The organism is Parabacteroides sp. AF39-10AC (assembly GCF_003635405.1).
In the GTDB taxonomy this organism is placed as follows: domain Bacteria; phylum Bacteroidota; class Bacteroidia; order Bacteroidales; family Tannerellaceae; genus Parabacteroides; species Parabacteroides distasonis.
The window spans coordinates 288,358-346,028 of record NZ_QTLP01000001.1; the positions used below are offsets into that span (position 1 = coordinate 288,358).

Annotated in this window: 41 protein-coding genes and 3 tRNA genes (2 of these 44 only partly in view); 12 read left to right on the forward strand and 32 right to left on the reverse strand. The window is 46.3% G+C overall.

The window, feature by feature from the left end; translation table 11 throughout:
- On the forward strand, positions 1–1,992 hold the 3' portion of the coding sequence (gene htpG / locus DW033_RS01245) for a molecular chaperone HtpG (protein WP_122114934.1). The gene continues 63 nt to the left of window position 1, outside the view; only the last 1,992 of its 2,055 coding nucleotides appear in the window; the start codon falls outside the window, past its left edge; its stop codon occupies positions 1,990–1,992.
- A 57-nt stretch (positions 1,993–2,049) separates the two neighbouring features.
- Here the strand turns inward: htpG and DW033_RS01250 are convergent, their stop codons facing one another.
- Positions 2,050–2,373 carry a co-chaperone YbbN gene (locus DW033_RS01250; RefSeq protein ID WP_005862963.1) on the reverse strand — a complete coding sequence of 108 codons (324 nt, stop codon included), beginning with the start codon at positions 2,371–2,373 and terminating at the stop codon, positions 2,050–2,052.
- A 112-nt stretch (positions 2,374–2,485) separates the two neighbouring features.
- Between DW033_RS01250 and DW033_RS01255 the strand changes: the two genes are divergently transcribed.
- From DW033_RS01255 to nrfA, 5 genes are all read left to right on the forward strand, one after another.
- On the forward strand, positions 2,486–4,804 hold the full coding sequence (locus tag DW033_RS01255) for a patatin-like phospholipase family protein (RefSeq protein ID WP_008772403.1): 2,319 nt from the start codon (positions 2,486–2,488) through the stop codon (positions 4,802–4,804).
- A gap of 76 nt (positions 4,805–4,880) precedes the next feature.
- Positions 4,881–4,957, forward strand: a tRNA-Arg gene (locus DW033_RS01260).
- Between the two features lie 27 nt (positions 4,958–4,984).
- Positions 4,985–5,058: transfer RNA gene (locus DW033_RS01265), tRNA-Arg, on the forward strand.
- A gap of 28 nt (positions 5,059–5,086) precedes the next feature.
- Positions 5,087–5,160, forward strand: a tRNA-Arg gene (locus tag DW033_RS01270).
- A 139-nt stretch (positions 5,161–5,299) separates the two neighbouring features.
- Complete coding sequence (gene nrfA / locus DW033_RS01275; RefSeq protein WP_005862965.1) at positions 5,300–6,760, forward strand: ammonia-forming cytochrome c nitrite reductase; 1,461 nt, start codon at positions 5,300–5,302, stop codon at positions 6,758–6,760.
- Here the strand turns inward: nrfA and DW033_RS01280 are convergent.
- Positions 6,757–9,072, reverse strand: a complete 2,316-nt coding sequence (locus DW033_RS01280; protein WP_048928234.1) for a sensor histidine kinase — start codon at positions 9,070–9,072, stop codon at positions 6,757–6,759. The genes nrfA and DW033_RS01280 overlap by 4 nt on opposite strands.
- A 100-nt stretch (positions 9,073–9,172) precedes the next feature.
- Here DW033_RS01280 and DW033_RS01285 point away from each other — a divergent pair, with 100 nt between their 5' ends.
- A complete protein-coding gene (locus DW033_RS01285) occupies positions 9,173–9,634 on the forward strand; it encodes a hypothetical protein (protein ID WP_008772406.1) in 462 nt (153 codons plus the stop codon).
- A gap of 97 nt (positions 9,635–9,731) precedes the next feature.
- Positions 9,732–11,003 carry a phosphoglycerate kinase gene (gene pgk / locus DW033_RS01290; protein ID WP_005862970.1) on the forward strand — a complete coding sequence of 424 codons (1,272 nt, stop codon included), beginning with the start codon at positions 9,732–9,734 and terminating at the stop codon, positions 11,001–11,003.
- Between the two features lie 91 nt (positions 11,004–11,094).
- On the opposite strand, the gene pulA is transcribed toward pgk, so the two are convergent.
- A complete protein-coding gene (gene pulA / locus DW033_RS01295; RefSeq protein ID WP_122382311.1) occupies positions 11,095–13,092 on the reverse strand; it encodes a type I pullulanase in 1,998 nt (665 codons plus the stop codon).
- Positions 13,093–13,221: 129 nt separating this feature from the next.
- A complete protein-coding gene (gene dnaB / locus DW033_RS01300) occupies positions 13,222–14,739 on the reverse strand; it encodes a replicative DNA helicase (RefSeq protein WP_008772408.1) in 1,518 nt (505 codons plus the stop codon).
- Between the two features lie 90 nt (positions 14,740–14,829).
- Here dnaB and DW033_RS01305 point away from each other — a divergent pair, with 90 nt between their 5' ends.
- Together DW033_RS01305 and DW033_RS01310 are read left to right on the forward strand one after the other, a co-directional pair.
- The gene (locus DW033_RS01305; protein ID WP_122382312.1) at positions 14,830–16,017 is read left to right on the forward strand and encodes an immunoglobulin-like domain-containing protein; all 1,188 of its coding nucleotides are present in this window, start codon (positions 14,830–14,832) and stop codon (positions 16,015–16,017) included.
- A 325-nt stretch (positions 16,018–16,342) separates the two neighbouring features.
- Positions 16,343–17,269, forward strand: a complete 927-nt coding sequence (locus DW033_RS01310) for a magnesium transporter CorA family protein (protein ID WP_008772410.1) — start codon at positions 16,343–16,345, stop codon at positions 17,267–17,269.
- A 93-nt stretch (positions 17,270–17,362) separates the two neighbouring features.
- Here the strand turns inward: DW033_RS01310 and DW033_RS01315 are convergent, their stop codons facing one another.
- The 22 genes from DW033_RS01315 to DW033_RS01425 all read right to left on the reverse strand — a co-directional run bounded on the left by DW033_RS01315 (position 17,363) and on the right by DW033_RS01425 (position 43,133).
- Positions 17,363–19,606: a GH92 family glycosyl hydrolase gene (locus DW033_RS01315; RefSeq protein ID WP_008772411.1), complete on the reverse strand. Its 2,244-nt coding sequence runs from the start codon at positions 19,604–19,606 to the stop codon at positions 17,363–17,365.
- A gap of 40 nt (positions 19,607–19,646) precedes the next feature.
- The gene (locus DW033_RS01320; protein WP_122382313.1) at positions 19,647–21,824 is read right to left on the reverse strand and encodes a family 20 glycosylhydrolase; all 2,178 of its coding nucleotides are present in this window, start codon (positions 21,822–21,824) and stop codon (positions 19,647–19,649) included.
- A 127-nt stretch (positions 21,825–21,951) separates the two neighbouring features.
- A complete protein-coding gene (locus tag DW033_RS01325) occupies positions 21,952–22,197 on the reverse strand; it encodes an RNA-binding protein (protein WP_005862983.1) in 246 nt (81 codons plus the stop codon).
- Between the two features lie 604 nt (positions 22,198–22,801).
- A complete protein-coding gene (gene rplT, locus DW033_RS01335; protein ID WP_005857682.1) occupies positions 22,802–23,146 on the reverse strand; it encodes a 50S ribosomal protein L20 in 345 nt (114 codons plus the stop codon).
- Between the two features lie 106 nt (positions 23,147–23,252).
- Positions 23,253–23,450: a 50S ribosomal protein L35 gene (gene rpmI, locus DW033_RS01340; RefSeq protein WP_005857684.1), complete on the reverse strand. Its 198-nt coding sequence runs from the start codon at positions 23,448–23,450 to the stop codon at positions 23,253–23,255.
- 54 nt (positions 23,451–23,504) lie between these two features.
- Positions 23,505–24,131 (reverse strand): translation initiation factor IF-3, encoded by a 627-nt coding sequence (gene infC, locus DW033_RS01345; RefSeq protein WP_008779711.1) that lies wholly within the window; start codon positions 24,129–24,131, stop codon positions 23,505–23,507.
- A 33-nt stretch (positions 24,132–24,164) separates the two neighbouring features.
- A complete protein-coding gene (gene thrS / locus DW033_RS01350; RefSeq protein ID WP_005857688.1) occupies positions 24,165–26,120 on the reverse strand; it encodes a threonine--tRNA ligase in 1,956 nt (651 codons plus the stop codon).
- A 90-nt stretch (positions 26,121–26,210) separates the two neighbouring features.
- A complete protein-coding gene (locus DW033_RS01355) occupies positions 26,211–28,334 on the reverse strand; it encodes a tetratricopeptide repeat protein (RefSeq protein ID WP_122382314.1) in 2,124 nt (707 codons plus the stop codon).
- A 41-nt stretch (positions 28,335–28,375) separates the two neighbouring features.
- Positions 28,376–28,708, reverse strand: coding sequence for an acetyl-CoA carboxylase biotin carboxyl carrier protein subunit (locus tag DW033_RS01360; RefSeq protein ID WP_005857691.1), 333 nt, complete (start codon positions 28,706–28,708; stop codon positions 28,376–28,378).
- Positions 28,709–28,720: 12 nt separating this feature from the next.
- Entirely contained in the window at positions 28,721–30,268 is a 1,548-nt protein-coding gene (locus DW033_RS01365; RefSeq protein WP_005857693.1) for an acyl-CoA carboxylase subunit beta, read from the reverse strand.
- 20 nt (positions 30,269–30,288) lie between these two features.
- On the reverse strand, positions 30,289–30,846 hold the full coding sequence (gene def, locus DW033_RS01370) for a peptide deformylase (protein WP_005857695.1): 558 nt from the start codon (positions 30,844–30,846) through the stop codon (positions 30,289–30,291).
- 3 nt (positions 30,847–30,849) lie between these two features.
- A complete protein-coding gene (gene ruvX / locus DW033_RS01375) occupies positions 30,850–31,272 on the reverse strand; it encodes a Holliday junction resolvase RuvX (RefSeq protein WP_008772415.1) in 423 nt (140 codons plus the stop codon).
- A 69-nt stretch (positions 31,273–31,341) separates the two neighbouring features.
- Entirely contained in the window at positions 31,342–32,739 is a 1,398-nt protein-coding gene (locus DW033_RS01380) for an undecaprenyl-phosphate glucose phosphotransferase (RefSeq protein WP_005862993.1), read from the reverse strand.
- Positions 32,740–32,835: 96 nt separating this feature from the next.
- Positions 32,836–33,981, reverse strand: a complete 1,146-nt coding sequence (locus DW033_RS01385; protein WP_005857701.1) for an OmpA family protein — start codon at positions 33,979–33,981, stop codon at positions 32,836–32,838.
- A 107-nt stretch (positions 33,982–34,088) separates the two neighbouring features.
- The gene (gmd, locus tag DW033_RS01390; protein WP_048928227.1) at positions 34,089–35,240 is read right to left on the reverse strand and encodes a GDP-mannose 4,6-dehydratase; all 1,152 of its coding nucleotides are present in this window, start codon (positions 35,238–35,240) and stop codon (positions 34,089–34,091) included.
- 25 nt (positions 35,241–35,265) lie between these two features.
- Entirely contained in the window at positions 35,266–36,342 is a 1,077-nt protein-coding gene (locus DW033_RS01395; protein WP_122382315.1) for a GDP-L-fucose synthase, read from the reverse strand.
- Positions 36,343–36,367: 25 nt separating this feature from the next.
- The gene (gene rfbA / locus DW033_RS01400) at positions 36,368–37,243 is read right to left on the reverse strand and encodes a glucose-1-phosphate thymidylyltransferase RfbA (protein WP_008772418.1); all 876 of its coding nucleotides are present in this window, start codon (positions 37,241–37,243) and stop codon (positions 36,368–36,370) included.
- A gap of 88 nt (positions 37,244–37,331) precedes the next feature.
- Positions 37,332–37,856: a nucleoside 2-deoxyribosyltransferase domain-containing protein gene (locus DW033_RS01405; protein ID WP_122144215.1), complete on the reverse strand. Its 525-nt coding sequence runs from the start codon at positions 37,854–37,856 to the stop codon at positions 37,332–37,334.
- A 249-nt stretch (positions 37,857–38,105) separates the two neighbouring features.
- Positions 38,106–38,807, reverse strand: coding sequence for a 6-phosphogluconolactonase (gene pgl / locus DW033_RS01410; protein WP_008778414.1), 702 nt, complete (start codon positions 38,805–38,807; stop codon positions 38,106–38,108).
- A 4-nt stretch (positions 38,808–38,811) separates the two neighbouring features.
- Positions 38,812–40,278, reverse strand: coding sequence for a glucose-6-phosphate dehydrogenase (zwf, locus tag DW033_RS01415; protein ID WP_005857714.1), 1,467 nt, complete (start codon positions 40,276–40,278; stop codon positions 38,812–38,814).
- Between the two features lie 4 nt (positions 40,279–40,282).
- Positions 40,283–41,743, reverse strand: a complete 1,461-nt coding sequence (gnd, locus tag DW033_RS01420; RefSeq protein ID WP_122382316.1) for a decarboxylating NADP(+)-dependent phosphogluconate dehydrogenase — start codon at positions 41,741–41,743, stop codon at positions 40,283–40,285.
- A 10-nt stretch (positions 41,744–41,753) separates the two neighbouring features.
- Positions 41,754–43,133 (reverse strand): FAD-dependent oxidoreductase, encoded by a 1,380-nt coding sequence (locus DW033_RS01425; protein ID WP_008772423.1) that lies wholly within the window; start codon positions 43,131–43,133, stop codon positions 41,754–41,756.
- A 376-nt stretch (positions 43,134–43,509) separates the two neighbouring features.
- On the opposite strand from DW033_RS01425, the gene DW033_RS01430 reads away from it, so the two are divergent.
- Positions 43,510–44,427, forward strand: coding sequence for a DUF2156 domain-containing protein (locus DW033_RS01430; RefSeq protein WP_008772425.1), 918 nt, complete (start codon positions 43,510–43,512; stop codon positions 44,425–44,427).
- A 3-nt stretch (positions 44,428–44,430) separates the two neighbouring features.
- Positions 44,431–45,393, forward strand: coding sequence for a GNAT family N-acetyltransferase (locus DW033_RS01435; protein WP_057328375.1), 963 nt, complete (start codon positions 44,431–44,433; stop codon positions 45,391–45,393).
- Between the two features lie 66 nt (positions 45,394–45,459).
- Here DW033_RS01435 and DW033_RS01440 read toward each other — a convergent pair whose 3' ends face one another.
- From DW033_RS01440 to DW033_RS01470, 6 genes are all read right to left on the reverse strand, one after another.
- Entirely contained in the window at positions 45,460–47,709 is a 2,250-nt protein-coding gene (locus DW033_RS01440) for an LruC domain-containing protein (protein ID WP_233554116.1), read from the reverse strand.
- Between the two features lie 188 nt (positions 47,710–47,897).
- A complete protein-coding gene (locus DW033_RS01445) occupies positions 47,898–50,135 on the reverse strand; it encodes an LruC domain-containing protein (RefSeq protein ID WP_158595231.1) in 2,238 nt (745 codons plus the stop codon).
- An 897-nt stretch (positions 50,136–51,032) separates the two neighbouring features.
- Complete coding sequence (locus DW033_RS01455) at positions 51,033–52,352, reverse strand: sigma-54 dependent transcriptional regulator (protein WP_122382320.1); 1,320 nt, start codon at positions 52,350–52,352, stop codon at positions 51,033–51,035.
- Positions 52,353–52,402: 50 nt separating this feature from the next.
- The gene (locus DW033_RS01460) at positions 52,403–53,575 is read right to left on the reverse strand and encodes a DUF418 domain-containing protein (RefSeq protein WP_005863017.1); all 1,173 of its coding nucleotides are present in this window, start codon (positions 53,573–53,575) and stop codon (positions 52,403–52,405) included.
- Between the two features lie 370 nt (positions 53,576–53,945).
- A complete protein-coding gene (locus DW033_RS01465; RefSeq protein ID WP_122382321.1) occupies positions 53,946–56,432 on the reverse strand; it encodes an ATP-binding protein in 2,487 nt (828 codons plus the stop codon).
- 17 nt (positions 56,433–56,449) lie between these two features.
- Positions 56,450–57,671: the 3' portion of a phosphoethanolamine transferase gene (locus DW033_RS01470; protein ID WP_122382322.1), read on the reverse strand. Its footprint extends 497 nt past the window's final position; 1,222 of the gene's 1,719 nt are visible here — the last part of the coding sequence; its start codon lies off the right edge, out of view; it ends in the stop codon at positions 56,450–56,452.

The following is a 57,671-nucleotide window of genomic DNA, read 5'->3' on the forward strand; positions in this document are numbered from 1 at the left end:
TTCTTATACAGTGATCACGAAATCTTCCTTCGTGAACTTGTTTCTAATGCGGTAGACGCTACCCAGAAGTTAAAAACGCTTTCTTCCGTAGGCGAGTTTAAAGGCGAACTCGGTGATTTGACCGTACAGGTTAAGTTCGATGACAAAACGATCACGATCTCTGACCGGGGTATCGGTATGACAGCCGAGGAGATCGATAAGTACATCAACCAGATCGCTTTCTCCGGCGCCGAGGAGTTCGTTGAGAAATACAAGAACGACGCCGCTTCTATCATCGGTCACTTCGGTCTTGGTTTCTACTCCTCTTTCATGGTTTCCAAGAAAGTAGAGATTGTGACGAAATCGTACAAAGAAGGCGCTGTTCCCATGAAATGGAGCTGCGACGGTACGCCGGAATACTCCTTGGAGGAAACGACGAAAGAGGATCGTGGTACCGATATCATCCTGTATATAGACGACGAGAATAAAGATTTCTTGAACAAGGACAAGATCAATGGCTTGTTGACAAAATACTGCCGTTTCTTACCGGTTCCTATCGCATTCGGCAAGAAGCAAGAGTGGAAAGATGGTAAATATGTAGATACAGACGAAGATAACGTAATCAACGACACCAAACCAGCATGGGTTCGCAAACCGGCCGATATGACCGACGAGGATTACAAGAAGTTCTATCGTGACTTATATCCTATGACGGATGAGCCGTTGTTCTGGATTCACTTGAACGTAGACTATCCGTTCAACTTGACCGGTATCTTATATTTCCCTCGCATCAAGAGCAATATCGACTTGCATCGTAACAAGATCCAGTTATATTGCAATCAAGTATTCGTTACGGATTCCGTAGAGGGTATCGTTCCTGAGTTCTTGACATTATTGCATGGTGTATTGGATTCGCCGGATATCCCGTTGAACGTATCCCGTTCCTATTTGCAAAGCGATCAGAACGTGAAGAAGATCTCCAACCACATCACGAAGAAGGTGGCAGACCGCTTGGAAGAGATCTTCAAGAACGACCGCCCGCAGTTCGAGGAGAAATGGGATAGCTTGAAACTATTCATCCAATATGGTATGTTGACTGATGAGAAGTTCTACGACCGCGCGGTTAAGTTCGCCTTATTCAAGGACGTCGAAGGCAAATACTTCACTTTCGAGGAATACAAGAACTTAATCAAGGACAACCAGACAGACAAAGAGGGTAACTTAATCTATCTGTATACCACCAATAAAGACGAGCAATACAGCTATATACAAGCCGCAAAGGACAAAGGTTACAGCGTCTTGGAAATGGACGGACAATTGGATGTACACTTGATCGGACAATTGGAGCAGAAGTTCGAGAAGAGCCGCTTCGTTCGTGTGGATAGCGATACGATCGATAACCTGATCCGCAAGGAAGACTCGAATAAGGTAACCTTGAGCGAGGAGCAGAAAACGGCCATGCAGGAAATATTCAAGAGTCAGATGCCGAAATTGAACAAGACCGAGTTCTACGTAACATTCGAGGCATTGGGCGAAAACGCGAACCCTGTCATGTTGACACAAAGCGAGTATATGCGAAGAATGCGTGAGATGTCCGCTATGCAACCGGGTATGTCTTTCTATGGCGAGATGCCGGATAGCTTCAACTTCGTATTGAATACGGATCATCCGTTGATCAAGAAAGTATTAACAGAAGAGGAGCAAGCTTGCGACGAGAAGTTAAAACCGATCCTTAGCGATATCAAAGGATGGGAGGCTCGTCAAGCCGACTTACGTGAGGCTCAAAGCAAAAAGAAAGAAGATGAGATCACGGCGCAAGAGAAAGAGGATATGACCAACACCAACCATAAGCTGGATGAGCTTCGTGAGCAACGCAACCAAGTTCTGGCCGAGTACGCCGGTACGAACAAGACAGTTAGTCAGTTGATCGACCTTGCTTTGTTAGGAAACGGTATGCTGAAGGGAGAGGCCTTAAGCCAATTCATCAAACGTAGCGTAGAACTGATCGGATAAACCAATCCTCACATATATAAAAAACCGTTCCTTCTCGGGGGAACGGTTTTTTTAGTTTCAGCCCACGACATCCTCGACCACTTTCCGCAACCTATCCAAGCTCATCTCGCCGGATTGTCTCCACAAAGCCTCCCCTTTCCGTAGCAGGATAAAAGTAGGAATCGATTCCACCGTATACAAATCGGCAAGAGCGCTCTCCTCCTCGATATTGATTTGTACCACTTCTAATTTTCCTTTCTCCAATTCCTTGAACTCCTTCACGATCGGCATCATTTTCTGGCAATGAGGGCACCAATCCGCATAAAACTCAGCCATGACCAAAGCACCGGTCTCCATAACGGTCTTATTCCGCTCTTCCCTATTCAATTCTTTCTCTTTCATAACATCATCTGTTTTAATTGTATTGATAACTCAACAATACGAAAAAACAAAATGTTTATGTTTCTAAAGAAATACTTCTTACATTTGGAGAAGAAAAACAGATTGGGTTCATATGAGGAAAATAACAGTTATCATAGCCTTATTCCTTGCTGCCATTCAGATTGTTTCCGCCCAGAAAGTAGGGTTGGTACTCAGTGGCGGCGGTGCCAAAGGAGCGGCACATATCGGAGTGATCAAGGCGCTGGAAGAAAATAATATACCGATCGATTACATTACCGGTACCTCCATCGGGGCGATTATCGGTAGTTTATACGCTATGGGGTATTCCCCCGAGGAGATGCTGGAGCTGATGCTTTCCAAGGAGTTCGCCTATTGGCAAACAGGTACGGTGGAGGAGCAATATACCTATTATTTCAAGGAGCCTTACCCGACCCCGGAATTTGCGCATTTCTCCATCGATATGTCCGATTCCCTACAGATCAAGGCTAGCTTCTTACCGCAAAGCTTGATCAATCCCATACAGATGAATCAGGCGTTCATGGCCTTGTTCTCGCAGGCGACGGCAAAGGCGGGGTGGAATTTCGACAACCTGTTTGTCCCTTTCCGTTGCGTGGCCTCGGATATATATACTAAAAAGCCGATCATCTTTAAGAATGGGGATCTGGGAGACGCCGTACGTGCCTCCATGACTTTCCCGTTTTTCTTCCAGCCCATATGGAAAGACAGTATTCCTTTATTCGATGGAGGTATCTACGATAATTTCCCGGTAGGCCCGATGAAAGACGCGTTCCACCCGGATTTCATTTTCGGATCGACGGTATCGGGAGGGAATAAAAAGCCTTCGGAGAATCCTTATAACCAGATCGAGACCATGATCATGCAAAAGACCGATTACGAGGTACCGGAGGAAGATGGCATGATGATTAAATTCAGTTTTCCCACCGTCTCCTTATTGGATTTCCAGAAAGGCAAGGAGCTTATGGACATCGGGTATAAACGTACCCTTTCCATGATCGACTCCATCAAGCAACGGGTTCCCCGGGAAGTGCCTTTAAATGAGGTTACCGAAAGAAGAAAAGCCTATAAAGAGAACCTTCCCCCGCTGATCTTCCGCAATATTTACGTGACGGGCGTATCCGAGGCCCAGCGTAAATACATAGAGGCCCAATTACACAGGGATATCAATAACGAGTTCTCCATGGAAGAGTTCAAGCGGGCTTATTTCAAGATGCTGACCTATTCCAAGATTAGGGAAATCATGCCGCATGCCGTTTATAACCGGAAAGAGAAGAAATTCGATCTTTATCTGGACGTGAAGATGAAAGAAGAGATCACGGTTGGCTTCGGTGGAAACGTATCGTCTCATCAAGCGAATCAATTATACCTAGGATTGGGGTATCAATATCTGGGACGGTTCGCCGCCGACGTAAACTCGAACTTTCAAGTGGGTAACTCCTTTAGTGGTGTCATGTTGAGTGGCCGGATGTACCTGCAAACGCAAATCCCCACTTATTTAAATTGGCAAGGAGTCTTCTCGGACAAGAAATATACGGAAAGCCAATCCCTCTTTTATGAGGATATAGTGCCCGCCATGATTAAGCAGAAAGAACTGTACATGAAACTAAAATTAGGCTTCCCCTTCCTCAACCACGCGAAAGCGGAGATCGGGTTCGCCTACGGACGGTTGAACGATTTCTATTTGCAGAGCACCACGATACCTTTCCCGAACGCCTCTTTCGACCATAGCTGGTACGATTTATTCAGTGGTTCGTTAAGTATCGAGCAAAACTCACTCAACACCAAACAATACCCGATAAGCGGAAAGCAGCAATTCCTAATCGCCCAATACGTAACCGGTACGGAGAAGTACACTCCATCCCCCACTTCCGCCACGACGGAAGCCCCGATTGGTCGCAAAGTGCATAGCTGGCTGCAACTGAAAGGGCGCTGGAACCAATACCAGACGCTGAGCAACCGTTTCAACTTAGGTTATTTGGCGGAAATGGTCATATCCAGCAAGAACCTCATGAATAACTATACGGCTAGCGTATTACAGGCCCCGGCGTTTACCCCGACACCCCATAGCGAGATTGTATTCAACGAGGCGTTCCGGGCGAACCAATATGTGGCTTTCGGGCTTTCCCCGATCTTGAAGTTAAGCAAGCTTCTGCACTTCCGGTTGGATATGTATGGCTTCGCTCCGCTCTATGAAATACAAAAGACGGTGCCGGAAAACAACCCGTATGTCGGAATCCCACATTATGGTAAGTTTTTGCACTCGTTTAATTATATGGGTGAAGCGGCGGTCGTATTGCAATTGCCATTTTTATGTATAAGTCTGTACGCCAACGGATACAGTTATCCGAAGGAGAATTTCAACTTTGGCTTAAACATTGGTTATCTGATCTTCAATCCAAAAATGTTAGATTAAATTCGCAAAAAAGTAGTCGAAACGTTTGCATATTTAAAACAAAAACGTACCTTTGCACTCGCAATCACGAAACAATGGCCGCGTAGCTCAACTGAATAGAGTAGCTGACTACGGATCAGCCGGTTACAGGTTTGAATCCTGTCGCGGTCACCATTCGAAGATAGCAATAGAATATATCTTGGCTCCTTAGCTCAACTGAATAGAGCATCTGACTACGGATCAGAAGGTTAAAGGTTTGAATCCTTTAGGAGTCACTTGAATATTCAAATTCATTTACAGATTGGCTCGCTAGCTCAACTGAATAGAGCATCTGACTACGGATCAGAAGGTTATAGGTTTGAATCCTATGCGAGTCACTTGAGAATCCTTATTTCATTCAGCGTCTTCGGAAGCAATGAAATAAGGATTTTTTCAATTTCTACCGGTCGTATCATTATTATTCATATATTCGCAGTTAATACAAAGAATATTTTATTTAAGATAAAAGGTAAACACTTGAAAGCACACTATAAAACTTCTATAGCCATAAGTCTAATCGTCATTATCGTATTAGTGATCTTACGTACCACTGTTACCGGACAAGATAGCATCAAATTCATCGACGATACCGATGATCAGCCAATAGATCAACAAAACAGCGACTCTATAGACCTTCGTTATTCCAATGAGTACCAAAGTTGGAAACAAACCTCGGACACGACTTTCCGCAGTTTGTTTAATGGGAACCAACAAGCTGATATCTTGGCCGAACATCCCGTAATGGTGGTATTATGGGCAGGATACGCTTTCTCCAAAGATTATCTAAGTCCCAGAGGGCATATGTATTCCATAGAAGATCTATACAAAAGCCTGCGGACCGGCTCTCCCATGACCCCGACGAGTGGCCCCCAGCCTGCCGCATGCTGGGCATGTAAAAGTCCGGACATACCCCGCTTATTAACGACCACCGATGCCAAGACCTTATATAAGAAGAAATGGGCGGAGCTAGGCAACGAGATCGTAAATCCAATCGGATGCGCAGACTGCCATGAACCGCAAAGCATGGGATTGCGCGTGACCCGCTCATTCTTGAAAAGTGCCTATAAGCGCAACGGATTACGTATAGAGGACGCAACCGAGCAAGAGATGCGATCTCTAGTATGCGCCCAATGCCACGCCGAATATTATTTCCAAGGAGAAGATCGTATACTAACCTTACCTTGGGATCAAGGTTATACGGTAGAAAATATAGAAGCCTATTACGACAGCATAAACTTCACCGATTTCACCCATAAATTAAGCCGGGCACATTTGATAAAGGCGCAACATCCGGATTTCGAGTTATTCCAGATGGGCATTCACGGGCAAAGAGGCGTTTCCTGCGGAGAATGCCATATGCCTGCTGTCGGGGAAGATGAGAACCGGTACAACAACCATCATATCAAAAGCCCGTTGGCGATGATAGACCGTACTTGCCAAGCCTGCCACCGGGAAAGTGAGGAGACCTTACGCAAGGATGTTTATGAACGGCAAAACAAAGTCTACGCCATACGCATGCGTGTAGAGGAAGAATTGACAAAAGCCCATATAGAAGCGAAATTCGCTTGGGACAAAGGCGCTACGGAATCTCAAATGAAAAACGTATTAAAACTGCTCCGGCAGGCACAATGGCGTTGGGACTTCGCCGTGGCCTCACACGGGGCGGCTTTCCACGCGCCCCAAGAAGTCACACGTATCTTGGGCAGCGGACTCGATAAGGCTACCCAAGCCCGCATCCAGATCATGAAGGTCTTAGCGCAGCTAGGCTATACCCAAGATGTTCCGATGCCGGATATCTCCACAAAAGCGAAAGCCCAGCAATATATCGGCCTCGATATGGAAGCCGAGCAACAGGCCAAACAAAAGTTTTTAGAAACCGTCATCCCCCAATGGCAGGAAGAAGCGAGAGCCAATAAACGATTCATCGAAGGTAATTAAGTTCTTTCCTCCAGCTCCAATCCCGGGGTATAAGGTAGCGAGATCGTAAACTTACTACCTACGCCAACCTCGGATTCCAACGATATGCTTCCATGAAACGTATGAACGATACTCTGGCAGATCGCTAACCCCAAGCCTGTACCTTGAGCAAACTCATCCAGTTTCTGGAAACGCTCGAATACCTTTTCCTTTTTATCATCAGGAATGCCCTTACCCGTATCTTTCACGGAAATAAGGATCGATTTTCCATCTGCGCTAAGTTCGTATCCGATCTCGATATATCCCTTAGCGGTAAACTTCACCGCATTATTAATGAAATTGGTACAAACCTGCGTCAACCGGAAATGATCCGAACGGATGATAAGAGGTTCATGGGGAACCCTTATCTTTAACTCCACTCCCTCCGGCATCATCAATTGATGCGTATGGAAGATATCTCCCATCAGTTTACTCAGATCGAGGTTCTCATAAGAGAAAGACATGCTACCGGATTCTATGCGTGATAGATCCAAGATATCGTTGATCAGCTTAAGCAACAGGTCACTGTTTTTGGTAATCAGATCTATAAACTCCGCCTTTTCCTCCGGTTCCAAAGGCATATCCGAATTGAGCAATTGGGAGAAGCCTACGATCGCATTCAGAGGCGTACGTATCTCATGGCTCATATTCGCCAGAAAGACTAATTTCATCCGATCGGATTCCTCCGCTTTCCGGCGGGCGGCTATAAGGCTATTCTCCGTGTCTTTTATCCGCTGGATATTCAAGCATAAGCCACTTACCTCAACAGCTTCGTCATCGGAAACCGAATCTTTCTCATTCTTATTTTGGGCATAGCGAAATTCCCACCACTCATACCCCTTCTTATTAAAGTTACAACGACGTTGCGTCACTTTCCGGGAAAGAAAGCCACTATCCAGCAGATTCCGGTCTCGAAGGAAATTATCCAGTTCTTCAGGATGTATAGCATCCTGAAACTCCTCGATTTTCATCGGCACACAGGGCATACCTAAGTAATGGTAGAATCTATTATCAAACTCGAATACCCCTTTGCTATACCGAAAAGCGAAAATGTTGCCGCTATCCAACGCAAAAGAAAGAAAAGTCTTCTCCCTTTTTAACTTCTCCTGCGCATCCTTCTTATGTAAAGCCTCCTGTATATATCGCTTTCTTTGGTAACTAAAAAGCAGAAGCAACATCACCACCAGAATAAAGCCGGCAGCCCATATATAATATTTATATTGAACGACAAACGGCATATTCGCGATAATAGCTCCTTCCGGCAATTTACTACTATCAATGCTCCATCGTTCTAACACACCGTAATCAAAAACATAAGCCTTGTTACTCTCTTCGATTTGCGGAAAATCGGACGGGGGCGTTCCTTTCAAGATAGAGACGACCCGGTTTACAGCTGCCTCTACCTCATCCTTAAAGACAGTTACATACCCGCCAACTACGCCATTCTGATTTCCGATCAACTCATTGATCACGGAGAAACATGGAAAGGCGCTGAGCCGCCCCAACGAGATTGTCATATAATCCCTCTTGGTTGCCAGATACGCTTTATTATAATAATTCTCGCCGAATCCCTTAATCAGGGCATTCGCCGATTTCGTACTGAGTGTGCTTATATACATCGTATCCGGCTTTATCTTAGGTATATCCGATATCGAAATCCCGTTCTTTCCGGATAAACGTACCCGATCCAAGGAATATATATTGTTCACGGCACAAATATCCTGAATCTGCGCATTCATGTCCGCCAGCATCATATTATCCTGAAAGGTATCGTCCGAGACTCTTATGACGATGCAATTACCAACAAGCCGCCGTATCAATTCTATATTCCTCTTATAATCCGGTTTATCATAAAAGCCCATCATATTCGGATATTTCCGGATGATCGGGATATTGGGATAACTAACCCCCATAAACACGACCGGGATCGATTTAGCGAGGGGATGCCTGCTACTTATCAAAGCGTTCAAGGCTTGATCGTCATTGACCAGAATAATATCCGGGTTCCATGTCGATAACTCATTCAGTTTCTTGAATAATTTCTGTCGCTGTTGCTTCTCCGAATATTGCTCACAATCCAAATAAAAAGAATAGACACTCGCATGTATCCCCTTCTTCCGCAAATCACTCGACATGATTTCCTTCATCTTCTCATAGGCGGGAAAATGTTTTTCGTAAGATTGAATCACGAGTATACGCTTCTCCTCCGATAAGTCTGTAGAGGATTTACATGATATACAGGTAACAAAGAGAAATATGATGGATATTATTCCAAATAAGCGCTTAGCTGGCATATCGTTCCTTTAAGGTGTTTTCTATGACTTTACAAAACTAAAGATTTATTTCGTACATTTGAGCATATTTTTCACGAAATACAATCAAAACATCAAATATATGAAACAAGAAATCCAACTGAACGAACACAACAAGCAAGAGTATCCTCCTATGCACACGGCGGAACATATCTTAAACCAGACAATGGTACGGATGTTCGGATGTCCCAGATCCAAGAACGCACACATAGAGAGGAAGAAGTCTAAATGCGATTATCTATTGGCGGAAGAGCCCAGTGCGGAGGTCATGGCCGAGGTTGAGAAGAAGATAAACGAGGTGATCGACCGGCACCTGCCCGTAACCATCGAGTTCATGCCGAAAGAAGAGGCCGGAGATATCGTGGATTTAAGTAAATTGCCCGACGATGCCAGCGATACATTACGTATCGTACGCATAGGCGATTACGATGCCTGCGCATGTATCGGATCGCACGTGGCGAATACATCCGAGATCGGACATTTCAAGCTGTTGAATTACGACTATGCCGACGGGAGATTACGGCTACGTTTCAAATTGGTATAAAATTTAAAGCAAGCGCAAACGGTCAAATAAAAATATTTTATGTAAGTTTGCAAGCGATTAAAGGAACATTTTAATACAGACATTAAATACAATAGTTATGCAAACAATTGACAATTTCAATTTTGCCGGCAAAAAGGCATTTGTAAGAGTTGACTTTAACGTTCCATTGGACGAAAACTTCAACATCACCGACGACACTCGTATGCGTGCCGCTCTTCCTACATTAAAGAAGATCTTAGCGGATGGTGGTAGCGTAATTATCGGTTCTCACCTAGGTCGTCCGAAAGGCGCTACTGATAAGTTCTCCTTAAAGCACATATTGAAGCACCTTTCTGAGTTGTTAGGCGTAGATGTTCAGTTTGCAAACGACTGTATTGGCGAAGAAGCCGGCGCTAAGGCTGCCGCTTTGCAACCGGGCGAAGCTTTGTTGCTTGAGAACCTTCGTTTCTACGCTGAGGAAGAAGGCAAACCAAGAGGTTTGGCTGAAGACGCTTCTGACGAGGAGAAGAAGGCTGCCAAGAAAGCCGTTAAAGAAAGCCAGAAAGAGTTCACGAAGAGATTGGCCTCTTACGCTGACTGCTATGTAAACGACGCGTTCGGTACCGCTCACCGTGCTCACGCTTCTACGGCTTTGATCGCTGACTACTTCGATACGGACAACAAGATGTTCGGTTATTTGATGGAAAAAGAAGTGAAGGCTGTCGATAAGGTTATGAACGACATCCAACGTCCGTTCACCGCTATCATGGGTGGTTCTAAGGTTTCCTCCAAGATCGAGATCATCGAGAACTTGTTGAACAAGGTAGACAACTTGATCATCACGGGTGGTATGACTTATACTTTCACGAAAGCGCAAGGCGGTAAGATCGGTAAGTCTATCTGCGAGGACGATAAGCTGGATCTTGCTCTTGATTTGATCAAGAAAGCGAAAGAAAAAGGCGTAAACTTGGTATTGGCTGTTGACGCTAAGATCGCTGACGATTTCAGCAACGACGCTAAGACTGATTTCGCTCCGGTAGATCAGATTCCTGATGGTTGGGAAGGTCTTGACATAGGTCCGAAGACCGAGGCTATCTACGCTGACGTTATCAAGAACTCTAAGACGATCCTTTGGAACGGTCCTACGGGTGTATTCGAGTTCGAGAACTTTACGCACGGATCTCGCACGGTTGGCGAGGCTATCGTTGAGGCTACGAAGAACGGCGCATTCTCTTTAGTAGGTGGTGGCGACTCTGTTGCTTGCGTTAACAAATTCGGTTTGGCTAACGGCGTATCTTACGTTTCTACAGGTGGTGGCGCTCTTCTTGAGGCTATAGAAGGTAAGGTTCTTCCGGGTATCGCAGCTGTAAAAGGCGAGGCTTACAAATAATCAGATAAGTAAGTGATTTAATAAAAAATCCCCCGGGACGCTCGGTATTCATCGAGATGTCCCGGGGGATTTTCTTTGATTTAGTTCCGTATTAATCTTGTTTCAAGATCAAGGCGGAAGAGGCGCTTACGGTAGTTTTACCCTGTACGGAACCTTTACCGTCCAGATAAATCCGACCGTCTTTACAAACCGGAATCCATGTTCCTTCCGGCAGAGAAACCGTTACCGCCTTCCGGTTCCCGTTAAAGATAACCATAATCTTCTTCCAACTATCCCCGTTCGCATGTTCCCCTAAGGTATACGCTACGACACCGGGCTGGTTCACTTCTTGGAATTGAAGGGCCTCCCTCACTCCCTCGGCCGTGGCGATACGGAAAGCCGGGTGCGACTTACGAAGGGCGATCAAATCCTTGTAATAGTTGAAAATATCCTTGTTTTTTGCCTTCAAAGACCAGTCGATCTCATTGATTGAATCGGGCGATTGATAGCTGTTATGTACGCCTTTCTTATCGTGCAGCAACTCCTCTCCTGCCCGCATGAAGGGTACTCCTTGCGAGGTGAAGATGATGGTCTGGGCCAACTTGCCGAATCGTATCAACTCATCCGGGGTAGCGTCTTTCGGGGCCGAGAGCTTCAACTTATCCATCAAACAAAGATCATCGTGGCAAGAGACATAGTTGATCACTTGCGTAGGCTTGTTCGCATAAGGCGCTTTGCAATATAATATTTGGTTATAGTCGATTTGCGGATGGCGGATAGCGCCTACAATACCGAACTTAATAGACTCCTCGTTACCTTCCGGCTTTCCGGAGGCGAAACCGGCCTGTGTAGTCTCGAATACGCTTCCTTTTAAAGCATCCCGCAGGTCATCGCTAAATACGGCCACATCATTCAGTTTCGGGGCGTTTACCTTGATCGCCCTCTGATCCTCCGGTAGCGGGGAATCGCTGGCGGTCCAGCCCTCGCCGTATACGAAGATGGAAGGATCTAGTTTAGCTAACTCGGCTTTTACCTCGTTCATGGTCTCTACGTCATGGATGCCCATCAAGTCGAAACGGAAACCATCCACATGGTATTCCTCGGCCCAATATTTCACGGACTCCACGATATAGCGGCGTACCATCGCCCGCTCCGAAGCGGTCTCATTACCACAGCCGGAGGCATCCGAATAGCTTCCGTCCGGTTTATGACGGTAGAAGTAACCGGGGACGGTCAAGCTGAAATTCGACCCATCCCCCACGAAGGTATGATTGTAAACCACGTCCATGATCACACGGATACCATTCCGGTGCAATCCCCGCACCATCTCCTTGAACTCACGGATACGAGCCTCGGGATTGTAAGGATCGGTGGAATAGCTCCCCTCGGGGGCGTTATAGTTCTTGGGATCATACCCCCAATTGTACACATTATCTTGCAAGCGGGTCTCGTCCACCGAGCCATAATCATAGGAAGGAAGGATATGGACATGGGTAACGCCCAACTCCTTCAGATGATCCACGCCGGTAGCCACGCCGCCCGGACCTTTCGTGCCGTTCTCCGCCAAGGCGAGAAACTTACCTTTATGCGTCACGCCGGAGTTCGCGGCGATCGAGAAATCCCGATGATGCATCTCGTAGATGATAATATCGGAGAAGCTTTTCAACTCGGGAGATTTATCCGCCTCCCAGCCCTCCGGATCGGTAGCCGCCCAATCGATCACGGCCGCACGGTTTCCATTCACCCCGACGGCTTTCGCCCAGATACCGGGAGTCTCATCCAGCCATTTATCGCCGATACGGATCTGGAAGGTATAGAAGGAACCTTTCAGATCCTCGCTCACGGAGATACGCCACGTACCCTTGTCCGAGGATTTCATCGGCAACTGGCGGATAGGCTCCCCTCCCTCACCGGAGGCGTAAAGATTCAAGCGGGCTTCTTCCGCTGTCGGGGCCCAAAGGGTGAACACGGATCTCGTGGGGGAATAGAACAACTCCAGATCGTCTCCCTCATAGGAAGGGTATTCATCAAAGGATTTGTATTCTTTCGGTGAGTTGCAGCTAAGCAACAGCGACAGGTATATAGATACCGGAACTAAGTGTCTCGTCATGGCTGATTCAGTAATTTGTTTTCAATCACAAAGATAGAAGTTTCGAATCGGATTCGCCAACGAAACAGAAAAGAAGAGGCGAAAAATCTACCGCAAACGTTTTCGCCTCTTTCGCTCATTCATGCTATATTAGAACGGAACCTCGTTACTGCTACCTTGACTCAAGAAGTCAGCTCCCGCCGATGGGATCGGGGGCATCGGGTCTCCACCGTTCATGGTCGAGGAGAATTCCCTTACCGCTATATCTTCCTCTACGTTCATAAACTTGGCGAACTCGCTCTTAAAGCGCAGCCGGACATCCCCCACGGCACCGTTACGATGCTTGGCGATAATGATCTCGGCGAGGCCGATCAGGGAATTTCCCCGCTCGTCTTCCGTAATCTTATAATATTCGGGACGGTGGATGAAACATACCATATCAGCATCCTGCTCGATAGCTCCGGACTCACGCAAGTCGGCTAGCTGCGGACGCTTACCTTCCACGCCTTGACGGGCTTCCACACCACGGTTCAACTGCGACAAGGCGATGATCGGGATATTCAATTCCTTGGCCAATCCCTTCAACGAGCGGGAGATCGTACTCACCTCCTGCTCACGGCTACCGAAGTTCATACCGCTAGCGTTCATCAACTGAAGGTAGTCGATAATGATACATTTAATGCCATGCTCGCGCACCAAGCGACGGGCTTTCGTTCGCAGCTCGAAGACGGACAAGCTCGGGGTATCGTCCACGAAGATCGGGGCGTCGTAAAGCTCCTTGATCTTAAAGTCCAACTGTTCCCACTCGTAGCTCTCCAAGCGTCCGCTCTTGATCTTCTCGCCCGGTATCTCGCAGACATTCACGATCAGACGGTTTACCAACTGTACGTTACTCATCTCGAGCGAGAACAGGGCGACAGGCGTATTGAAATTCACCGCCATATTCTTCGCCATGGAAAGCACGAAAGCCGTCTTACCCATGGCCGGACGGGCGGCGATAATGATAAGGTCGGAATTCTGCCAACCGGAAGTCATCTTATCCAAGCCCTCGAAGCCCGTGCGCAATCCGCTCAGACCTTCCTTCTGGAGAGCCGCCTTTTGCAACATCTCCATAGCGTCCTTGATGACGGGGTTGATCTGGGTGACATCCTTCTTTACGTTACGTTGAGAGATCTCGAACAACTTACCCTCCGCCTCTTGCATCAAGTCCTCTACATCGAGCGTCTCATCAAATGCCTTTCCTTGGATCATCGCCGTGAAAGAGATCAACTCCCTCGCCAGATATTTCTGGGCAATGATCCGGGCGTGATACTCGATATGGGCGCTACTGGCCACCTTGCTGGTAAGTTGAGAGATATAAAACGGTCCGCCTACATCCTCCAATTCTCCCCGTTTCTTCAATTGCTCCGTTACGGTAAGCATATCCACGGGACGCTGGCTCAACGCCAAGTCTACGATAGCGGCATAAATCTTCTCATGCGCTTTCTCATAGAAACACTCCGGCTTCAAGATCTCGCTGACGATCGAGTACGCATCTTTCTCCAGCATCAACGCACCCAACACAGCCTCCTCCAACTCACGGGCCTGTGGCTGAAGACGCCCCATATCGGGGAGCATCTCCACAGGCTTTTTCCTTCCTCTTCCTGTATTTCTTGTTCCTTCTGCCATCATTCTTTCTATTTGGGGAGTCAAAGGTAATATCTTTTACCCATTTCTGAAAAAGATTCTTTATATTTAGGAATTAAAACCTGTCGAATCATGAAAGCGTATTTTATCGGATTAGTTATCATGGGAGGTTGCCTATTATACGGCTGCCATACCAAACAAAAGAAAGGGGAAAACAGTAGCGACTACTCAGCCGACTCCCAATCCATAGCACGGCAAGATACCCTACCGTTACCGATTGATACCCATGCCGCATCTTCAGTTTCCACGGAAGGATGGACCGCCAAGCAGATACGGGACAGCATAGAATTGTTCTTCGGCAAGGAATACGATACCCTTCCCCCGCATCTCCGGAAGATCCGCAGAAACATGGCCTCCCTCTGGAACACGGACGACTCCGTCTTCCTACAGCTTATCATAGTGGAAGCTCCGTATGTAAAAGCATTTAAGACGTACGTATTCGACTCGCCCCTCATCCGGATCGGCGGAGGCCCTTACGACCGGTCGCCCGAGGAATCTCTTTGCGAGGACACCACCCACTTCTCCATGCGAGTAAGCCCGAATGTCTACCCAACCAACATCGAACGGATCGAGATCGCCATCACCAACCATACCGACCTAGAAGGGATGGGAGGCGAAAGTTATTTCATCGAGCATTTCGACGGGAAGGCATGGAAAGGGGTCCCGCAACCCAACTTTTTTGTTGATATCGGCTATCCGATCTTTCCAAACGAGACAAGAGACGATTTCTCGGCCACCTTACTGCCTGAGCTCAAGGAAAATCCACCGGGATTGTACCGGGTGCATAAGACCGTCATCACCGGACAGGGCGCCGGCATCGTCCATTATCCTTTGGCCGCCACGTTCTACCTATCCGATAACCCGGAAGATTATGAGGAATACACACGCTTCGCCAGCCGGCTCCACGAGCCTCGCCCCATGGCCGAGTTCAAGGGAGGAAGAGAAGCCATGACCCGTTTCTTCGAACAGAACCTGCGTTATCCCGAATCTTATAAAGGTACGGGCACGAAGGTACGACTCTTCTACTCCTTCACGATCGATTCCTTAGGTATGTTACAGAATCCCGTAAGCCTACCCGAGAATATACTGTATCCTCGCGATACGGGGAAAACCTACGGTGAGTTCCGCGATGAAGCCTTACGGGTACTCCGGTTGATGCCCGCATGGGAACCCGCCGTAAGCCGTATCCATGGTCCGGCCAGCATAGATACCGGGCTCTTCTTCTACTTCAACGAAGAGGGGAAATGCGGGATTGAATAGACGGCCAGTACTGCCTAAGAAGTATTGGAGTACTTCTTAGACAGTACTCGGGTACTTCCATGAAAGTACTCCAGTACTATTACCAGAAGTATCGCAATACTCTCAGAGAAGTAAGCCTATGCTAACGTAAACTGGCAACAATATTGCTGTCAGCATACAGCGACATAACTTTACTTACGTAAAAAAGTATTATCTTTGCACCCGTAAAAAGTAATTTTCAAATTATGGACGACAGTATCCCGCTAGAAACAGAACAGAGTATGAACTAACGAGGCGGAGGGTTTCATTGATCCTCTGCTCGGATTAAACACGAAAGGAGGCAATAATGAGACAATTTCTTTATTGTGAGGCCGGTTATGTGGAGAAGAACCAATGGCTTCCTAACAGTTGGGTAAACGTAGAGTGCCCGACTCCCGAAGATCTTCAATTCTTGATGGATCGATTTAACGTACCCGAATCATTCTTGAGCGATATAGCCGATACGGACGAGCGTCCCCGTATCGAGTACGAGGGGAATTGGTTGCTTACCATCTTACGTATCCCGTTGCAGAACCAAGATCATGACATCCCGTTCAATACGGTGCCGATCGGTATCATCACGAACAATGAGATCATCGTAAGCGTATGTTACCATAAGACGGACTTGATCCCCGATTTCATCCGTTATACCCAACGGAAGGAACTCCAGATTAAAAACAAGTATGAGTTGATCCTCCGGCTGATCCACTCATCGGCCGTATGGTTCCTTAAATACCTGAAACAAATCAATTACGCCGTCACCGAGGCGGAAAAGGCGTTGGAGAAAAGCATCCGCAACGAGGATCTGCTAGCGTTGATGAAGCTGGAGAAGAGCATGGTATTCTTCAACACCTCCATCCGCGGGAATGAGGTGATGCTGGCCAAGCTCCAGAATATTTTCCAAGAGCCGCAATATATCGACAAGGATTTAGTGGAGGACGTGGAGATCGAGTTGAAACAGGCCCATAACACGGTAAATATCTATAGCGATATTCTTACGGGTACGATGGACGCTTTCGCCTCTATCATCTCCAACAACGTAAACACGATCATGAAACGTATGACATCACTTTCCATTATCTTAATGGTTCCGACATTAATCGCTAGCTTCTACGGGATGAACGTCCCGATCTACATGGAGGATATGCCGCATGGTTTCGTGGTTATCATCTTGCTCTCGATCTTGCTATCCGCTACGGCCTTTTTTATATTCAGGAAGATCAAATGGTTTTAGGATATCAAAAAATAAACCGGACGCAGATCACCCGTGCTTGTCGGTGTCATCTGCGTCCGGTAAATATCAAATTCGGTATATCTTTATCTTGGCTTACTTATGCGTATCCTCGAGGATATAACGCAAGGTTCCGGCATTTACCAAGTCCTCTTGCGAGATGGTGTAGCCCTTTAGCTTTTTATCGCCGGCGAAAACGTCCTTGATGTAGATCGCTTCCGGATTACTATGCTTAGACTCGATTACCAATTCGCCTTTAGGATAGAATTTCTTGTCGAGCTGGATCGTAACCTTATCGAAAGTCGGGGAAGTCAATACATAGTTCACGTCGCCCGGACAAGCCGGATAGAAGCCCATCATGGAGAAAATAGCCCAAGCGGACATAGTGCCTGTATCCTCGTTACCCGGGACACCGTTCGGGGCGTTATGATAGCAATCCTTCAACAACTGACGGACCAACTTCTGAGTACGCCAAGCCTCTCCCTTGAAATAACTAAACAAATAAGGATAAGCGATATCCGGCTCGTTGGCGGGATCATAATTGCCGTCATCGAATACCTTCTGCAAATGATCGACAAATTTCTTATCGCCTCCCATCAATTTGGCCAGTCCCTTGATATCGTGAGGAACATAAAACGTATAATTCCATGCGTTGCCTTCATGGAAACCGGGACTAGGCTCGAAGTTCTCGCCTTGTTTCGGATCGAACGGAGAGTAGAAAGTGCCGTCCGGCAAGATAGGACGCAGCGTTCCGAACTCCTTGCTATAATAATGTTTGTAACCTAAAGAACGGTCACGGAATAACTTGGCATCCTCTTTCTTACCCAAGGCTTGAGCGAAATTAGCCAAGTTCCAGTCGGCGATATAATATTCCAGCGCATGAGATACGGAGTTATCGTATTGCTCACGCAAAGGAACATAGCCCTTGCTGAAATAATCGTTCGCGTCCGGACGAAGCAGGTTGAACTCTCCCGGGGTAGTAGCGCCTTTACGCATCGCCTCATAAGCGGTTTGCTCATCAAAGTCACGCAAGCCGCGCATCCATGCGTCTACGATATACGGGATCGAGGGATCGCCCTCCATCGTAAAGGTCTCACGTCCGTAAAGCTCCCATTTCGGTAACCAACCGTTTTCCCGGTACATATCCAGCATCGTACGGATAATATCTAATTGACGCTCCGGATAGAGCAAGGTCATCAGGGTACTTACGTTGCGGTACGTATCCCACAGGGAGAAGACCGTATAACGGTTTCCGGTGGTATGGCCTACTTTCAGGCTCTCCATCATCGGGTACTCGCCGTTCACGTCTTGCAGGATATTCGGATGGATCAGCAAATGATACATACCGGTATAGAATATCGTTTTCTCGTCTTTCGTACCTCCTTCCACTTGTACCTTGGAAAGATCCTTGTTCCACATCGTGCTAGCCGCCGTACGGACCTTGTCGAAATCGAAGCCGGGCTGCTCCGTATTCATGTTCAGGCGGGCGTTCTCGATGCTCACGTACGAGATACCCATCTTCACCTCGATAGCCTCGCCCTCGTCCGTATCGTAATCGAACCATACGCCGACATCGTCTCCGCTCATCTCACGGGTATAACTGGTATATAACTTATACTTGCCGGAGTAGATATCCCATTCGGCCTCTACCCCCTTCATCTCACGTTGTTTCTTCCAATAACCCATCTTCTTCGGGGCCTTGTTTACCTTCATCACGAAGTAAACCGGGAATACGGCCTGTGGATTATAGCAGAACGTACCTAAAAGCTTACTCCCCTCGATCTCCGTATCATTCACGATACGTACCGTAGCGCCGGTCTCGTTCGTCAAGCCCTCGCCTAGGTTCAAGAGGATATGGCTCTCCCCTTTCGGGAAGGTAAAACGGCTCAAGCCCGTACGCATGCTGGCAGTAGCCTCCGCCTTGATATTATACTTGGTCAAGGTATTGCTATAATAACCGGGGTGAGCCACCTCGTCCTTGTACTCACTGCCGTAAGCCTTATAGTCCACGTTCAACTCGCCCGTCGTCGGCATCAATAGCAAACCTCCCAGCTCCGGGCATCCCACGCCGCTCAAGCTACCGTGGGCGAATCCCGTAAAGAATTTATTGTCTGCCGAGTAAGGAGTAGACCACCATTGACTATCCTTGTCAAAACGGTTCTTCTCCGACCCCATGACGTTGAAAGGAACCACGCTCATCATACCCTGCGGACAAACCGCGCCGGGATTCGTCGTACCGTAATTGCTCGTACCGATGAAGGGGTTCACATAATCTACCGGTTGCTGCGCCGTAGCGAACAGACTGCCACACAACAGGAAGGTCATTAGCTGTTTCTTCATTTGATAAATGTATTTTAGTTGATAATTAATTGATTCATACTTACCAGATCACGATCTCATCCGTGAAGATGAAACCCTTATTTGCCTCTTTTGCCTTGATACGGATATAACGGGCTTTCCAATCGCCGTTAAACGTATATTCCTGAAAAGACAGGTCTTTATCCGTATTGGATATCGTAGTAGGGATAACTCCCTGCGAGATATAGCTCTCCCCGTCTTCCGATGTCAGCAACTCCACCTCTCCCGGTTGGTACACGCCCGGGCCGATCAATTGCATAAAGCGGGACGATACCTTATGGATATCCGTCACCTCGCCCATGTCCACCACGCAATCCAAGTCATTCAAATAACCCTGCCAACGACCGTCCAGATAAGTCAAGCCTCCCCTGTAGCCGTCCAGCAAGGCGTTCATGCCACCCGCCATATAACCGCTATACAGCTTACTATTATAATGTATAGGCTTATTGATACCCCGGTGATAATCCACCTTCTTCTCGGTAGGCGTTCCTTGAAGCTGCCCGTCACGGAAGATAGCGGCCTTGATATCAGCGGAGTCTTTCACCACGATCGAGCCGTTATAGACCCGGGAAGAGGCGGCGGGAATAGAGCCGTCTGTCGTGTAACGTATCTCCGCCGGATATTTCTCCGCATCCAACATGACCTTGATCTCTCGCCGCAAGGTATCTACCTCCATCGTGGTCTCGATCTCGTCTGAGAGCGTGAACGTATTGATACCCATCCGTTGCAGAACCGGGATATTCGCGTTCATACGAGGCTTAAAATCCTCCCAACTACGATCCTCTTGCGGAGTCCATCCGATCTCGGCGACCGCCAAGGCACGAGGGAACATCATATACTCCAGATGCTTCTCATCCTTGATATACTCCGTCCATGTATTCGCCTGTACCCCTAGGATATGCTTACTTTCCTCGGCAGTCAACGAATCCACAGGCACTGGATTATAACTGTACGCCCGCTTGATCGGCGTATAACCGCCGATGGCATACGGCTGTGTCTTCGGATCGGCTTGATAGAAATCGAAATACATATAACCACCCGGTGTCATGACCACGTCGTGTCCCATGCGAGCGGACTTGATTCCCCCTTCCTCGCCCCGCCAAGACATGACGGTAGCCTCCGGAGCCAAACCCCCTTCCAGAATCTCATCCCAACCGATCAATTTGCGGCCTTTGGAAATCAGGAATTCCTCGGCACGATGAATCATATAGCTCTGCAACTCATCCACGTCCTTCATCCCATTCCGGCGCATCAAGCCTTGACATTTCGGGCAGGTCTTCCAAGCTCCCTTCCCGGCCTCGTCTCCCCCGATATGGATATATTCGGAAGGGAACAACTCGATCACCTCGGACAATACATCCTCCATGAACGTAAACGATTTCTCGTTGCCGATGCAGAAATCACCCGTCGTATAAGGTTTACCGGCACAACTCAACTCCGGGTACGCCACGAACACCTCGTCCGAATGCCCCGGGAATTCGATTTCCGGTATTATATTAATATGCCGGGCCGTAGCGTAATCCACGATCTCACGGATATCTTCTTTCGTAAAATAACCGCCATATGCCCCCGGAGTTCCTTCCGGCAGATACTTGCGATCCTTTCCATCCCACCATTTCTGCCAATCGGATTCCGTACGGAAAGCCACGTCCGTAGTCAGTTTCGGGTATTTATCCATCTGGATACGCCAACCACCGGCATCCGTCAAATGCATATGAAGCGTATTCAATTTATAATAAGACATGACGTTCAATAACTTCATCACCTCCTCTTTCGGGAAGAAATGACGGGAGACATCCAGATGCAAGCCACGATACGGGAAACGGGGATTATCTTGGATCGATACGCAAGGAATCCCTTTCGACGTATACAGCTGGCGCAACGTTTGTTCCCCGTAAAACAATCCGGATTTAGAGGCGGCTCTCAACTCGATCCCCTTCTTGGTCACATTCAACGCATATCCCTCCGGATTTCCGCCATTGAAAGACTCATCGACCACGTAACGGATCGTACCCGATTGATCATTCCCGAATACGAGATTACTATCTACTTTGAAATAACCGCCAGTCACCTCGATATGGGCCGGCTTAGGGATTAAATTCACCTGCGGAACCTCCTTGGGAGCACAGGAAAAAAGTAGCGAGGAACAAGCGAGAGCAAGTCCGGTTACTTTCATGCAAGACCGTTTTGGCAACGTCATAATACTTATTTTTTAGTTGTGTTATTCTTGGTGTGTAAATATACAACAATAATAGACAATATCAAAAAAGCGGAAAGACTATCGTCTCCCCGCTTCAGAGTTATTTTAAGATGTATATCTTCTAAAATTAACGTCTAGGAATTGCTTCTTTTACAACCATCTGACGACCTTCGTACTCAGCTTGGTTTAATTCCTCGATAGCTTTTTGAGCCTCGTCTACGTTAGGCATTTCAGCGAAAGCAAAACCCTTAGAACGTCTAGTATCACGATCAACAATTAACTTTACTGAATCAACAACACCATACTCTTCTAATACTTGTTGCAAATCAGACTCTCTTACTCGATAACTCAAGTTTCCAATGTAAATATTCATACGAAAAAAATTAAAAATAAATTAATAATAAAACAAGTGATGTTAGTGAAGATCGATTTCTAGAAGAATATATTATCATTACTGAGAATAGAAACTCGAAGATAAAGAGCAAGACAAACTATCTTTTGTTTGTTGGTACAAAGGAAAGCATTCTTTTTGGATTACCAACTATAAAACCTAATTTATTTTCAAAATAATTCACTTTATCCTCAGAAGACTACTTATATGAGCTAACGAGACTACCTGCGTGAACCGCATAAAAAAGAAGAGAATCTAATTAAAGATCCTCTTCCCTATTTGAAAAAGCCGCACTGTAGATGTGAACAAACTCCGTATGACAGGATTTGAGTGCTTTGCCACCTTTGTAATCCGCCGTGCTAAGCATACCCCGAAGGGCGCGGCCCGCCATTGGCGACAAGAGCTATGTCTCGGAATTAAAATAAACTGATGAGTTTCCCAATCGAACAAGTGCGGCTTAACTCATTCCCTGTTTATCTTTTTCTTGTTACAAAGATATGTAATCGTATCGACATAACCAAACAAAAACAACAAAAAAAGAGCCTCCTTTTCGGGGAGGCTCTTTATTAACTATATAGCAAAAATCTTATTTTACTTTAGCTACGATAGCCTTGAATGCTTCCGGATGGTTAACGGCCAAGTCTGCCAAAACCTTACGGTTGATCTCGATACCGGCAGCGTGCAAAGCACCCATTAGGCGAGAGTAAGACAAACCTTCCATACGAGCGGCAGCGTTGATACGCTGAATCCACAAAGCACGGAAATTACGTTTCTTGTTACGACGGTCGCGGAAAGCATAAGTCAAACCTTTTTCCCATGTATTCTTCGCTACGGTCCAAACGTTCTTACGTGCACCATAATAACCACGGGTTAGTTTTAAAATCCGTTTTCTTTTTGCTCTTGAAGCAACATGATTTACTGATCTAGGCATAATTCTAATCTGTTTTGAATGTTAGCGTCATCTCTTAGGATGAACTTGATTGCTAAATGCATTCGGTTAATAAAAATCGTTATAAAACTCGCTTAATGAATAAAGATTACTTCATGCAAAGCATCTGCTTTACGTTGCTTACGTCAACACTAGCTACCAAACCCGTGTGAGTAAGATTTCTCTTTTGCTTCTTAGTCTTCTTTGTTAAGATATGACTCTTAAAAGCGTGTTTTCTTTTGATCTTTCCTGATCCGGTAAGGGCGAACCTCTTTTTGGCACCGGAATTAGTCTTCATCTTAGGCATTTTCCAATTATTTTTAATTATTAAACTTAACCTCCCTTCTATCAGGGACGGATTTTATTCTTCTGTTTTCTTATCACCCTCGCTTTTAGGCTTAGGTGTCGTGATCACTTTCTTTACAACTTTCGGAGCTGCGGCCGCAGCCGGGGCTGAGCCAGTGCCCGCTTTCTTCGGAGTAAGCATGATAATCATACGTTTTCCCTCCAATACCGGCAACTGCTCTACTTTTCCATAATCCTCCAAATCGTTGGCAAAACGAAGCAGCAGGACTTCTCCCTGTTCCTTGAAAAGGATAGAACGGCCTTTAAAGAACACGTAGGCTTTGACCTTCGAACCTTCCTCCAAAAATCCCTTAGCGTGCTTCAATTTAAAATTGTAATCATGATCATCAGTCTGAGGCCCGAAACGAATCTCCTTCACGACCACTTTCACAGATTTCGCTTTTTGCTCTTTCTGACGCTTTTTTTGCTGATAGAGGAATTTCTGGTAGTCGATTACTCTACAAACGGGGGGCGCAGCATTTGGTGAAATCTCGACTAGATCCATCCCCTGCTCTTCCGCTATTTTCAGCGCTTGAGCGATCGGATAAACACCCGTCTCAATATTGTCACCTACTAAACGAACTTCACGAACACGAATACGTTCGTTGATTCTATACTGTTCTTTCAGATTGTCATTCTTCATTCAAAAAGATTTATTCTCCTCGTTATTAGTTATTTAATCATTACTTTTTTGCCAGCGATTCATCATTTCCTCTACCTCGCCATTCAAAAGCGCTGCAAAGGTAGCAATTTTCATCGAACCTTTATCACCTTCGCCCTGTTTTCTTACAGAAACTTCACCATTTTCTGCTTCTTTTTCTCCAACGATGAGCATATAAGGGATTCTTTTCAATTCATTGTCACGAATTTTACGACCGATCTTCTCATTTCGGTCATCTACGATAGCACGAATTTCCTGATTACCCAACTCACGTGCGATTTGCCAAGCGTAATCATTAAACTTCTCGCTGATCGGCATGATACATACCTGCTCCGGAGTCAACCACAACGGGAACTTTCCGGCGGTGTGCTCGATCAATACGGCAACGAACCGTTCCATGGAACCGAACGGCGCACGGTGAATCATAACCGGACGGTGCTTCTGGTTGTCGGCACCCGTATATTCCAATTGGAAACGTTCCGGTAAGTTATAGTCTACCTGAATCGTACCTAACTGCCAACGGCGGCCGATAGCGTCTTTCACCATGAAGTCGAGTTTCGGACCGTAGAAAGCGGCCTCTCCATATTCGATCTTAGCTTTCAAGCCTTTTTCCTCACAAGCCTCTACAATCGCTTGCTCAGCCTTCTCCCAATTCTCGTCGCTACCGATATATTTCTCACGGTTCACCTTGTCACGCAAGGAGATCTGAGCCTCGAAGTTCTCGAAATTCATCGTCTTGAATACGATCGAGATGATGTCCATTACGTTCAAGAATTCCTGCTTTACCTGATCGGGGCGGCAGAAGATATGAGCATCATCCTGCGTAAAGCTACGTACACGGGTCAATCCGTGCAACTCTCCACTCTGCTCATACCGGCAAACCGTACCGAACTCAGCGAGACGCAACGGCAGGTCCTTATACGAACGAGGAGAGTTTTTATAGATCATACAGTGATGAGGACAGTTCATCGGTTTCAAGAAGTATTCCTCACCCTCCTCAGGTGTATGGATCGGTTGGAAAGAATCCTTTCCGTATTTAGCGTAGTGGCCGGAGGTAATATACAATAATTTATTACCGATCGGCGGACACATTACCTCTTGATAATTATAACGAGCTTGGATACGACGCAAGAACTCTTGCAGACGCAAACGCAAGGCGGTACCTTTTGGCAACCACATCGGTAAGCCCTTACCTACCGTATCGGAGAACATGAACAAGTCCATCTCCTTACCGATCTTACGGTGGTCACGTTTCTTGGCCTCCTCCAACAATGTCAGATACTCATCCAACATCTTCTTTTTCGGGAAAGTGATACCATACAAACGAACCAATTGCTTGCGTTTCTCATCGCCACGCCAATAAGCGCCGGCTACGCTCAATATCTTGACAGCTTTCAGATAAGAGGTATTCGGTAAGTGCGGTCCTCTACACAAGTCCGTAAAAGAACCCTGCGTATAGGTAGTGATCGTACCGTCTTCCAACTCACTGATAAGCTCTGTTTTATACTCTTCACCTCTATCGCCGAACATCTTCATGGCATCCGCCTTGGTAATGTCCTGACGTTTGATCTCTTCTTTCTTGGCTACCAGCTCAAGCATCTTAGCCTCGATAGCAGCGAAATCACCCTCTTTGATCACGGCCTCACCCGGATCCACGTCATAATAGAAACCGTTCTCGATCGCCGGACCGATACCGAATTTAATACCCGGATATAATTCCTGCAAAGCCTCTGCCATAAGGTGAGCGCTGGAATGCCAGAACGCATGTTTACCTTCCTCGTCTTCCCACTTCAAAAGTTTCACCGTAGCGTCGTCGTTGATAGGACGGCTTAAGTCCCAAACCTCCCCATTCACGCTTGCGGCTAGGACTTCCTGTGCCAAACGAGAACTAATGCTTTCCGCTATCTGCATAGCAGTCGTTCCCTTTGCATATTCTCTTACGGAATTGTCCGGAAATGTAATCTTTATCATATTCTATTCTCTAAAATTCTTTATATTCAGCCCACAAAGTTAATATTTCTTTTCTATCAGCGAAACATTTAACTCGAATAATTTGCGTTATCACCGGCTTGTCATTCGCTTGATGATACTATAGGCGTTGTAGATACCCAATTCCCCTGCCTTGCTCAAGTCGGCGATGCCCCGGTTCACGTCACCTTGCGACAGACGGGCTAACCCACGGTTGTAGTAAGCCTCGGCAAATTCAGGGTCCCGCTCGATCGCCTCGTTGTAATCAACGATAGCGGCACGGAAATCACGCTGGGCGCAACGCAGATTCGCACGGTTAAAGTAAGCGTACACAAAACCCGGGTTCAGCTTGATCACCATATCGTAATCCCTCATGATCTGCTCATGCTCATAGGCTCGCTTATTATCCTTCAGCATAGCGCTCCGGAGGTCCACCGAGGTGTTGGCGTTTACCTGCGACTGTGCGGACTTACCAATATTCAAGTTCATTCCCGAGCCACTCAAGTCGTACGTATCCTTGCTAGCCTGCTGGGATTGGGTGTACATCAATTGCTTATAACGTTCCACGGCACGATTGAAATAAGCCATCGTGAACGACGGGTCTCGCTCGATCGCTTCCGAGAAATTCTTGATCGCCTCCGAGAAATCCTGCACCAACATGAAGTCCATCGCACGGCCAAAATAAGCGTTAGCGTTGTTCGGATCACGCTCGATCTCCGCCGAATACTCGTCGATGGAGGCGAAATGCACGGCGATTTGGTCCTCAGTCAAAGCGGCCTCCTCGTTCGTGATACGCAATTTACGCTTCAAGACCATCTGGCCATTGTAATCCTCCACCATCTTGTCGTAATAAACAAGTTTCTTTACGGGATCCGCCTTCTCGTAATAGGTCAAGACAAACTGGGGTTCCAGATCCACATGGACATTCCGGTCTTGTACACGCCCACGGACCTCACTTTGGTATTTACTTTTACGCTCCTGCTCCTTATCGTATACCACCAAGCGGTTGAACTTATTGATATTCTTATCGGATTGCTCACGAGTATTCTCCTCCGAATCGTCCGTCTTGGTATCTCCGTTCACCGCTGTATTGGAGCCAGAAGACGATGTCTTCGGGAGCTGTCCGTTCTTGGCCTGCTCCTCCATCTTTATGGCTGCCCAATAATCACGGTCTGCCCCCACGTTATCACCTAGCTTACGCTTTGCTTCCGAACGGCTCACAAAGCCTGGCAGGAAAGTAGGATATTGCTTCAAGACCACGTCGTAATCCTGCACGGCCCCCCGGTAGTCGCCCGTCTCGAAACGGAGCAACGCACGGTTGTAATAAGCCATATAGTTATCTGGCTCTTGCTGGATAACGACATCGAAGTCCTCGATAGCCCGGTTATTATCCCCGACTTGGAACCGAAGCAACCCCCGGTTAAACCGTGCGATCAAGTTCCGGCTATCCATGCTGATCACCTGATCGTAATCGGCCATCGCACCTCTCAAGTCATTCATCTGATAACGAACTAGCCCCCGGTTAATATAATATCCGCTCTCACGGGTATCCAGACGTAGAGCCTCGTTCAAATCGGCCAGAGCGTCCTTATAATCATCCATTTGATAATGAAGGATCGCACGATTGCCATACGCCGGCGCATAATAAGGATCCATCTCGATCGCCTTATTATAATCGGCCAAGGCTTTCAACGTATCCCCTTTCTCCAGATACATAGCGCCCCGTGTCATATAATTCATGGAATATTTCGGATGGGCGGTCATTAAATCATCGAATGTCTTCTCCGCCCCGTTGTAGTCTTTTTTCTGGATAAAAGCCACCGCCATATTCACCAGCATCTGGCGGTCCTCGGGTTTGAACTCAAGTCCTTTCTGGTAATCGTCGATCGCCTCGTCGTATTTCTCCTGACTTTGACGGGCGATGCCGCGAGCGTAATACGCTTGCGTTAAAAAAGGGTTCCGCTGAAGACATAAAGTACAGTCTTCCTCGGCCCCCTTAAAATCGTCCAGATTTATCTTCGCCACCGCACGGTAAAAATAGGGTTCCGCCAACCAAGGTTTGGATTTGATAACTTGATTGAAGTACTGAATGGAAAGAACATAATCCTCAAAATAAAGGGCGTTCCTGCCAATAGCCAATACACGGTCCGTATTAATCTGCGCAAAAAGCGAAATCGTAAATATCTGTAATATCAAAAAGAGTGTTGCCTTCTTCATCCTATTAAAAATGATTGAGAGGCAAAAATAAGTAAATTATCTTACTTAGACTCTATTTTTACCATTAAATGATTCTTCGTTATCTTATCGCCCTCTTTTACATTGAGCTCGACAACGACTCCCGATATGGGAGCGACCACCCGGTTCTGCATTTTCATCGCCTCATGGATTAGCAGAAGTTGCCCAGCCTCCACAGCCTGTCCTTCTTCTACCATAATCTTGATAATCGTTCCGGGAAGATGAGAAACCACGTCACCAGCCGACGGCTTATGCCACATCGGTCGGCTCTTATACTTCGCTGTCAGCAACGTCTTATATTTACGTGCCGTCACCACAAAGTCTACATATTCTTCTTGCTGGTGTTTCTTTTCCATACTCTCATCAATTTAGAACGGAGGCAAACCGTGCTTCTTGGCCGGTCTGTATTCCTCTTTTAGAATGGAAAGCTTCAGTGCGTGTAGCAATAATGAACGGGTTTCTTTCGGTTCGATCACAGAGTCGATAAATCCCTTGGAAGCCGCCACGTACGGGTTCGCGAATTTCTCGATATATTCTTTCACCTTCTCCTGACGCATAGCGTTCTGATCTTCCGCCTCCATGATCTCCTTGCGGAATATGATGTTAGCTGCACCTTCCGGACCCATAACAGCGATCTCCGCGCTCGGCCAAGCGAACATGAAGTCAGCGCCCAAGTGACGGGAGTTCATAGCTATATAACCTCCACCGTACGCCTTGCGCAAGATAACCGTGATCTTAGGAACAGTAGCTTCCGAATACGCATACAGAACCTTAGCCCCATGACGAATCACACCCGCATGCTCTTGATCTACGCCCGGCAGATAACCCGGCATATCCTCCAACGTGATGATAGGAATATTGAATGAGTCGCAGAAACGGATGAAACGAGCGGCCTTGTCAGCGCTATCACAATCAAGCACGCCGGCCAGAACCATCGGTTGATTGGCAACGAAACCTACCGTTTCTCCTGCCATACGGCCAAAACCGATCACAATATTAGCGGCCCACAACTCTTGAATCTCCAAGAAGTCCGAGTCATCGACGATACATCTGATAACGTCTCGCACATCATACGGCTGTTTCGGGTCCGCCGGAACTACTTGCTCGATATTCAGCATAGCGGACGGCTCTTTCGGCTCAACCACTTTCGCACGCTCCTGATTATTCCAAGGGATGAAGCTAACCAAACGTTTCACCTGATCGAAACATTCTTGCTCGCTCAAGGCATAGAAATGAGCGTTACCTGTAGTCTCTGCATGAACACGTGCGCCACCAAGGTCTTCCATTGAGATATCCTCACCCAGCACGGTCTTGATAACGTTCGGTCCCGTGATAAACATCTTAGAGATGTTCTCAACCACAAACACGAAGTCCGTCAACGCCGGAGAATAAACGGCACCACCGGCACAAGGACCGAGGATCAAGGAAATCTGAGGGATCACGCCCGAGGCGATCGTATTGCGATAGAATATTTCACCATAACCAGCCAAAGCACCAACACCTTCTTGGATACGCGCGCCACCCGAGTCATTGATTCCGATGATCGGACATTTCATCTTCAACGCATGATCCATGATCTTGGTGATCTTACGAGCATGCTGCAAACCTAACGAACCACCGGCAACCGTAAAGTCCTGCGCATAGATGCAAACCGGGGCACCAAAGATCGTACCCGTACCGGTAACCACACCATCACCCGGCAGAACCTTCTTCTCCATACCGAAATCACGGCCATCGTGTTTCACGAACATGTCATACTCATGGAAAGAGTTCTTATCCAACAAAGCCAAGATACGCTCCCGGGCAGTAAGCTTACCCATCGCCACTTGCTTTTCGATAGCAGCCTCACCACCGCCCATCTCGATAACGGCTTTCTTTTCCCTGAGGGCCTCAATGTTTTTACTTAAATCTGTCATATTGATTATTTATAGATTTATTATTTACCAACGGCTTTTGCCCGGTAAGAGCAACGAACCGTCCCTTTAATAATACTATTTAATTTGCCTTTGTTCAATTGGCGGCGAATAGCGGAGACATTGTCGATAAAGACATGCCCCGTCAGATGCTCGCACTCATGCTGCACGATACGGGCGGCAAAACCTTCCACCACTTCCTCGTGCTCCTCCCAATTCTCATCCCAATATCTCACACGAACCGTTTTCGAGCGAGACACTTTCTCGTGTATACCCGGCAGGCTCAAGCAGCCTTCCTCCATAGCTATTTCCTCCTCGCTACGTTCCAAAAACTCGGGATTAATCAACGCACGCTTGAAACCCTTGCATTCAGGGAAGTCATCTCCCATCACATCACCGTCTATAACCACCAAACGGATAGACAAGCCCACCTGAGGAGCGGCAAGCCCTACCCCATCGGCATTATACATCGTTTCAAACATATTGGCAACCAACTGTTTCAAGTCGGGATAATCTTTAGGTACATCCTCAGCCTCTTTTCTTAGTACGGGCTGACCATATAAAAATACGGGTAAAATCATAAGTTATAACTGATATTTTTTACTTTCTAAATAAGCTTGCAAAATAATAACGGCGCTAATCTCATCGACCAATCCTTTATCTTGCCGTTTCTTTTTCTTTAAACCGCCTTCCAACATGGCCTTATGAGCTAAGACCGACGTGAACCGCTCGTCGTAATAAGTTACCGGAATACTTGGTATCGTCCTTTTCAGATGGGTCACGAACGCCTCCACATACTTCATGTTCTCAGAAGGCTCATTGTTCATTTGCTTTGGAAGCCCGACCACAAATAAATCCACCGGTTCCCGCGATATGTAATCCGACAGGTATTTCACAACCTCTCCACTTGGGACTGTCGCCACGCCGTTAGCGATCATTTGTAAAATATCCGTAGCGGCTATCCCCGTACGTTTCCGGCCGTAATCTATTGCAATTATTCTTCCCATCGAGCGCGAATATAGCATAAATATAAATACAGATTACACAAATCCGCAAAAAGTGTGCAACAAATCGGATTAATACGCATTCTTCTCTCCCTTGAACATATTCAGTACCGTAACCACAATAATCTTTAAATCAAGGAAAAACGTCCAATTCTCTATATACCACACATCTCTCTTCACACGTCCTTCCATCTGCTCCAGCGTCTTGGTCTCACCCCGGTAACCGGTGACTTGCGCCCACCCCGTTACTCCCGGTTTCACCAAATGCCGCACCATATACTTATCGATCAACGCCGAGTACTGCTCGGTATGCTTCAACATATGCGGACGAGGGCCTACCACGGACATATCGCCCAGCAAGACGTTCACGAACTGAGGGAACTCATCCAGATTCGTCCGGCGCAAGAAATCGCCGATCCGGGTCTTCCGAGGATCGTTCTTAACGGCCTGCAAGGTATCAGCCTGCGCATTCACCTTCATCGTACGAAATTTGAAACATTCGAAGTCATGCCCATACAATCCCGTACGTTTCTGCTTAAACAAAATCGGGCCGGGTGAGCTTAACTTGATCATTATACCGACCACGATGTACAGGATCGGATAAATCGTGAGCAAAATCACCAAAGAGAAAAATATATCGAACGTCCGTTTCAAGAACCGGTTATAGGCGGATTGCAAAGGCTCCCGGCGGACCGTCAGCAATGGGATCGATTCCATCACCTCCATCACCATACTCTTCTTTACATCCCGGTAAAACTCGGGCACGATATAGAAACGCACCATCTTCTTCTCGGCGAAATTCAGAAGCCGCACGATCTTTCCGTTGTTCGTACCCGGCAAGGTACAATAAATCTCATCGATATCATGCTCCAGCACATACGCTTCCACCTCACTCGTCTTACCCAAATAATTAGGTAAAACGTCTTTCAACGAGTCATTGTCATCAAAGAACCCCTTTACACTAAACCCATAGCTCAAATCATCTTTCATAACTTGGTAAAGCTCCATACCATTCTTTCCCGCACCCACAATCACCACCTTCTTAAAGTTATAGCCTTTTCGCCTATAAAACTTTAAAGATAAGCGCACAAAAACCCGCCAAAGCGAAAACAAGATGATAGAAACCCCGTAATAGACCAAGAGGAAGGTAGCCAGAATATCCCCTACATTCAAGAAGATCAAGCAAGTAGCGAATAAAAAGATAAGTACGGTAACCAATCCGAACGCCCGTTGCACAATCTTGTCGATAAACACGACCGCCTGATGCAATTGAATCGGGATAAAATATAAAGAGAAGAAATAACAGAAATTCAATAACAAAATAACCTCTCTCAAATTATAGGATATCGCTTCCGTGTATTTCGGGCCAAGCAGATGAAAAACGGCCATAAACAAGAGATTCAATACGATCAAATCTCCTACACCAATCAGCCATTGGATTAAATAACCATGTTTTTTGTTCAATATCATAGCAATTCGATAAATTCTCACAAAAGTAAGTATTTTTCGGCGCAAAAAAAAGGCCGCACTTAGAAGTACGGCCTTTTTAAAGTATTAATTCGTAAATTAATTATTAGCGCTCATAATTACTACACGGTTCCAGCTATTTTCGCCATAAGGTTGTTCGTCCGAACCTCTCCACTCGATAGTGATCTGGCTAGAAGAGATACCGTATTTATCGATAAGTTCCTTAGCGACCGCTCTAGCACGTTTCTCAGAAAGACCCATGTTATAATCAGAAGTACCCGTCTTCTTGTCAGCGTAACCAACTACCTTGATCGGAGCGTTGTTGTTCTTCATGAACTCAGCAGTGTTATAGATATTGATCTGCTGGTTCTTGTCGATCTTAGCGCTGTTGATGCGGAAGTAAACCACATTGTCAACGTAGTTATTTACAACTTCAGTAACTGTCTCTTGGCACTCAGGGCAAGAAACCGGACGTTTGCTCAACTCATCGTTAGCAGCACGCAAAGAGTTGATCTGGCCGTTCAAGTCGTTCAACAAAGCGTAATCCATCGGCTCCAATACCTCGAAGTCTGTCTTACCCAATTTGAATGTCAAACCAGCGCTCAACTGAACGATACCATCTGTCAGGTGATTCATCTCGACACGGTTAAACTGCTCGTTCAACAAAGAACCTTGGATCTCAACATTCAAATCAACACGTTTGCTCAAACGGAAAGCGGTTAAGATACCAGCGTTCAACGTAGGAGACTCCGTTCTTGGACGATCATAAGACTCTGTAGTCTTGAAACGCTGCGCATAACCAAAACCGACCCAAGGAATCAAGCGGAACACTTTAGATTCTCTGTAAGGAGCCCAGAAGTTAGTAACATCCCACAACAAATCTACGTGAGCGGCTACATATTTATTATGTTGCATAAACTGTGCGCCATCACCTTCAAAACCGTGGATAATACCACCATTTAACTGGGTACGGAATCCTAAATACGGATTAAACCACTTACCAAAAGATACTTGTGGAGCGAAGTTTAAACGATTCTTGAAATCAGCCTCTCCATTTTGGTCTCCTAACAATACGCTGGCTCCACCCGCAATTGAAATAAACCAATTGTCACGAGCTTTATTCTTCTTGAAATTAGTCTTATAACCAGCCTCATTGCTGAACCCCACCTGCGGTTGATATTCCTGTGCTGCCACAGAGAATACAAAACCTGATAACAAAGCTAAAAGTAAAACCTTAGTCTTCATATTTTCAACATTTTAATTAAACAATCAATTACCTAATATCTTAAAATTGATACAAAATTAACTCTTTTTGTAATTACAACAAATAAAATCTTCAAATTGTTTCGAACTCACTCGAAATAGTTCAAAATTTTATAGCCCCCCTCTTTCAGATAAGACTCCTTCTTCATTAGTTTTATATCGTTCTTCATCATATCCTCAATTAAAGCCGCTAATGAATACTCCGGTTCCCACCCTAAACGAGTACGTGCCTTCGTAGCGTCACCGATCAGCAACTCTACTTCCGTAGGGCGGAAATACTGCGGATCTACTCCTACAACTTCCTCACCCACACGTTTCTTAAAGTTTTCCAGATAGGCATCACCAACCTTCTTGACGAACAACTCCTCGTCTATCGACTCTAAGATAGCGACCTCGTCTATCCCTTCTCCTTTAAAGCGGATTCCCACGCCAATTTCCTCAAAAGCCATACGGATAAAGTCCCGAATCGTTGTAGTAATCCCGGTAGCTATGACATAGTCCGAGGGTTCATCTTGTTGCAAAATAGCGTACATGGCACGCACGTAATCTTTTGCGTGTCCCCAATCCCGTTTGGAGGAAAGATTACCCATATAAACCTTTTTTTGCATACCCAAAACGATACGTGAAACCGCCCGGGTTACCTTACGGGTCACGAATGTCTCTCCCCTTAATGGAGACTCGTGATTAAACAAGATGCCATTGGAAGCGTGCATATGATAGGCCTCCCTGTAATTCACCGTAATCCAGTAACCGTATAGTTTCGCTACCGCATAAGGGCTTCTCGGATAGAAAGGAGTAGTCTCCCTCTGCGGCACCTCTTGCACCAAGCCATACAACTCGGATGTAGATGCCTGATAAATACGTGTCTTCGGGATCAAGTTCAGCAAGCGGACCGCCTCTAGGATACGCAATACGCCCAAACCATCCGCATTCGCCGTATATTCGGGAGTGTCGAAACTTACTTTTACATGGCTCATGGCGGCCAGATTATAGATCTCGTCCGGTTGAACCTCGCCAATGATACGTGTAAGATTCAAACTATCCGTTAAATCGCCATAATGCAGAATCAAATTACGGTTTTCCACATGCGGGTCTTGATACAAATGATCGATACGATCCGTATTGAACATGGAAGAACGACGCTTGATACCATGTACCGTATATCCTTTCTTAATCAAGAACTCAGTAAGATAAGCCCCATCCTGTCCCGTAATACCCGTTATTAACGCTACTTTGCCCATTTCTCTAATTTTCAATTTTCAATTCTCATTTTTCAATTCCCAAGTACCATTCATAGAGTCGCTTCACGCCCTCCTCGATCTCGATCGTATGGCGCCAACCCAAGGCATGCAACTTGCTTACATCTGTCAGCTTACGAAGCGTACCGTCCGGCTTGGACGAGTTAAACCTCAACTCGCCCTCGAACCCGATCTCTCGCCGGATCAGTTCGGCGACCTCACGGATCGAAAGCTCGATACCCGTACCTATATTAATATGTGTATTCCGGACCTCGCCCTCCTTCTGGCGGACATCCTCGAAATCCACGTGTTCCATGATATAAACAGAAGCATCGGCCATCTCCTCGCTCCATAAAAACTCACGAAGCGGCTTGCCGGTTCCCCACAGCTCCACCTCGCCCGGACGGATACCCTGTTTATCCAATACGGAGAGTATCTCCGGCTCGGAGGCCTTCCCAGACACGCCCTCTACCGGACGAGTGTCCATATCCTTACGCAAGGCCTCCCAATCTCCCATATGCAGGCATTTCGCCAGATGGATCTTACGGATCATGGCTGGCAACACATGCGAGGTCTCCAGATTGAAATTATCATTCGGCCCGTAGAGGTTAGTAGGCATCACGGCGATATAGTTCGTACCGTATTGCAGGTTGTAACTCTCGCACATCTTGATACCCGCTATCTTGGCGATCGCATAAGGCTCGTTGGAATATTCCAAGGGAGATGTCAGCAAGCAATCCTCCGGCATCGGCTGCGGAGCCTCACGAGGATAGATGCAGGTGCTTCCCAAGAATAATAATTTCTTTACATTGTTTTTCCAAGAGGCATGAATGACATTATTCTGGATCATCAAATTATTGTAGATAAAATCGGCACGGTACAGACTGTTCGCCATGATACCGCCGACGTGCGCCGCCGACAAGAACACATAGTCCGGCCGTTCAGCGGCAAAAAACTCGTTCACAGCGGCTTGATCCGTCAGATCCAGTTCCGCATGCGTACGAAGCAGAAAGTTCGTATACCCTTTGCTACGCAAATTATTCAGAATGGCGGAGCCTACCAAGCCCCGGTGACCGGCAACAAATATTTTACTGTCTTTTTCCATCGATATCTCGTATTCTGAACTACTTCTACTTATTAATCAACCTCATCAAATACTGGCCGTACTGATTCTTAATCATCGGCAAAGCCACTTGCTCAAGTCGCTTCTCATCAATCCATCCTTGCTTGAAAGCGATCTCCTCCAGACAAGCCACCTTCAGTCCCTGTCTCTTCTCGATCACCTCCACGAAAGTAGATGCCTCAGACAACGAGTCGTGAGTCCCGGTATCCAACCAAGCGAATCCACGTCCCAATAGCTGCACTTTCAACTCCCCATCCTTCAAGAACCACTGGTTCACGGTAGTGATCTCCAGCTCTCCACGGGCGGATGGCTTGATATTCTTGGCCACGCCCACCACCTTGTTCGGATAGAAATACAATCCTACCACGGCGTAATTCGACTTCGGTTCCTTCGGTTTCTCCTCGATACTGAGGACGTTCCCATCCGCATCGAACTCGGCCACGCCATAGCGTTCCGGATCGTTTACGTAGTAACCGAACACGGTCGCTTTTTGTTCGTTCTCCGCCTTGTCAACGGCCTCTTTTAACATACGGGTAAAGCTCTGTCCGTAAAAGATATTATCGCCAAGTACCAAGCAAACGGAGTCATCGCCAATAAAGCGCTCTCCAATGATGAAAGCTTGCGCCAATCCGTCCGGCGAAGGCTGCTCGGCATATTCAAAACGAACGCCATAATCGGAGCCATCGCCCAGTAAACGACGAAAGCCCGGCAAATCCTGCGGGGTCGATATAATAAGAATCTCCCGTATCCCCGCCAGCATGAGCACGGATACCGGATAAAAAATCATCGGCTTATCATAAATAGGTAGAAGTTGCTTGGAAACTCCTTTAGTGATCGGATACAAGCGGGTACCCGATCCTCCGGCTAAAACTATACCTTTCATATTCTTTCCATTTTGTTCGACAATATTCGCTTAGGATCGATTCCACACCGTCCCTAAAACTATACAAAGTTAAACAAATAATAATAGATTAGCGCATGGTTTTCAAAAAATCGTCCATATTCTGATACAATGGGATGCCATAGCGCGCACAAGTTAAGCGCACATTATCATACCGGTAAAAGCCGGGCTCGCAAATCACCCGCAACTTTCCTGAGCGCATAAACAGCCCCATCTCCAATAAAGTTATCGGGGATTTGCTGCTCGCCAGAATGTTCATGATAATCAGATCGGCTTTCTCCAGATGCTCCAGTTCCCAATTCACTTGATGCTCAAAATCGGACATCTCCCCGCTCAACCCTTTATCCCTACGAGGATTGAACAAGAGATACCGTCCCTCCGGAAGCGCCCGGAACCAGTCACAGGTAGCCTTCTGCCAATCCACACTTTTCCCCATATCGATCGTGCCGGCCAAAAAGATTTTTTGGTATACAGCTTCATCCAAATCCTTATTTTCAGTATCGGGATACAAGACAACGACCTCAGATTGGGCAAACCCTCCCATCGGCACCAAAAACAAATATAATATACACAATACAATATTTCTCATATTCATGTCTCAAAGCTTACTTTTCAAGCAACAAACTTCGCAAAAAAACATGAATCCAACAAATACATTCACTTTAAATGTGGGCAACAGTCTTGTATATACTAATAGGATATCACGAGAAGTAGTACTTACTTGGACGGTGAAGTATATCTCCTAGGGTACTTGCAGTATATCTTCTCCAAGGAGAGGAGTATATGTACGTGTTTTTTCGAAAACACGTACATGTTTTTGGGAAGGGCTCGGCATGTAGCAAAATCATGGGTTCAGCCCATAAATCGTAGCCTGTACGGCATGCGATAAGATATAAGCGGCAGGCGTGTCGTTTGAAGGAGAATAACCCTTGGAGAGCCTCTGGATTACGGGTTCCTTGTTCGTGCCCAGTATCGGGACCAATAAGGGGGCGCCGTTCAAGATAAGCGGTCCCGTCATGGTGATCCGGTATTGGCCGGTAGAAGGTTGCTGGGATACCGCATAGTTACGGCTATCCGACAATAACTCCATGGTGGTAGGGAAAATGGATGCCGTATGGGAATCCTCACCTACGCCGAGGATGATGCAATCGAACGTAGGCATTTGATTGAACAACGGCAAGAATTCCTTTACGACCCATGAATAACGCATCGCCTCGGTACCCGGCTCGTTCTCGCCCTTGATCCGGTGGATATGATCCGCCGGGATACACAAAGGCTTAAAAAGCAAATGATTCGCATGACCGTAATTACTATCCGGACTCGTTGGTGGAACGCAACGCTCGTCCACCCAGAAGAAACGGATGTTATTCCAGTCAATCTTATCCTTATACTCATCTACCCAGAGGGAAAACATATGCTTCGCCGTCTCCCCTCCCGAGAGCGCTAGGTTAAACGGAGCGAAGTCTTTTCGGCGAATCATCGCCATCATGTCCTCCGTCATCGACCGAAGCGCCTCTTTCATCTCATTATATCTCTTTATTTCCATAAAATTATCTTCTTTGGCAGGCGCAGACTTTCTTTTCCGCACCTAAAATAACAGTTTCCTCCGGTCCGTCCTCGCCCGGCTCATAGAAGAATAAGTTCTTCGAACCCTCCTCTTTCCAATGGAGCAAGATCGGATCGATAAATTTCCAACTAGCCTCCAAAGCGTCGCTACGAGCATACAGGGTGGAATCGCCCAGCATGGCATCCAGCAACAGACGCTCGTAAGCGTCAGGAAGATAGCTCTTCGAGAGGGAATCGTAGCGGAAGTCCATGCTGACTTGCTTCACCTCGAAACCGGCTCCCGGCATTTTCAGCCCGAACTTCAAGGATATACTCTCGTTCGGTTGGATACGGATGGTCAATTTATTGCAGGAACCTCCCGAACATTGACCGACAAACAGTTGATGGGGCGTAGACTTGAAGTGGATCACTACCTCCGATGACTTCTCCGGCAACTTCTTTCCCGTATAGAAATAGAAGGGCACACCGCTCCAGCGCCAGTTATCGATAAAGAATTTCATCGCCACATACGTCTCGGTATTCGAGTCGGGAGCTACGTTCTTCTCTTCCCGATAACCGATATATTGTCCACGGACAACCATCTTATCCATATCCAACACCGTATACGGGCGTATGGAGCGGAATACTTTCACGATCTCGTCACGAATCGGTTCCGGCTCGAATATAGAGGGAGATTCCATGGCGATAAACGACATCAATTGCATTAAGTGATTCTGGATCATATCCCGCATCGCCCCGGCTCCATCATAATATTTCCCTCGATTCTCCACCCCCAAGGTCTCAGTAGCGCTGATCTCGATGGAATCGATATAATTATGATTCCACAATGGCTCGAAAATACCGTTCGAGAAACGCAATACCAAGATATTCTGCACGGTCTCTTTCCCCAGATAATGGTCGATACGATAAATCTCCTCCTCATGGAAGATATGTCGTAAATGATCATTCAACTGGCGGGCAGACTCCAAGCTGGTGCCAAACGGCTTCTCCACGATGATCCGCCGGAAACCATCCGGAGACTCGGTCTTGTTCAAACCACTCTCCAGCAAACATTGCGGGACGATCTCGTACATCACCGGCGGGGTAGCCAAGTAATAGATGATCTTATCCGGCAAGTCGTGTTTCTCTTGCAAGAACTCGATGCGCTCACGCAATTTGTAGTATTCATCGGCGTTGGTGGAATCGAAGGCGAGGTAATAAACATTCTCCAAGAAGTCATCGATCAAGCCCTCGTCGTAGGTCTTTCCCTTCTGTGCCTCCAAGATATGCGTATGTTGCTCCGCACGGAACTCCTCATCGCCATAAGCGGTACGGGCGGCTCCCAAGATGCAGAAGCGGTCGGGTAGCAAGCCACGAACATATAACTCGAACAAAGAGGGAAGCAACTTGCGACTGGTAAGATCGCCCGACGCCCCGAATATAACTAATAATTGATTATCTGCTTTCTTCATGTCTTTATACGTTATAAGTTCCAGAAACCGTCTTTCCTCCCTCACCCGTCCAGTTGGTATGGAAAAACTTACCACGCTCCCAATCGACCCGCTCATAAGTATGAGCCCCGAAATAATCCCGCTGGGCCTGAATCAAGTTAGCGGCGGAATGCGGGGTAGACAGTCCATCGAAATAGCTCAACCCCGAGCTCATCGCCGGCAAAGCCACTCCATGCAAGGCACCCTCGGCTACCACTTGCCGCCAAGCCAACAAGGAAGACTCGATCTTTTGAATAAAGAACTCATCGAATAAGAGGTTCTCCAGATTCCGGTTCTTCTCATAAGCCTGCGTAATTTTCTCCAAAAAGACAGAGCGTATGATACATCCCTTCCGCCAAATCTTGGCGATCGTACCGTAATCCAACTGCCAATCATATCGCTTAGAAGCTTGGTACAACAAAGAGAATCCCTGCGCGTAGGAAACCAACTTAGCGGCATACAAAGCCTGCTTGATCTCTTTCTCCGAGATCAAGGTCTGCCCCAGCACGCCACTCTTCGGATAAAGCGAGGACGCTTTTTTCCGTTCTTCCTGCATGGAAGAAAGCATACGGGCATAAACAGCCTCGGTAATCAATGTCAGCGGATCATTCTCGTCCATAGCGGCGATAGCGCTCCATTTACCGGTACCCTTCTGGCCGGCGGCATCCAATATCTTATCTAGCAGGTAGCCCTCCCCCGCCTCGTCCTTGAAGCGGAGAATATCGGCCGTAATACCGATCAGGTAGCTATCCAGCTCTCCCGTGTTCCAATCCTCAAAGATACGAGCCAAGGCCTCATTGTCCAGATCCAGACGATTCTTCAATAAGGAATACGCCTCGGAAATCAACTGCATATCTCCATACTCGATACCATTGTGTACCATTTTCACGAAATGGCCGGCTCCACCCGGACCAATCCATTGGCAACAAGGCGTCCCGTCGTCCAGCTTGGCGGCGATGCTTTGCAAGACATCCTTCACCAAAGGCCAAGCGGCAGGCGAACCACCCGGCATCACGGAAGGCCCGTACAAGGCTCCGATCTCGCCTCCGGAGATTCCGGTACCTACGAAGTACATCCCATGCGCCTCCATCTCCTTCACCCGGCGTTCCGTATCATGGAAATCCGAGTTACCACCATCAATAATCACGTCGCCGGGTGATAAGTAAGGAATCAATTGAGCCATCAGCTCATCCACCGGGGCACCCGCTTTTACCATCAGCATAATCTTGCGAGGACGCTCGATAGACTCAACAAATTCCTGTATCGTATGGGTTCCTATAAAATCCTTTCCTTTTCCACGACCGCTCATGAAGCGGTCTACCACGCCTTCCTCTCCCGGCGCTGTACGATTATAAACGGATACGGCGAACCCCTTACTTTCCATATTCAACGCAAGGTTCTCGCCCATCACAGCCAAGCCGATTAATCCAATATTTGATGTTTTCATATTTATGTTTTTATTTTATTAATCCAAATAAATCATTTAAAGCCTCACTCATCGACGGATGGGTGAATATCGAATCCCGAAGGAATGTGTAATCTTGCCCGAGACGCATCGCCAAGCTAACCGTATTTATGACTTCGCTGGACTCGGCGCAGAATAAGGTACATCCTAGGATCTTCCCGGTATCCGCATCTACCACGGCTTTCAGCAAGCCATCCGTCTGCTCGATGGTACGGGTACGAGGCATAGCGGCGGCAGGCAGGCTGGCCACCTTTATATTTTTCTCCATCTTACGGGCTTGCGTCTCGTTCAACCCGACATGGGCCAACGGAGGATCGATGAATACGGAATAAGCCACTGCTTCCCGATCGTCCAAGCTCCGGAAACCATTACCAAACAGCTCTTCCCGGATAATACGGTAATCATCCAAAGACAGATAGGTGAATTGTAATCCGCCATGTACATCCCCGATCGCCCAGATATTAGGGATATTGGTACGCAACTTACTATCCACCTCGATAGCGCCACGATTAGTCGTCTGTATTCCGGCGGCCTGCAGATTTAGGCTTTCCGTATTCGGTTTACGACCGGTAGCCAAAAGCACCGCCTCGGCTTCCAGTCGCAAGGTATCTCCCGAGATAGCGTTACGGCAGATCACCGCAGCCCGCTCAACATCCTGCTCAATCGTCTGCACAACCGTGTTCAAATGAATGGTGATCCCTTTTTTCTCTAGCGTGGACTTCACCGAATCGGCGATGTCCCGGTCCTCACGAGGGATGAACACCTCCCCTGCCTCCAAGATCGTTACCTTCGACCCAAAACCGGCGAACATGGAAGCGAATTCCAGCCCGATATATCCGCCTCCGACAATAACCAGATGCCGTGGCAGTTTCTCCAGTTCCATAATGGAAGTACTTGTATATACGTAAGGATTATCCTCGATACCGCTTATCGTAGGAATAATCGTCGTGGCTCCGGTATTGATGAATATCTTCTCGCCTTCCAGCAAGAAAGAGTCCGTATCCGTTTTCACGACAATCTCATAAGGGGAACGAAAAGAAGCCTCTCCGGTATAGACCGTTACGGTCTCCCGATCATCCAGATTCTTGAAATTCTTCTCACGAAGCAAAGAGGTCAGTTTCTCCTTGGCGAGGATCGCCTGCTTAAACTCCTCCGCATATTGCTCGAAGGTAGAAGGTCTGCGATACCCTGTCACTTGAGCGTAATGTACAAGCGCTTTCGTCGGTATACAGCCGATATTGATACAAGTACCTCCGTACATACCCGTCGAACGCTCCACCACAGCTACATTCCATCCATGGTTGGCCAAATCCGCCGCCAAGGTTTTTCCACCTTTCCCAAAACCAATAATAATCGCATCGTACTTTTTCATCTCTGATTTATCTTCTTTTCGTTAGACATTAAAATAACATTCGTTTTAACCTAATTGTTGCGAATTTCATATTGCAAAAATAGCTCCAGCCCCTATTTTACAAAATGGCTGTTCAACCTATAAGTTTAGCCATTTTTCCCGAAACAACAAAATAACGGACAATATGCTTCGCCTCATCCTTCTCTACGCCACCTAACGCACTCGTTAAGTCCACCGGAAAATATACATTTATGGACTATGTAAAGGTAGGGTTACCTTTACAAATCGTGATGGGAATCGTGATGGTATTTATATCACCTTTATTATTCCCATTCTAAACATTCGCACATGCATTTTAGTTTTATATTTGCAGTTGTAAAACAGTACAAGAAAATTTATGGATATACCGTTTAAACCGATTAGGTTAGAAGACAAAGAGATCATAACCTCATTTACATTTCCCAGCGATTATCGCAATTGTGATTTCTCATTCGCGAACATGTGCAGTTGGCGTTTCTTATATGACAGTGAATTCGCTATCGTGGATGGCTATTTATTAATCCGTTTTATGATCGAGGACAAGAGCCGTTTCGCCTATATGATGCCTGTCGGGGATGGAGATTTAGCGGGTGCCGTTCGTTTGCTGGAAGAGGATTCCTTAAAATATGGACATCCGCTCTGTATGCTTGGTATCACCCCCGACGCCAAGGAGCAACTGGAAGGCGCACTTCCCGGAAGTTTTTTTTATATCCCAGAACGGGATTATTTCGATTACATTTATTTACGGGAGGATTTAGCAACCTTACGGGGTAAGAAATACCAATCCAAACGTAATCATATCAATAATTTCAAGAAACAATATTCGTACGAGTATGTCCCTATCACGCCAGATATCGTACCGCAATGCCTGAAACTGGAATGTAAATGGTATAAGGCGAACAATGGAGATAATGACGAGGAAGAGCTTAATGATGAACGTCGCTCCCTTACCTATGCCTTGCATCATTTTGACAGCCTAGGCCTGATCGGTGGCGCTCTCCGGGTTGATAACGAAATTATCGCTTTCTCTTTCGGGGCACCCATCAATCATAATACATTCGGAGTACACGTGGAAAAAGCGGACGTGAATTTTGACGGAGCATATACGGTGATCAACCAAGAGTTCGCCTCTCACCTTCCGGAACAGTATACTTACGTGAACCGGGAGGAGGATCTCGGCATACCGGGGTTGCGCCAAGCGAAGCTTTCTTATCAGCCTACCATACTATTAGAGAAGAGTGCCGCAATAAAAAAGCAACTTACGCAAACTAAATAAATTATGGACAAGAAACAACAAATCGTAAACTTATGGCGTACCTGCTTCAGGGATTCCGAGGCATTTATCAGCCTTTATTTTGATCGTGTTTACAAGGACGAGAACGCAATGACCATCGAGAAGGACGGTAAAATAGTATCTGCCTTGCAGATAGTTCCTCATACGATGACTTATTTGGGTACCGAGATCTCGGTAGGCTATATCTCTGGGGCGTGCACGACTCCGGAAGAAAGAGGGCAAGGGCTTATGCGACAACTCTTGCAAGAGACATTCGAGGAAATGGAACGGCGTGAGATCGCTATCTCCGCCTTAATCCCTGCCGATCCTTGGCTATTCGACTATTATAGGGAACAGGGTTATACCGAGGCATTCGATTATTCCGTAGAGACATATATCCGCCCGAATACGCCGGTTCAACTCCCGAAGATAACGGTTATCCAACCGGAGGTACCGACAACCGACGAATTGTTCGCTTATTTCAACCGCAAATTACGTGAACGCCCTTCCTGTATCTTGCACTCGCAGGATGATTTCATCACGATACTTCGTGATCTGCAATTAGATAACGGGGGGATGTACACGGCCTTGGACGAGAACGAGAAGGTGGTTGGCATGGCTTTCGCACTGCCTCTTGAGGCGGGTACAGCGCCGTCCGACAAAAAGCTTTTTATCAAGGAACTTCTTTACGACTCGGAAGAGATCAAGGAATTACTATTGCAAGAGCTTACCCTGCAAAATAACATATCGCAAGCGACGGTCAATACCCCTCCCACCCCTCCGGGTACCTTACCTATGGGTATGGCCCGCATCATCGACACGAAACGCATGATCCACCTCTGGCTATCCAAACAACACGAAAGCCCTGTCTCCAAAAAAGATTTGGAACAAATGGATAACCAAACGCTAACACGACAGTTGATGGGTTATCAGGGGAGGATGGCTTATATGAGTTTGATGCTGGATTAACACCAAAATAAAAAAAACGGATTGCTTAGGATAAGATCCCGGCAATCCGTTTTTATTTCTTATTCCTTACTCAGTTTTTTTCGGTTTAAATACATGATCCATATTAGGATGTTCATACCAATCTTTATATTGTTCGCCTGAACTTATGGACCACTTTGAGAATTCTGGATAGGCATCATTTATAGAATTATTTTCCGCCACGTATTTAAACTCCGTAGGAATTATAAACCCCCACATTGTCTTATCTGAGTTATTCGGATCATTGGCGATATAACCATTTGTTTCCGTTTTCACTCTATCCGTCGGTCTATAGCCTGCTAAATGTACTTCTGAACGGTTGTTTGTATTTCCGCCATTCACGATAAAGAAGTTCAAAGCAGACATATCCAAATCATCTTGTGATACGCCACCGGCAAAAGTCAATTCATACATGATCGTACGTACCGGATAAAATGTTTTAGAGGCATTTGAGGTATTCAGCATTGTCCGCTCCTGCGATCCGCTTAATATCCAATGCGCATCATCAAACAAAGGTAACACCGCCGCTGAAGGATTCGGCTCTATGTCTCCGGCTGATTCAAAATAATTATTATTGACAAACAAACTTGCCGGAACGGAAATCCCGCTGAATTTAGTCGCGACTAATTTATCAAATTGAATACCGGCCCCTAATGTCTTTGTCGCCCCTACCGCAATAAGATCAACAACTAAAACCATTCCATCTACGTTCCCAGATCTTCCCAGTTCAAGTTGGCTACTAATTCCCAAAACCAAATCATTCATATCATAATCACCAAAAGCGGGCCAGTTATCCTCCATAGCGAACGTATAGTAAGTGCCATTGGGAACCTCGATTGGATAATCCGGGTTGGAAGGAGGATCTGTCGGACCTTGATTACCATTACCCGTGCAATCGCCCGCAGGAATCGCAATTGAAGCGTTTTTATCAACCTGCTTACTTCCACCAGACAACGTTAGATTTTTCGAAAATTCATTCCCTTTCCATAAGTCTCCCAACAATTGCAAATTCCCATCCAACGAAAGCGTTCCTTCCAATAATTTAGTTTGCGTGAAATCTAATAACGCATAATCTGAATCCTTACACTCTATCTTATTCCAACTTTTAAAAGATGCCAAATAGTTTCCTGCCGCATCACCTAGATCCGTAATTCTGAAAATCGAGTAATTTCCCATTTCACACTCAATTTCTTTCGCATCCATATACCTTGCTTCAAGCAGAGTAGACTCAGCCAAGTACATACTAACATTGTAAAGTGAAAGTCCGGCTTCAACAGAAATCTTACAATGATTCTCTATAGATCCGCCAGCACTACCATTTTTCCCTGTCATATTAATATTAGTAGCCTTAATCGTACCATAATTTATTAGAGCAACAGCATGATCTTTCGCTCTATATCCAGAAAGAATTACCTCTCCATAGTTCTCAAGATCATAATCAACTAATTTATAAGCGGGTTCAGAAAGAGCATCCGGCTCACCGAACTTCGCTCCACTTTTCACAACCAACTTAGCGCCGTCACCTTGTGATTCTCCATTAGCTTCAAGGATATTCAACCTACCACTCTTTTCCAAAACAATAGTAGCTCCACTACTTCCTTTAAGAATCGAGACTGACAATGTTCCTTCTACATATAATGTCACATTTCCTATCAAGGTTAGAGTGCTCGCATCATAAGTATCATTTCCAGCAGCAAGCTTATACATCCCTTCATACAAAGTAACATTACCCTGCCCCTTCATAGCCCTATTAAAAAATTCCTCGGCAGTGATCAGTTTAGCTTTTCCTGAATTATAATTATCTTCCGAACTTCTCAATAAAGATTTAGTTGTCGTACCAACGGCAGAAGCCGGTTTAAAATCGAAAGCCAGATCCTTCATTGAGGGATCTACTAATACGTTCTTCACCGATTTTCCTTTTTGGGGATCGATTTGCATAATGTAAATCGTTTCCAAAGCTCGAGGCAATGTCATCGTGCGAACATACGGCTTATTCCCGTTGGCCACACCACCATATAATGGCTCAGCGTCATCGGCATAGAAAGGATTCACGTCATATACCCATACTTGGTAATCATACTGGCCATTGAACTCATCATTCACCTCTACGGTCAAAGTCACTTGGTGAATAGTGGCGGTAGACTGATTGAAATCATCAGGCAAAGATGGATCTGGTTTTTCCGGAGTAGGCGGAACCGGATCCGGCTCAGGCTCGTACACATCGGTAGTACATGCCGCCAATAGAACGCAAAGCGCGATAGCGACACATTTCATTGTTGATTTAATCATTGTTTTCATATCATTGAAGTTTTATTATTCACCTATCCCCTATAAACATTCAGTAATCCACAACCTTGTCAATACAGCGTCATTTTGGCGTTGGCAAGACATTCATCATCATTGGTTGCCAATCATAGAATCGATATATTATTTATTGAACAACAAAAGGATGTGCCTTAAAGCACATCCTCCGCATAACTAGTTCTTCATTCTGTTTTGTTTGTAAAGAGATCATATTTTATTACATTGTCCTCTACATAATTTAAATACCACCCCGGCGTATTATCACCTTTAATCCAACTCCCGAAACCCTCATAAGCATCATCGATACGAATCGTCTCTTTAGGATAAGTAGCGAAATCTTGTGAAGGTATACTTAAAGCCCACATCAAACCAGTCTCATTCGACACATAGTCTGCCGTACTATTATCACTAGATGCGGCTTTATCCGTACCTTTATAACCCGCTATATGAACTTCATTTCTACGATCAGAATCAAAGCCATTGGTAACAATAAAGAGATTAAAATTATTAACGTTCATGACTCCATCAATAGGTGTATTGAAATTAACTGTCACTTCGTTCACTACAGGCTCAGCTGTTATCTTATAAGTATTAATAGGTGTTCTTTCCGAGCTACCTAATAGAGAATGTGCATCCGAGAACAACTGGATCACAGCATTCGTCTGTCCTTGCTCAGCGCCAGAAACCGCCGAAGCGGGAATACCATCCAATTGGAAACCAACCCCAATTTGCTTTGTAGCGCCGGTGGCATATAGCGTATAGATGATTTTAGCAGACTCCGTCTTGCCCCCGATCTTTTTATTATTTATCTGGATACCTATTACCAAATCATTCATATCATAATCGCCGGTAGTAGGCCAATTATCCTCAAATAAATAAGTATAAGGTAAAGTCTCAACTTCTTCATACGACGGATCTTGATCTCCATCTCCTTCTCCCGGATTCTGATTTCCTGAATTTTTATTACAATCATCTTCATCTATCTCTACAGATGCTTGTCCTTGCGCAAATGTAGCCGGAGCATTCAGTTTATAATAGTTTACATTCTTGTCATGATGATCACATTCGATCTCAAGCATACCTGAATACTCTACACTATTCCAACCACCTAATATTACCTTATTTGCTCTAAACAACGCATATTCCGGGCTATCAGACGTACCTGATATGTAATTTGTTTGCGTCGTAAAATGCACTCCAGCATCTTTATCATCATCAGTACAATCAAAAATGGAAAACGCATCCATATACATGTGCAAACCACCAGCCGTAAATTTATCACACTCAAAACCAGAATAGGAAGCTAAAATTATAGTTCCACCGTTAACATCGCATATATCCGTCTCAAAAACACAAGCGTTATATATCTCTCCATTTGTTAACATCAATGTTTTCTCTATATCAAATTCTCCATAATTTACAATGAGGTTTGTTCTATCAGTAGTAGACAGCCCACCTGTAATGTCCATTTCTCCATCATTATAAATTGAAGCACTTGAAGTTAAAGCCAAAGAATAATTTCCATTTGCCTTCTTTCCATTCAACTCAACATCTCCATGATTAATCAATCTTGATTGATCCGTGAAAGACAAGCTCAATTTTTCGTCATCATCATCTCCTAAAAAGCCATCCTTTTCTACCGCTATTTGAGCGTTACCCACACAGTTCAATACTATATTGTTTTTACCAGCAGTCAACTCGCCATCACTTAATATATAAATCTTCGCATTATTCTGCAAAGTTAAGTAATCAGTGGTTAGTTTGGCTTCACCTTTTATATATAAGCTAAAATTCCCCTCTCCCGGTAAAGAACTTATATTCAACTTTGCATCCTTGTTTACGATATATTTTCCTCCAGTTTTAATTTGTTGCTTTCCACTAATCGCAGTCGCACCTGACGGACTAAAATCAACCTCTGGCATTTCGTAACTTGCGCTACGCAACACTGAACCAGAAGAGCTTTTAGTATTGGCAATCGAACCCAAATTACAAACCATATCACCATCTTGAACAGGAAAAGCATAAACTCTTTTTCTCTTAAAGGGATCAGTTTGACGTATAAAGATTTCATTTTCAGAATCCGGAATACTTATATTCACGTTAAATGGAACTTTACTATTCACTTTCTGTCCTGCCAGCAATCTCGCCCTTTCATCAATAGCTGGATTGCCAGCAAAGGCCTCTATTGTATAATAATATTTTCCATCATAAGCATCGACTATATTTACAGTCAAGTTTCTCGACTTGGATATCGAGTTTACTATGTCCACAATTGGATTTTCCGGATTCTCAGGTTCCGGCTTCGGCCCTGGAGCAGGATCCGGCTTCGGCTCATACACATCCGTCGTACAAGCAACCATCAGCACTGCGAATAGGAACAGTGCCATGAAATTTACTTTCGTAAAAATACATCTCTTCATATGCTTAATCATTAAATATTTCCCCTATAACATCATTTAAAAAAGAAGTTGTATATTTTAATCAACTTATTGAGTATTATCAACAGCAAAGGTAGATTTTATTATAATGCGAAGTTCTTAAACGCACAAATATTATCACATCAATTAACTATAATTAATAATGCCCCAAAGAAAACACCTTTGATAAATAGACAATATTTATTTCATACCATGTTAAAAAAGAATAATAAAAGACTATTCACCCTACTCCAACCATTCAATCAGCTTATCAGCCAAAGTTACTGTTCCCGGCAAAGGTGGTTGGTGCCGATGTGGAGAAGGTCCCTAGCGATTTTCTCTTGGCAATAACATGCCATCTGGCAATTTGACAAAATGAAAACCAAAGTCTCGGAGAATCGATTTTTTCGGGCAAAGGTACGGATTGCTCCCAAATACGAGAAGAAAAAACAGCATTCGTCTCGTTGATAGACGAATACTGAAAAATAGCCTTTCGCTCCAGAGAAATTAATTCATCATATCTCATATTTTGAGGCAAGAAAAGGGTAAAAGCAGTGTTACGATAGGGTTATAGCACGGTAAGAATGCCCATTCATGAGTACTCATAACCCTATGCACGGCCGCTCATAATGCCTAATGCGAGTATCGGCATTGGGCAATACGACCTATCGCAACAGGTTTCGCCACCTATCGTGTACAAAATCGGCCCCTTTTTCAAGAAAAAGCGTGTTTATTGCCACGCCTATCTCATTATCTTGTCACTTTCGCACGAAGGGTATGTCAACATATTCGTATAATATGAAGCAAATAGTCAGAATAAGCTTCTATTTCGCAACAGACCCATCATACAAGCCAGAGGCTCCCAATAGGCCTTAAGCACTCACATAAAACACGGAATTTTCAATCCAACTGATAAATCTTCAGCTTATTGTAAAGCGTCTTCCGGTCGATGCCCAATAACTGGGCCGCACGAGTCTTATTATTGCCGCACTCTTGGAGGGCCTTACGGATAAGGTCACGTTCATGCTCCACGTTCTTAAGCTGGATGTTGGTGTGCGAAGAGAGGTTCTCCGTCAGTTCCTCCGGGAGTTCCTTGCGGGTGATGTATCGACCGGTCGCCAATAAGGTAGCGTACTTGATAACGTTCTTCATCTGCCGCAGGTTACCCGGCCAAGAATAGGATTGGAACAATTGCATGGTATCGTTGTCGAAACCGATGATATCTTTCTGGAGCTCGCTATTCGCCAGATCGAGGAAGTGGTTGGCGAACAAGAGCAAATCCTCTTTTCGCTCTTTCAAGTCCGGGATACGGATCGTGAACTCATTGATACGATGGTACAGGTCCTCACGGAAATCTCCTTTCTCGATCGCCTGCCGCAAGTTCTCGTTCGTCGCGGATATCAAGCGCACGTTGATAGCGATCTCCTGATTGCTCCCGATCGGCTTTACCTTGCGCTCCTGTAGGGCACGCAATAGCTGAACCTGTACCTCATACGTCAGGTTCCCGATCTCATCCAAAAATATCGTACCGCCTTGAGCCGCCACAAACGCCCCAGTCTTGTTCTCGATCGCCCCCGTAAAAGAACCTTTCACGTGGCCGAAGAACTCGGAAGCCGCCAATTCCTTGGGGATAGCGCCGCAATCCACGGCGACAAACGGAGCCTTGCTACGATTACTTTGCTCGTGGATCCGACGGGCGATATACTCCTTACCGGTACCGCTAGCGCCGGTCACCAATACCGACATATCCGTCGGAGCCACCAAACGCACATGCTCATAAAGCTGGCGGGCCGCTTGGCTCTGCCCCTCGATATAAAGATCCGGGGCCGAAGAAACCGGGACTCTCGCCGGAGCCTTCTCCTCCACGTACACAAGTTCCTTGATCTTTCCCAGCAACTCATCCGGGTTCAGCGGCTTGGCAATATAATCCGCCGCCCCCAGCTTCATCGCCTGAACCGCCGTTTGTATCTCCGCATAACTGGTCATCATGATAAGGGGTAAGGAAGGATGGGTATTCTTCAGCCATTTCAATAAGTCGATCCCGTCACTATCCGGCAGGCGTAAATCCGATATAACCAAATCGAACGCTTCCTCCCCCAGCCTCCGTTTAGCATCGGAAACAGAGGACGAGGATATTACGACAAACCCTTTCTTACCCAGCCATGTGGTAAGCATCAAGGAAAAAGTTATATCATCTTCAACGATTAGAATCGACAACATACCCACTCAGATTATTTATAGTAACCACAAAGGTAAATAAATAAAACGAATCAAGAAAACATCCACGTAGCTTTACGCCATACTCCCTCGAAAGGACCTTGTTTATGATGGGCTAACCACCAGTGGCAAAAACCTAGCTGGAGAATGAAAAGAAGGATTCCTACGGCGAAGCTGGCGGTCGTCCCCAGATCGTCATACAGGGATAAACCGTATCCGAAATAGATAAAAGAGCCTACCATCGATTGCGTGAGGTAATTCGTCAAGCTCATTTTCCCGTAAGGCACAAGCCCGTGAAGCACCTTATGCGGCGCCTTCCACTGCCACAAGAAGATAAAGGAGGATACCAATACGCACATGAACGAGAAATTACGCAAGGAAGACACGATCGTGCTCATCGGGCGAAGCTCTTCGGTACGCTCCAGCAAACCGGGTAGGGAAAGGGACAGATAATAGAGGGGAATGAAACAAACTACCCCGATAACAAAGGTCCTTGTCCAAAACGTCCGGTGCTTCTCCAGATCGACAAACAATCCCTTGCGTCCCAACAACATGCCCAGCATAAAGAGAGCCGATGTCTGGAAGAAACGTCCATAGCTCCAAGCCCAGAGAAGGCTATACAGCTGCCCGTCCCACAGATTGGACTTGACCATTTCCCAAAAGCTGGTACCTTCCATATACGGATAGATCCGCATACAGTGCACCAGCCATTGTTCCTTGGATGCCACATATTCCGGATGCATCAGGGCATACATGAATTTACCCCACTCCATAGGCTGTAGCATCAAGACCACGGCGATCGCCAAGACCACCTTATTACTCAACTTGCAAACCGGTATCAACACAATACCCAAGATCGAATAAAGCACCAAGATCTCCCCCGGGAAGAACGATGCGTTGAAGCAACCGATAAAGAATAGGAGCACCAACCGCCAGAAAAAACGAAGCCGGAAGTCCTTCCCTTTCCTCGCTTGGTTATCAAACTGGATAAAGAAGCTAAAACCGAACAGCAGGGCGAAAATAGCGTACGCCTTCCCGGAAAAGAGGAAGAACAAGGTATCCCATACCCCTTTATCCAAGGCTTTCATAAAATCGGTAGTAGCCTCCGGAAAATTATACAAGTTAAAATGCTCGATATTATGCAATAGGATAATAGCCATAACGGCAAATCCTCGTAATGCGTCGACCACCTCGATACGAGGTCGGGATTGTAGTGCGTGTTCCATGATATGATTCAGTAGATTTTATTATTTCGTGGCAAAAGTAACGAAACTAAATAGAAAAAGCATCCTCGAAAGGATGCCTTTTTCTTTTGCAGACTTAAATTGAATACTCAGGACTTAATCTTTCGCCATGAATAAATTCATGACTTTTGTTTTTAACGGTTTAAATGTAGAAACGCCCACTTGCGATTTCATTAAATAGATAGCGAATATCGTGCCAAAGCCAGCGAAACGCACGATAATGAATATCTAACTACTTATCCTTTAACAAGTAATAGATAAATTTTGTTTCTATAAAGTGGAATTTTATTTCAAAAGCATGGGGAAAGGCATTCCACGGATGGGTATTTATTCCACACCGGATTCCACAAGATTACCCGATGGCGGACTCCGCATCCTTCACGATAGCAAGCGCTTGCTCGATTACCTCGCCCAGCAGGTGGTACCAGCCGGAATCGGTCAGTTCCTCATCATTCTTCTCCAAGATCCGCAGGTGTTGTACCAATGAATTGGCCCCCAGCATCGTGAACAGGGGAATCAACTTATGAGATATCCGGGAGGCTTCCTCCCGGTCTTTTCCCTCTAACGCATCCCGAAGTAAGTCGATGCTCTTGCGGGTTTCCTCCGAGAAGGTTTTCAGTATAGAGGCTGAGGCCTCCGGATCCTCTCCGGCAAAAGCGGTCAACGAAGAGAAATTCAACTCGCTCCTTGCCTCCAGATGGAGTGTCAGCAACTCATTCAGCAAGGAGATTAATTGGGCGGCGGTAAACGGCTTGTTCAAGAAACCCGTGAAACCAGCCTCCAGATAATGCTCGTGCTCCTTGGCGATACTGGCAGATAGGGCGATCACCGGGATCTCATCCGTTCCGGGGATACCGGACGTACGTATCCGCTCCAGTAAATGATAGCCATCCAGCGTCGGCATCTGTATATCGGTGATAATGGCGTTGAATACGGTGTTCCGCAATAGCTCGAGGACGTTATGCGGATTCGTACAACCTACCACCTGCACGTGACTCTGCTTCAAGAGTTCCTCCGTCAAGGCCAGTTGTAGAGGATCGTCATCTACCAGAAGACAATAGACATCTTGCCCCTCAAACAAGGGTAAAGCCTCGGCCTCACCAGCATCCGGAGCCTCCGCCGTTACGTCCGGCAAAGATTGATTATCGGCCAAGGGAAGAGGTAGCAAGATCGTGAAATCACTGCCTTTCCCCGGGGTACTATCCAAAGCAAGCGTACCGTTCATCAAGGACAGAAGCTTACGGGTGATGGAGAGGCCCAGACCGAAACCTTCCACCTCTTCCGTATCGGCAAGGCGAGTAAACTCCCCGAATATCCGCTCTTGTTCCTCTTTCGGGATGCCCGGACCGGAATCGCTTACGGTAATTGATAATTGAAAATTAATAATTGAAAGTTTTTGGAGGGAGACAAGTAAAACGACTCGCCCCGCTTCCGTGAACTTGATAGCGTTAGATAAGAGGTTTCCTACGACCTGCCGGATACGGATCGGGTCGCCCATATAAACTTGCCCAGTCTCCTCAGGTTTCAGGTTCAAGACAAACCGCAAGCCTTTCGCCTCCGCTATCGGCTGGAAGCTGGTATAGATCTCATCGAACAAGACTGGGACACGGAAGGGAACGCTATGCACCTCCATCTCGCCGGACTCCAACCGCTGGAAATCCAACAGGTCGTTCACCAAGGAAAGGATATGATCCGAGGAACCTTTCATGTTCTCCAAATAATATTGCTGACGCTCGTCCGGATGGCGGCGTAGCAAAAGCTCGATATATCCGATGATGGAAGAAAGCGGAGCCCGTATATCGTGGCTGATCGTCAACATCAGCTTCTCACGGCTTCGCAATAAGCTCTCGGCGACCTGTTTCGCCTTTTCCAGTTGCATACGGTAATATTTACTTCGTGAGATATCCCGTGAGATAAAGAAGAGGAACAGAAAGGCGATTACCACGGAGACGATCGCGATTCCGGCGATCAAATGGGAGGTCTCCCTTAATAGTACCTGCTTCTTATAGACCCTTTCCAGCGACGCCTCCATCTCCTCCTCCTCGATATTACGGAGCATCTGGTTGATCTCCCGGGTAATCACGCTATTGTTATACCGTAAGTTAGAGGCCCTTTCCAACAACTGATCCATCAGTTGTTGCCGTTGCCAAGCCACACTGTCTTGGATGCTTTTCAGCACGCTGACAATTGTATCGGTCGGATTATAAGCGTTCACCAACGTATCGGTAACGATCTCCCGGGTCGTGTTCACCACGATGCTGGTATCTTCCTTGCCGGGAGAGAACACGTCGGCCAAACGCTTGAAGAATCCCCGCTTCTTACGGGGAACTACCACCGTATCTTGCTTGACCTCTACCCGCTCTTGTACCTGCACCTCGTTTACGATCGTATCCCGGACGGCAATTATTTTCTCAATATTCTCCGTATAAAGACGCTCCGTGTTCGCTTCCTGCCAAGTCTCAAGCAAACGACGGGTATTCCATCGCTTACGCTCCAGCAGTATGTCGATCGTATCTATTTTCAGGAGTTGCATGGAGTCCGTCACCAAGGTCCTCAACGAATCCATGTTATTATGGGCCTTATTCAACGTACGATTGAAGTGGCGGAACTCGTTCTGGGGCATGCCTACCAACTGCCCCAACGCCTCGCTTTCATAGAGCAAGGAGAGCGTATTGGTGACCAAGTACACCTTCCGGCGTGCCTGATGATCCGGCTCGTCCTCCTCGGCCACTTTCTCTACTATATTATAAATGTAAGCGACCGAGCAGACCGCAATGGTAATCAGCAAAATATAGCCTAATATCACCTTGCTAGTAATATGTCCGCTTTGTTCTTTCATATACGGTTGAGATCAGTCTAATTCCTATCATAAGCGATATCCCATTTATCCATCATCTCAAAATCCTGCTTTTTTAAGCCGACTTTCCAAAATGGGATCGGGTCGTCATGGTCTCCCAGATACATACGGTCACGTACCTTGAAGGCACGATTCGTTAAGGCAAACGTGGAATCGGCCACCGGAGTCCGCACACCGGCTATATCAAGCATCGTATGGAATACGCTGTTCGTGCTAACCGGATAAGTCTCGTGTGCCTGCGCTTCCAGATATTTCTGGGGATATGACTCCCGGTAAGCCTTCGAGAACCAGATCACATACGGGATATGCAACTGGTAATAGGTCGGTATCGGAGACGCATGCAGATAACGGGCTCTGGAATCATCGAAGATATCCTCTCCATGATCGCTTAAGTAAAGCATGGATGCCGGAGCATTTGTCTTCGCCAACATATCCACGATTTCCCCCAGCACGTAATCTGTATAGTGGATGGAATTATCATAAGCGTTCCGTAACTCCTTTTTATACGAGGCACGAATTCCCTCCGCCTTATCCGGCCTATAGAAACGGAACTCCTTCGGATAACGTTCATGGTAATTAAAATGCGAGCCATAAGTATGAAGTACTACGAAAAGATTACCGTCCTCTTTATCCAGTTCCTTCTTTAGATAAGGCAGGATCGCCGCATCGTGCAAGGAGGTTAGCGTAGAACCCGTATTAAATGCACTCATATCGATAAAGGTATCTGCCTCCCGGTAAAAAGCGCCGATCATCGAGGTCGTTAGTTTCTGGTTGGCGATCACGAGCGTACGGAAACCAGCCTCTTTGAAAGCGGTCACGATACTTTTCTCGTCGTAAAGGACTCCATAATTCTCGGCGCTGGCAGCGGACAGGATAATGGGGACACTTTTATGCGTATTATTCGATTGCGTCACCACATCCGTGAAATGCACCAATCCGTCTAAAGCCTCCATACGGGGAGTCGTCTTGCGCTCGTATCCGTAAAGGCTCCATTCCATAGCACGGGAGGTCTCTCCCACTACCAAGACGTAGATCTCCCGTTTTCCCTCCGCTTGCTCCGGCTTAGTGGCGTCGAACTTAAAGTCGGCGGAAGTAATATGATACTTGCTGTTCCTCTCCGCCTTATTTATGGCGAAATATAAATTGTATAGGGCGTTAGCCGGATATACATCGTCCTTCCATGAGAACCGGTGATCTTGCGAAGGAGACAGGAAGCAAAGG

What these genes read in the sequence shown, in the direction of transcription:
- DW033_RS01250 (WP_005862963.1), bottom strand. Translation starts at nt 2,373, where the DNA reads ATGAAAGAGAAAGAATTGAATAGGGAAGAGCGGAATAAGACCGTTATG.
- DW033_RS01255 (WP_008772403.1), top strand. Translation starts at nt 2,486, where the DNA reads ATGAGGAAAATAACAGTTATCATAGCCTTATTCCTTGCTGCCATTCAG.
- DW033_RS01280 (WP_048928234.1), bottom strand. Translation starts at nt 9,072, where the DNA reads ATGCCAGCTAAGCGCTTATTTGGAATAATATCCATCATATTTCTCTTT.
- DW033_RS01285 (WP_008772406.1), top strand. Translation starts at nt 9,173, where the DNA reads ATGAAACAAGAAATCCAACTGAACGAACACAACAAGCAAGAGTATCCT.
- pgk (WP_005862970.1), top strand. Translation starts at nt 9,732, where the DNA reads ATGCAAACAATTGACAATTTCAATTTTGCCGGCAAAAAGGCATTTGTA.
- pulA (WP_122382311.1), bottom strand. Translation starts at nt 13,092, where the DNA reads ATGACGAGACACTTAGTTCCGGTATCTATATACCTGTCGCTGTTGCTT.
- dnaB (WP_008772408.1), bottom strand. Translation starts at nt 14,739, where the DNA reads ATGGCAGAAGGAACAAGAAATACAGGAAGAGGAAGGAAAAAGCCTGTG.
- DW033_RS01305 (WP_122382312.1), top strand. Translation starts at nt 14,830, where the DNA reads ATGAAAGCGTATTTTATCGGATTAGTTATCATGGGAGGTTGCCTATTA.
- DW033_RS01310 (WP_008772410.1), top strand. Translation starts at nt 16,343, where the DNA reads ATGAGACAATTTCTTTATTGTGAGGCCGGTTATGTGGAGAAGAACCAA.
- DW033_RS01315 (WP_008772411.1), bottom strand. Translation starts at nt 19,606, where the DNA reads ATGAAGAAACAGCTAATGACCTTCCTGTTGTGTGGCAGTCTGTTCGCT.
- DW033_RS01320 (WP_122382313.1), bottom strand. Translation starts at nt 21,824, where the DNA reads ATGACGTTGCCAAAACGGTCTTGCATGAAAGTAACCGGACTTGCTCTC.
- DW033_RS01325 (WP_005862983.1), bottom strand. Translation starts at nt 22,197, where the DNA reads ATGAATATTTACATTGGAAACTTGAGTTATCGAGTAAGAGAGTCTGAT.
- rplT (WP_005857682.1), bottom strand. Translation starts at nt 23,146, where the DNA reads ATGCCTAGATCAGTAAATCATGTTGCTTCAAGAGCAAAAAGAAAACGG.
- rpmI (WP_005857684.1), bottom strand. Translation starts at nt 23,450, where the DNA reads ATGCCTAAGATGAAGACTAATTCCGGTGCCAAAAAGAGGTTCGCCCTT.
- infC (WP_008779711.1), bottom strand. Translation starts at nt 24,131, where the DNA reads ATGAAGAATGACAATCTGAAAGAACAGTATAGAATCAACGAACGTATT.
- thrS (WP_005857688.1), bottom strand. Translation starts at nt 26,120, where the DNA reads ATGATAAAGATTACATTTCCGGACAATTCCGTAAGAGAATATGCAAAG.
- DW033_RS01355 (WP_122382314.1), bottom strand. Translation starts at nt 28,334, where the DNA reads ATGAAGAAGGCAACACTCTTTTTGATATTACAGATATTTACGATTTCG.
- DW033_RS01360 (WP_005857691.1), bottom strand. Translation starts at nt 28,708, where the DNA reads ATGGAAAAGAAACACCAGCAAGAAGAATATGTAGACTTTGTGGTGACG.
- DW033_RS01365 (WP_005857693.1), bottom strand. Translation starts at nt 30,268, where the DNA reads ATGACAGATTTAAGTAAAAACATTGAGGCCCTCAGGGAAAAGAAAGCC.
- def (WP_005857695.1), bottom strand. Translation starts at nt 30,846, where the DNA reads ATGATTTTACCCGTATTTTTATATGGTCAGCCCGTACTAAGAAAAGAG.
- ruvX (WP_008772415.1), bottom strand. Translation starts at nt 31,272, where the DNA reads ATGGGAAGAATAATTGCAATAGATTACGGCCGGAAACGTACGGGGATA.
- DW033_RS01380 (WP_005862993.1), bottom strand. Translation starts at nt 32,739, where the DNA reads ATGATATTGAACAAAAAACATGGTTATTTAATCCAATGGCTGATTGGT.
- DW033_RS01385 (WP_005857701.1), bottom strand. Translation starts at nt 33,981, where the DNA reads ATGAAGACTAAGGTTTTACTTTTAGCTTTGTTATCAGGTTTTGTATTC.
- gmd (WP_048928227.1), bottom strand. Translation starts at nt 35,240, where the DNA reads ATGGGCAAAGTAGCGTTAATAACGGGTATTACGGGACAGGATGGGGCT.
- DW033_RS01395 (WP_122382315.1), bottom strand. Translation starts at nt 36,342, where the DNA reads ATGGAAAAAGACAGTAAAATATTTGTTGCCGGTCACCGGGGCTTGGTA.
- rfbA (WP_008772418.1), bottom strand. Translation starts at nt 37,243, where the DNA reads ATGAAAGGTATAGTTTTAGCCGGAGGATCGGGTACCCGCTTGTATCCG.
- DW033_RS01405 (WP_122144215.1), bottom strand. Translation starts at nt 37,856, where the DNA reads ATGAATATGAGAAATATTGTATTGTGTATATTATATTTGTTTTTGGTG.
- pgl (WP_008778414.1), bottom strand. Translation starts at nt 38,807, where the DNA reads ATGGAAATAAAGAGATATAATGAGATGAAAGAGGCGCTTCGGTCGATG.
- zwf (WP_005857714.1), bottom strand. Translation starts at nt 40,278, where the DNA reads ATGAAGAAAGCAGATAATCAATTATTAGTTATATTCGGGGCGTCGGGC.
- gnd (WP_122382316.1), bottom strand. Translation starts at nt 41,743, where the DNA reads ATGAAAACATCAAATATTGGATTAATCGGCTTGGCTGTGATGGGCGAG.
- DW033_RS01425 (WP_008772423.1), bottom strand. Translation starts at nt 43,133, where the DNA reads ATGAAAAAGTACGATGCGATTATTATTGGTTTTGGGAAAGGTGGAAAA.
- DW033_RS01430 (WP_008772425.1), top strand. Translation starts at nt 43,510, where the DNA reads ATGGATATACCGTTTAAACCGATTAGGTTAGAAGACAAAGAGATCATA.
- DW033_RS01435 (WP_057328375.1), top strand. Translation starts at nt 44,431, where the DNA reads ATGGACAAGAAACAACAAATCGTAAACTTATGGCGTACCTGCTTCAGG.
- DW033_RS01440 (WP_233554116.1), bottom strand. Translation starts at nt 47,709, where the DNA reads ATGAAAACAATGATTAAATCAACAATGAAATGTGTCGCTATCGCGCTT.
- DW033_RS01445 (WP_158595231.1), bottom strand. Translation starts at nt 50,135, where the DNA reads ATGAAGAGATGTATTTTTACGAAAGTAAATTTCATGGCACTGTTCCTA.
- DW033_RS01455 (WP_122382320.1), bottom strand. Translation starts at nt 52,352, where the DNA reads ATGTTGTCGATTCTAATCGTTGAAGATGATATAACTTTTTCCTTGATG.
- DW033_RS01460 (WP_005863017.1), bottom strand. Translation starts at nt 53,575, where the DNA reads ATGGAACACGCACTACAATCCCGACCTCGTATCGAGGTGGTCGACGCA.
- DW033_RS01465 (WP_122382321.1), bottom strand. Translation starts at nt 56,432, where the DNA reads ATGAAAGAACAAAGCGGACATATTACTAGCAAGGTGATATTAGGCTAT.